Origin of the sequence: Bacillus sp. BB51/4 (genome assembly GCF_008368845.1) — a bacterium.
In the GTDB taxonomy this organism is placed as follows: domain Bacteria; phylum Bacillota; class Bacilli; order Bacillales; family Bacillaceae_G; genus Bacillus_A; species Bacillus_A wiedmannii.
Window position 1 is genome coordinate 403,701 of the sequence record NZ_QOSC01000008.1, and the last position, 50,770, is coordinate 454,470.

General features: G+C 35.5%; 55 protein-coding genes (1 of these 55 running past the window's edge). 33 read left to right on the plus strand and 22 right to left on the minus strand.

The annotated features are described in order from the left end of the window. Nucleotides 1–724: the 3' portion of a diaminopimelate epimerase gene (dapF, locus tag DN392_RS10755; protein ID WP_000077406.1), read on the plus strand. The gene continues 143 nt to the left of window position 1, outside the view; 724 of the gene's 867 nt are visible here — the last part of the coding sequence; the start codon falls outside the window, past its left edge; the stop codon is at nt 722–724. A 41-nt stretch (nt 725–765) separates the two neighbouring features. Next, complete coding sequence (locus DN392_RS10760) at nt 766–1,119, plus strand: HesB/IscA family protein (RefSeq protein WP_000573829.1); 354 nt, start codon at nt 766–768, stop codon at nt 1,117–1,119. Nucleotides 1,120–1,267: 148 nt separating this feature from the next. Here the strand turns inward: DN392_RS10760 and DN392_RS10765 are convergent, their stop codons facing one another. Then, nucleotides 1,268–1,831 carry a GNAT family N-acetyltransferase gene (locus DN392_RS10765; RefSeq protein ID WP_001068193.1) on the minus strand — a complete coding sequence of 188 codons (564 nt, stop codon included), beginning with the start codon at nt 1,829–1,831 and terminating at the stop codon, nt 1,268–1,270. A gap of 223 nt (nt 1,832–2,054) precedes the next feature. Between DN392_RS10765 and DN392_RS10770 the strand changes: the two genes are divergently transcribed. From DN392_RS10770 to DN392_RS10780, 3 genes are all read left to right on the plus strand, one after another. Beyond that, the gene (locus DN392_RS10770) at nt 2,055–2,396 is read left to right on the plus strand and encodes a hypothetical protein (protein WP_001224265.1); all 342 of its coding nucleotides are present in this window, start codon (nt 2,055–2,057) and stop codon (nt 2,394–2,396) included. Next, on the plus strand, nt 2,383–3,021 hold the full coding sequence (locus DN392_RS10775; RefSeq protein ID WP_000809687.1) for an O-methyltransferase: 639 nt from the start codon (nt 2,383–2,385) through the stop codon (nt 3,019–3,021). The genes DN392_RS10770 and DN392_RS10775 overlap by 14 nt, the downstream gene beginning before the upstream one ends. Before the next feature lie 106 nt (nt 3,022–3,127). Then, the gene (locus DN392_RS10780; RefSeq protein ID WP_000833130.1) at nt 3,128–3,481 is read left to right on the plus strand and encodes a YxeA family protein; all 354 of its coding nucleotides are present in this window, start codon (nt 3,128–3,130) and stop codon (nt 3,479–3,481) included. Nucleotides 3,482–3,508: 27 nt separating this feature from the next. Here DN392_RS10780 and DN392_RS10785 read toward each other — a convergent pair whose 3' ends face one another. After that, complete coding sequence (locus DN392_RS10785; protein WP_048566611.1) at nt 3,509–3,970, minus strand: 2-thiouracil desulfurase family protein; 462 nt, start codon at nt 3,968–3,970, stop codon at nt 3,509–3,511. A 77-nt stretch (nt 3,971–4,047) separates the two neighbouring features. Here DN392_RS10785 and DN392_RS10790 point away from each other — a divergent pair, with 77 nt between their 5' ends. Next, nucleotides 4,048–4,929, plus strand: coding sequence for a helix-turn-helix domain-containing protein (locus DN392_RS10790; RefSeq protein ID WP_000535283.1), 882 nt, complete (start codon nt 4,048–4,050; stop codon nt 4,927–4,929). Nucleotides 4,930–4,946: 17 nt separating this feature from the next. Here the strand turns inward: DN392_RS10790 and DN392_RS10795 are convergent, their stop codons facing one another. The 3 genes from DN392_RS10795 to DN392_RS10805 form a co-directional block, all read right to left on the minus strand. Continuing rightward, entirely contained in the window at nt 4,947–6,194 is a 1,248-nt protein-coding gene (locus tag DN392_RS10795) for an MFS transporter (RefSeq protein ID WP_046959971.1), read from the minus strand. A 175-nt stretch (nt 6,195–6,369) separates the two neighbouring features. After that, nucleotides 6,370–6,846, minus strand: a complete 477-nt coding sequence (locus DN392_RS10800; protein WP_064057627.1) for a GyrI-like domain-containing protein — start codon at nt 6,844–6,846, stop codon at nt 6,370–6,372. A gap of 126 nt (nt 6,847–6,972) precedes the next feature. Then, entirely contained in the window at nt 6,973–7,962 is a 990-nt protein-coding gene (locus DN392_RS10805; protein WP_000829777.1) for an NAD(P)/FAD-dependent oxidoreductase, read from the minus strand. 462 nt (nt 7,963–8,424) lie between these two features. Here DN392_RS10805 and DN392_RS10810 point away from each other — a divergent pair, with 462 nt between their 5' ends. From DN392_RS10810 to pepA, 5 genes are all read left to right on the plus strand, one after another. Beyond that, nucleotides 8,425–9,633: an NAD(P)/FAD-dependent oxidoreductase gene (locus DN392_RS10810; protein WP_000856605.1), complete on the plus strand. Its 1,209-nt coding sequence runs from the start codon at nt 8,425–8,427 to the stop codon at nt 9,631–9,633. Nucleotides 9,634–9,755: 122 nt separating this feature from the next. Then, complete coding sequence (locus DN392_RS10815; RefSeq protein WP_000415296.1) at nt 9,756–10,262, plus strand: NUDIX hydrolase; 507 nt, start codon at nt 9,756–9,758, stop codon at nt 10,260–10,262. Continuing rightward, the gene (locus DN392_RS10820; RefSeq protein ID WP_000027007.1) at nt 10,259–10,576 is read left to right on the plus strand and encodes a YuiB family protein; all 318 of its coding nucleotides are present in this window, start codon (nt 10,259–10,261) and stop codon (nt 10,574–10,576) included. Before DN392_RS10815 ends, DN392_RS10820 begins: the two co-directional genes overlap by 4 nt. Nucleotides 10,577–10,662: 86 nt before the next feature. Further along, nucleotides 10,663–11,289 carry a 3D domain-containing protein gene (locus DN392_RS10825; protein ID WP_000920109.1) on the plus strand — a complete coding sequence of 209 codons (627 nt, stop codon included), beginning with the start codon at nt 10,663–10,665 and terminating at the stop codon, nt 11,287–11,289. A gap of 146 nt (nt 11,290–11,435) precedes the next feature. Then, nucleotides 11,436–12,923: a cytosol aminopeptidase gene (pepA, locus tag DN392_RS10830; RefSeq protein WP_048566609.1), complete on the plus strand. Its 1,488-nt coding sequence runs from the start codon at nt 11,436–11,438 to the stop codon at nt 12,921–12,923. 239 nt (nt 12,924–13,162) lie between these two features. On the opposite strand, the gene DN392_RS10835 is transcribed toward pepA, so the two are convergent. Next, nucleotides 13,163–13,522, minus strand: a complete 360-nt coding sequence (locus DN392_RS10835) for a hypothetical protein (RefSeq protein WP_003295594.1) — start codon at nt 13,520–13,522, stop codon at nt 13,163–13,165. Nucleotides 13,523–13,612: 90 nt separating this feature from the next. Then, nucleotides 13,613–14,221: a sporulation-specific diadenylate cyclase CdaS gene (gene cdaS, locus DN392_RS10840; protein WP_001158730.1), complete on the minus strand. Its 609-nt coding sequence runs from the start codon at nt 14,219–14,221 to the stop codon at nt 13,613–13,615. 190 nt (nt 14,222–14,411) lie between these two features. Between cdaS and DN392_RS10845 the strand changes: the two genes are divergently transcribed. The 11 genes from DN392_RS10845 to DN392_RS10895 all read left to right on the plus strand — a co-directional run bounded on the left by DN392_RS10845 (nt 14,412) and on the right by DN392_RS10895 (nt 27,334). Further along, nucleotides 14,412–16,139, plus strand: a complete 1,728-nt coding sequence (locus tag DN392_RS10845; protein ID WP_000454881.1) for a phospho-sugar mutase — start codon at nt 14,412–14,414, stop codon at nt 16,137–16,139. A gap of 260 nt (nt 16,140–16,399) precedes the next feature. After that, the gene (locus DN392_RS10850; protein ID WP_000648045.1) at nt 16,400–16,741 is read left to right on the plus strand and encodes a hypothetical protein; all 342 of its coding nucleotides are present in this window, start codon (nt 16,400–16,402) and stop codon (nt 16,739–16,741) included. Then, nucleotides 16,734–17,072 (plus strand): EamA family transporter, encoded by a 339-nt coding sequence (locus DN392_RS10855; RefSeq protein ID WP_001032267.1) that lies wholly within the window; start codon nt 16,734–16,736, stop codon nt 17,070–17,072. Before DN392_RS10850 ends, DN392_RS10855 begins: the two co-directional genes overlap by 8 nt. Before the next feature lie 67 nt (nt 17,073–17,139). Continuing rightward, on the plus strand, nt 17,140–19,101 hold the full coding sequence (locus DN392_RS10860) for a DUF2142 domain-containing protein (protein ID WP_000580292.1): 1,962 nt from the start codon (nt 17,140–17,142) through the stop codon (nt 19,099–19,101). Between the two features lie 24 nt (nt 19,102–19,125). Continuing rightward, nucleotides 19,126–19,842, plus strand: coding sequence for a glycosyltransferase family 2 protein (locus DN392_RS10865; protein WP_000914144.1), 717 nt, complete (start codon nt 19,126–19,128; stop codon nt 19,840–19,842). Beyond that, on the plus strand, nt 19,839–20,234 hold the full coding sequence (locus tag DN392_RS10870; RefSeq protein WP_000155507.1) for a DUF2304 domain-containing protein: 396 nt from the start codon (nt 19,839–19,841) through the stop codon (nt 20,232–20,234). The genes DN392_RS10865 and DN392_RS10870 overlap by 4 nt, the downstream gene beginning before the upstream one ends. Before the next feature lie 100 nt (nt 20,235–20,334). Then, on the plus strand, nt 20,335–21,579 hold the full coding sequence (locus tag DN392_RS10875) for a glycosyltransferase family 87 protein (protein WP_000247193.1): 1,245 nt from the start codon (nt 20,335–20,337) through the stop codon (nt 21,577–21,579). A 502-nt stretch (nt 21,580–22,081) separates the two neighbouring features. Then, nucleotides 22,082–22,972: a UTP--glucose-1-phosphate uridylyltransferase GalU gene (gene galU / locus DN392_RS10880; RefSeq protein WP_000757825.1), complete on the plus strand. Its 891-nt coding sequence runs from the start codon at nt 22,082–22,084 to the stop codon at nt 22,970–22,972. 140 nt (nt 22,973–23,112) lie between these two features. Then, nucleotides 23,113–24,120: a glycosyltransferase family 2 protein gene (locus DN392_RS10885; RefSeq protein WP_000849659.1), complete on the plus strand. Its 1,008-nt coding sequence runs from the start codon at nt 23,113–23,115 to the stop codon at nt 24,118–24,120. A gap of 12 nt (nt 24,121–24,132) precedes the next feature. Then, nucleotides 24,133–24,555: a GtrA family protein gene (locus tag DN392_RS10890; protein WP_001060121.1), complete on the plus strand. Its 423-nt coding sequence runs from the start codon at nt 24,133–24,135 to the stop codon at nt 24,553–24,555. Nucleotides 24,556–24,646: 91 nt separating this feature from the next. After that, entirely contained in the window at nt 24,647–27,334 is a 2,688-nt protein-coding gene (locus DN392_RS10895) for a YfhO family protein (protein WP_061673389.1), read from the plus strand. Between the two features lie 17 nt (nt 27,335–27,351). On the opposite strand, the gene DN392_RS10900 is transcribed toward DN392_RS10895, so the two are convergent. The 5 genes from DN392_RS10900 to DN392_RS10920 form a co-directional block, all read right to left on the minus strand. Continuing rightward, complete coding sequence (locus DN392_RS10900) at nt 27,352–28,722, minus strand: O-antigen ligase family protein (RefSeq protein ID WP_149238018.1); 1,371 nt, start codon at nt 28,720–28,722, stop codon at nt 27,352–27,354. 16 nt (nt 28,723–28,738) lie between these two features. After that, nucleotides 28,739–29,806 carry a glycosyltransferase gene (locus tag DN392_RS10905; protein ID WP_001033743.1) on the minus strand — a complete coding sequence of 356 codons (1,068 nt, stop codon included), beginning with the start codon at nt 29,804–29,806 and terminating at the stop codon, nt 28,739–28,741. Beyond that, the gene (gene murJ, locus DN392_RS10910) at nt 29,799–31,355 is read right to left on the minus strand and encodes a murein biosynthesis integral membrane protein MurJ (RefSeq protein WP_000532294.1); all 1,557 of its coding nucleotides are present in this window, start codon (nt 31,353–31,355) and stop codon (nt 29,799–29,801) included. Before murJ ends, DN392_RS10905 begins: the two co-directional genes overlap by 8 nt. A gap of 221 nt (nt 31,356–31,576) precedes the next feature. Next, nucleotides 31,577–32,167: a biotin transporter BioY gene (locus tag DN392_RS10915; protein ID WP_001252152.1), complete on the minus strand. Its 591-nt coding sequence runs from the start codon at nt 32,165–32,167 to the stop codon at nt 31,577–31,579. 50 nt (nt 32,168–32,217) lie between these two features. Continuing rightward, the gene (locus DN392_RS10920; protein WP_000810340.1) at nt 32,218–32,961 is read right to left on the minus strand and encodes a DUF3298 and DUF4163 domain-containing protein; all 744 of its coding nucleotides are present in this window, start codon (nt 32,959–32,961) and stop codon (nt 32,218–32,220) included. 95 nt (nt 32,962–33,056) lie between these two features. On the opposite strand from DN392_RS10920, the gene DN392_RS10925 reads away from it, so the two are divergent. Next, nucleotides 33,057–33,440 (plus strand): hotdog fold thioesterase, encoded by a 384-nt coding sequence (locus DN392_RS10925; protein WP_000520763.1) that lies wholly within the window; start codon nt 33,057–33,059, stop codon nt 33,438–33,440. Between the two features lie 36 nt (nt 33,441–33,476). Here the strand turns inward: DN392_RS10925 and DN392_RS10930 are convergent, their stop codons facing one another. Both DN392_RS10930 and DN392_RS10940 read right to left on the minus strand, forming a co-directional pair. Continuing rightward, nucleotides 33,477–34,853, minus strand: coding sequence for a glycine--tRNA ligase (locus tag DN392_RS10930; RefSeq protein WP_000287155.1), 1,377 nt, complete (start codon nt 34,851–34,853; stop codon nt 33,477–33,479). Between the two features lie 346 nt (nt 34,854–35,199). Further along, entirely contained in the window at nt 35,200–35,913 is a 714-nt protein-coding gene (locus tag DN392_RS10940; RefSeq protein WP_048566606.1) for a DNA alkylation repair protein, read from the minus strand. A 117-nt stretch (nt 35,914–36,030) separates the two neighbouring features. Between DN392_RS10940 and DN392_RS10945 the strand changes: the two genes are divergently transcribed. Beyond that, nucleotides 36,031–36,498, plus strand: coding sequence for a hypothetical protein (locus tag DN392_RS10945; RefSeq protein WP_000390058.1), 468 nt, complete (start codon nt 36,031–36,033; stop codon nt 36,496–36,498). Between the two features lie 110 nt (nt 36,499–36,608). Here DN392_RS10945 and DN392_RS10950 read toward each other — a convergent pair whose 3' ends face one another. Then, nucleotides 36,609–37,934, minus strand: coding sequence for an ArsB/NhaD family transporter (locus DN392_RS10950; protein ID WP_000545213.1), 1,326 nt, complete (start codon nt 37,932–37,934; stop codon nt 36,609–36,611). A gap of 289 nt (nt 37,935–38,223) precedes the next feature. On the opposite strand from DN392_RS10950, the gene kapD reads away from it, so the two are divergent. Next, the gene (gene kapD / locus DN392_RS10955; protein ID WP_000344317.1) at nt 38,224–38,847 is read left to right on the plus strand and encodes a 3'-5' exonuclease KapD; all 624 of its coding nucleotides are present in this window, start codon (nt 38,224–38,226) and stop codon (nt 38,845–38,847) included. 41 nt (nt 38,848–38,888) lie between these two features. On the opposite strand, the gene kapB is transcribed toward kapD, so the two are convergent. Next, nucleotides 38,889–39,272, minus strand: a complete 384-nt coding sequence (gene kapB / locus DN392_RS10960) for a kinase-associated lipoprotein KapB (protein WP_001209346.1) — start codon at nt 39,270–39,272, stop codon at nt 38,889–38,891. Between the two features lie 169 nt (nt 39,273–39,441). On the opposite strand from kapB, the gene DN392_RS30315 reads away from it, so the two are divergent. Then, nucleotides 39,442–39,618, plus strand: coding sequence for a hypothetical protein (locus DN392_RS30315; RefSeq protein ID WP_000982763.1), 177 nt, complete (start codon nt 39,442–39,444; stop codon nt 39,616–39,618). Between the two features lie 68 nt (nt 39,619–39,686). Further along, nucleotides 39,687–40,226: a superoxide dismutase [Cu-Zn] gene (gene sodC / locus DN392_RS10965; RefSeq protein WP_000746514.1), complete on the plus strand. Its 540-nt coding sequence runs from the start codon at nt 39,687–39,689 to the stop codon at nt 40,224–40,226. Between the two features lie 137 nt (nt 40,227–40,363). Here the strand turns inward: sodC and DN392_RS10970 are convergent, their stop codons facing one another. Then, nucleotides 40,364–41,515 (minus strand): MalY/PatB family protein, encoded by a 1,152-nt coding sequence (locus tag DN392_RS10970; protein WP_001175870.1) that lies wholly within the window; start codon nt 41,513–41,515, stop codon nt 40,364–40,366. Between the two features lie 116 nt (nt 41,516–41,631). Here DN392_RS10970 and DN392_RS10975 point away from each other — a divergent pair, with 116 nt between their 5' ends. After that, nucleotides 41,632–41,883 carry a YugE family protein gene (locus DN392_RS10975; RefSeq protein ID WP_000537643.1) on the plus strand — a complete coding sequence of 84 codons (252 nt, stop codon included), beginning with the start codon at nt 41,632–41,634 and terminating at the stop codon, nt 41,881–41,883. 29 nt (nt 41,884–41,912) lie between these two features. Here DN392_RS10975 and DN392_RS10980 read toward each other — a convergent pair whose 3' ends face one another. Beyond that, entirely contained in the window at nt 41,913–42,752 is an 840-nt protein-coding gene (locus DN392_RS10980) for an alpha/beta fold hydrolase (protein WP_001015207.1), read from the minus strand. A gap of 109 nt (nt 42,753–42,861) precedes the next feature. Then, nucleotides 42,862–43,854, minus strand: coding sequence for a 2-hydroxyacid dehydrogenase (locus tag DN392_RS10985; RefSeq protein ID WP_064057630.1), 993 nt, complete (start codon nt 43,852–43,854; stop codon nt 42,862–42,864). Nucleotides 43,855–43,972: 118 nt separating this feature from the next. Between DN392_RS10985 and DN392_RS10990 the strand changes: the two genes are divergently transcribed. The 3 genes from DN392_RS10990 (at nt 43,973) to yugI (ending at nt 46,254) form a co-directional block, all read left to right on the plus strand. After that, complete coding sequence (locus tag DN392_RS10990; RefSeq protein ID WP_000255704.1) at nt 43,973–44,470, plus strand: Lrp/AsnC family transcriptional regulator; 498 nt, start codon at nt 43,973–43,975, stop codon at nt 44,468–44,470. Then, nucleotides 44,467–45,657 (plus strand): aminotransferase, encoded by a 1,191-nt coding sequence (locus tag DN392_RS10995; RefSeq protein WP_048566604.1) that lies wholly within the window; start codon nt 44,467–44,469, stop codon nt 45,655–45,657. The genes DN392_RS10990 and DN392_RS10995 overlap by 4 nt, the downstream gene beginning before the upstream one ends. Before the next feature lie 252 nt (nt 45,658–45,909). Beyond that, a complete protein-coding gene (gene yugI, locus DN392_RS11000) occupies nt 45,910–46,254 on the plus strand; it encodes a S1 domain-containing post-transcriptional regulator GSP13 (RefSeq protein ID WP_000003769.1) in 345 nt (114 codons plus the stop codon). 112 nt (nt 46,255–46,366) lie between these two features. Here yugI and DN392_RS11005 read toward each other — a convergent pair whose 3' ends face one another. Further along, on the minus strand, nt 46,367–46,600 hold the full coding sequence (locus DN392_RS11005) for a DUF378 domain-containing protein (RefSeq protein WP_000105789.1): 234 nt from the start codon (nt 46,598–46,600) through the stop codon (nt 46,367–46,369). A 274-nt stretch (nt 46,601–46,874) separates the two neighbouring features. On the opposite strand from DN392_RS11005, the gene DN392_RS11015 reads away from it, so the two are divergent. Both DN392_RS11015 and DN392_RS11020 read left to right on the plus strand, forming a co-directional pair. Further along, complete coding sequence (locus tag DN392_RS11015) at nt 46,875–48,230, plus strand: glucose-6-phosphate isomerase (protein ID WP_149238019.1); 1,356 nt, start codon at nt 46,875–46,877, stop codon at nt 48,228–48,230. Nucleotides 48,231–48,254: 24 nt separating this feature from the next. After that, entirely contained in the window at nt 48,255–48,668 is a 414-nt protein-coding gene (locus DN392_RS11020) for a YugN-like family protein (protein ID WP_000612330.1), read from the plus strand. Here the strand turns inward: DN392_RS11020 and DN392_RS11025 are convergent. Both DN392_RS11025 and DN392_RS11030 read right to left on the minus strand, forming a co-directional pair. Then, nucleotides 48,655–49,650 (minus strand): potassium channel family protein, encoded by a 996-nt coding sequence (locus tag DN392_RS11025; protein WP_000842338.1) that lies wholly within the window; start codon nt 49,648–49,650, stop codon nt 48,655–48,657. The two genes, DN392_RS11020 and DN392_RS11025, sit on opposite strands and share 14 nt — an antisense overlap. A 94-nt stretch (nt 49,651–49,744) precedes the next feature. Then, complete coding sequence (locus DN392_RS11030) at nt 49,745–50,425, minus strand: MgtC/SapB family protein (RefSeq protein ID WP_000384160.1); 681 nt, start codon at nt 50,423–50,425, stop codon at nt 49,745–49,747. Nucleotides 50,426–50,770 lie beyond the last annotated feature (345 nt).

Consider the following 50,770-nt stretch of genomic DNA (forward strand, 5'->3'; position numbering starts at 1 on the left):
TGGAATGATTTTAATTTGTCCATCTGACGTAGCTCCGGTGAAAATGCGCATGTTTAATAATGATGGTTCAGAAGGAAAGAGCTGTGGTAACGGTTTACGCTGCGTAGCGAAATATGCGTATGAGCATAAACTAGTAGAAGAAACAGTTTTCAAAATTGAAACGTTAGCTGGTATTGTAACAGCGGAAGTAACGGTAGAAGAAGGGAAAGTTACATTAGCGAAAATCGATATGGGAGCACCGCGTTTAACACGTGCAGAAATACCGATGCTTGGTGAAGGTGAAACACCATTTATTCGTGAAAACTTCTTATACAATAATCATCGTTATGCATTTACAGCTGTTTCAATGGGGAATCCGCATGCGGTTATTTTTGTTGATGATGTAGAGCAAGCACCTCTTACAACACTTGGTCCAGTCCTGGAGACACATGAAATGTTCCCAGAGCGAGTAAATGTTGAATTCGTCGAAATTTTGAATGATGCAGAGATGAACTTCCGTGTTTGGGAACGTGGATCTGGTGTAACACAAGCTTGCGGAACAGGGGCGTGTGCTGCAGTTGTAGCCTCTATTTTAAATGGGAAAATGGAACATGGTAAGGAAATTACAGTTCATTTAGCTGGCGGCGATTTAATGATTGCATGGACAGAAGAAGGCAATGTGTTAATGAAAGGACCAGCAGAAGTAATTTGCCGCGGAGTGTATGAGTACAAGATAGAAGCGTAAAGATGTATAATAGAATGAGAACAGAAAGGATGGTGTATTTCATGATTGAAGTAACAGAACAAGCAGCTTTTCAAATTAAAGATATGTTAAAAGATGCTGAAGATGGAGAGAAGTACGTGCGCCTTGCTGTACATGGCGGCGGATGTACTGGCCTTTCTTACGGGTTAGGATTTGAAGTAGAACCAAAAGAAGACGACACAGTTCTTGAGTTTTTCGGTGTTGAATTTGTTATCGATACAGAAAGTGCTCCGATTGTTAAAGGAGTAAAAATTGATTATAAACAATCTATGCTTGGCGGTGGATTCACAATCGACAATCCAAACGCAATCGCATCATGCGGATGTGGATCATCTTTCCGTACAGCATCGAATGCTGGTAAGCCAGAAGAGTGCTAAATTTTTAGCCGAAATAGAAAAAGACCTTTTTAGCGATGGAATAATCGTTAAGGAGGTCTTTTCTTTTGCCGTGAAAAATCAAAAAGCTACCTTCTAAATTTAGAAACCAGCCTTAAGATATTTGTACAACGAGTTTTAAAATCTTAAACTAATTTATCTTTGCATATATGCAGGTATTAGTTAGTTGTTTGCCGTCAGCTGAAAAATCTTCATTACGTAATATCCCTTCAAGCTCAAAGCCTAATTTTTCAGGGATCGCACGACTTTTCGTATTGTTAGATTCACATCGTATTTCAATCCTTCTAAATTTGAATAACTGAAATCCAAAGTTTGTTAACGCACTTACTACTTCTGTCATATATCCATTTCCACTAAATTGCGTGTTAATCCAGTATCCAATTTCACATTTAGAAACCTTCCAATCAATTTCGTGAAGGCTAGCAGTTCCAATAAAATCATTCGTCTCCTTATGGTAGATAAGATAGCGAAAGCTTTCTCTTTTCAAAAAATCTATATGCGCATTTCTCAGGAGAATTTCCGTTTCTTCAACAGTAGGAATTGACTGGAATAAAAGCAACCACTGCTTTAATTCACTAATTGAATCTTTAATAGCTTCGTGTACTATATTCCCTTCACCAGCTTGAAGTGGTGCCCGAAGAATGAGTCTGTCTGTTTCTATTTGTAACGGAACATCTAATAAAATAGGATTCATATTATTTCACCTCTCGAAAACTAGAAAACAATAAATATATATTCAATTCATCATTTAGAAATCCCTTTTCACATATTGAAAACGAAACCGCTACTTAGAAAGGAGTTAAATGATTCCTTTTTAAGTAGCGGTTTTTCTTTTGTTTTGACATTTTGTATACAAACGTATACACTTTTGATTAACGAAATAAATGTATACATTTGTATACAAAGGGGGATTTGAAATGAGAAAAGATAAGTTCATGAAAGAAGGACACCACCGTGGTGAGCGTCATAAAGGGAGAGACGGATCGCATCATCGCGGACCGAAAACATTTCGCCGCGGGAGAGCGATTGCCTTTTTAGAAATGATGAATTTGAAACGAGCGACAATTAAACAACAGTTAAGTGAGCCGGAATTCCAGTCTATTCAGCAAATTTTAATCGGGGAATTAAAGGCAATTGATATGGTTATTAATGAATTTACACAACTATTTGAAATACATGAGAGTGAAACAGAAGAAGCGCCTATGTTAGATGAGAAGGAAAATCTAGAGCAAGGGACTGCATCTGATGAAACAAATTAATCGTTATATCGATTCAGTGTTTTGTGGCCAAGATGTCCTTTTGGATGAAGTGATTGTTTCCATAAAAGAAAACGAAATGCCGCCGATATCGGTATCGCCTTCTTCGGGTAAACTTTTAACGATGTTAGTTTCCATTTCTGGAGCGAAAGATATTTTAGAAATAGGTGCATTAGGTGGGTATAGCGGAATTTGTCTTGCGAAAGGTTTTGGAGAAGAAGGCATGTTAACTTCTCTTGAATTAGAAGAGAAATATGCAGAGATAGCACATCATAATCTACATAAAGCGGGATTTGGAAAACAAGTGTCGTATATGACTGGTGCTGCCTTACAAAGTCTTGAAAAATTAGCTGCAGGTAATAAGCGATTTGATTTCTTCTTTATCGATGCCGATAAGGAGAATTATGAAAATTATTTAACGTATTGTATTGAGCTTGCTAAACCAGGTGCTGTAATTGTTACAGATAATGTTTTAGCTGGCGGTAGTGTAGTGGGTGAAAGTGTGAAATCAAAACGTTATACAGAAGTTATGAAGAAGTTTAATGAAGTAGTAGCCAATCATCCGAGGTTAGAATCTGTACTTATTCCAATTGGTGACGGGATGACGGTTTCTAGAGTGAAGAAATAATTATTATCTTACAAAAGTGTAATGTTCATGTCATGTTTTTGAATTTCTTCTTTAAGCTCTGGGCTTTAAGATAAGAATATAAGAAAAAACATATGAGGTGAAGGAAATGAAAAGATACATTGCACTGTTTAGTATTTTAGTTGTATTCGCAAGTCTGTTAGTTGGTTGTGATATTAACCGTATGGGTAAAGATGAGTACTACGTTCAAATTACAGTAGATGGAAAAGAAGTTCATAGTAAAGCTGATAATGGTCAAAAATTTAAAGATTATGAATATAAGCTAACTGGCTTTGATAAAGACGGTAAAGAGAAAGAATTAGAATTTACTGCACAAAAAAACTTACGTAAAGATGCATTCCTACGTGTATATCATTCAGATAAAAAAGGTGTATCAGCTTGGGAAGAAGTAAAGAAAGATGAGCTTCCTGCGAAAGTGAAAGAAAAATTAAGTGTGAAATAAGACAGAAGAAGGAATTGACGAACAGGGTCAATTCCTTTTTATATTCTCAAAATCCTCTTCTGAAATGACTTTAAATCCATGTCTTTTGAATAAAGCAGTTGTTACCCCGTAACCAGTTTGCTTATTCCCGTTAAATTCTCCAGTGTAAATCGTAGAACTACCACAAGATGGACTACGTTCTTTCAAAATAATATATTCAGGATGTAAACCTTTCATTTGTTCTAGAGCTTTATAAGCGCCATTTACAAATGCTTCTGTGACATCTTCACCGTCTTTTGTCACCACTTTTGCTTTTCCATCCAAAACGTCATCGCCATTCCCGCCAATAATTTCAGCTGAAGGACGAGGCGTTGGTAATCCTCCTAATACTTCAGGACAAATGAGGACTGTATCTTCTTGTTGCAGTAGCTCCTCTATTTTTGAAACGAGATTGTCATTTCCATCATACCGACAAGCGATGCCACCTAAACAAGCGCTAATTACGATCATATTGTCACCTCCAAAAAAATTTAAAATACCCCGCCAATTTTGCTTCCTGACTCTTACCTATAAATGAGGTGATAAAAATGGGAAGCTTATATAATTTAATGAAACCATATAGTGAATTTCGAAGTAAAGAAGAGTTTAATACATATCAAAGACAAATTTTGAAGTGCTATCGATTTCAATTAAATAAAACGGATACAACTATCATTTATTTTTTAGGGAAGTATGCGGTGAATGAGAAACAGAAAACAGTGGGAGTTGCTTGTCCGTTAATGGAGACGATTGCTACAAATGTTGGAAAAAGTATTCGTACAGTACGCCGTTCAATTGCAAAATTAGAGGAACTAGGAATTATAAAGCGTGTTGCGACAAAAGAAAGACATAAGCGCGGCGGATATAGTGCGAACTTATATGTATTTCTTACATCTGCAATTGACCGCATGGATGACCGTATGAAACTGTCCGCATGTGAAAGTGAGGATCGTGCAGATGGCTGTAGTAAAAATGAGCAAAAAAGTGAAGGGGAAACAATTCTTTTTAAAAACATTCCACAAATAAAAGAGAATAGAAAAGAAACGTACGAGCTTGATGAGACGTATTGCCGTCACGATATACCGAAGCCTTTTATATACGCACTTGTGCCGATGACGCGTAATCCGAAGAAGATTAATATATTTTGGAGTAAGGTGGAACTTGCATATAAAAAGAGCGGGTTACTAGAGCAAGGTGTTTTACTGGAGCAAATATTAGCGGATGAAGAAGTGTATGGAAACTTCATTTGGCGAGTAAAGAGTGTTGTGAGAGCGTATAAATACGGGGAAATCCGTAAAAATGTGAAGGCGCTTCTATATAGTACAGTGCGGGATCTATTTTTAGAGGTTGGATTAGAATGGGGAGCAGCTGTGAGAAGGAGTAAGGGGATAACGTTATTTAATCCGTTTAAAAAAGAGCCATGCGTATAATACATGACTCCAAGTAGTTAATCAAACTTCCTTACAACTGGAACACGAATCGCTACAAATAGTACGAAGACGATAACGGCGATTGCACCGCTTTTCATAACGGTTACGATTGGAATTCCTATTGCAAGTGCGATTGATGTGAATGCATAAGAAAGCGGGATAAAGCCCATTGATGAGAGCATAAGTAGACTCATTACGCGTCCCATCATTTCTTCTTTTACTGTCGATTGAATCATCGCCATAAGCGGAACGATAGCCATTGCAATTGTAATACCGTAAAACATGCCAGCTAATAATGCTTGCCAAAGTACGGTGCTAAAGTTGATGGATAAGAAGAATACACCAGACAGTAGCATCATGATAATGCAAAATAGACCGCGTCTACGATTAATATTTTTTAAACCGACAATGACAGCGCCTATTGCCATTCCGCCCCCTACAGATGCTTCTAAGTAACTAAACTGAAGCGAGTCACCGTGCAGAACATTTTTAACGAAAAGCGGGAAACCGACTTGCATCGGGCCGATTAAAAATAAGTTTAAAAAGGCACTACAAATAAGGAAGGTTGAAAGGAATGGTGATTCCTTTACATATAAGATTCCTTCTTTAATAGAAGTGAACATGCCTTTGTCTGTATTTTGCTGTTCTGGCATCGTAAATTGTATTTTTTGAACGAGTATGGCTGCGACGATTAGTAATAAAATCGTGATCGAAAAGATCGTTTCATAGTTCGTAAATTTAATAAGAATTCCGCCAAGTACAGGGCCTAGGATGACCGATGCTTGATTTGACATTTGTGTAAGTGAGTTTGCTTGTGTTAAACGGCTTTTTTCTACAAGTTCAGGCAAGATAGATCCATCAGCTGACCAGAAAAAAGCATCAGCAAGCCCGAAGAATAAAGCGAATAAAGCAAATGTATATAGTGTTACATCACCTACGATGAACCATGTAAGGATGGTTGCGACGAGAATAGCACGAATAATATTAGAATAAAACATAATGTTTTTTTTCGGGAATTTATCAGCTACAGCACCGCCGATAATCATAAAAATAAGCCTTGGAACACTAAGAGCTACGAAAACAACACCGAGTGAAGCCTCAAGGTTTAATGTTTTTGCTATGTACCACGTTTGTGAAAAAGTAAAAAAGGCTAAAGCAAAACTTGAAAAAAGAGTAGCTGCCCAAAGAAAAAGGAAATTCGTATTTTTTAATAACGGTTTCGCATTTTCTTTTAAAGCAGATTTATTTTGTTGTAGTTCCTCCATATTGCTTCCTTTCTATGTGACAAATTTAAACTAAAAAACCTATTAACAATCGTTTTATACAGTTTCTAATATTTCTATACTGCACTTTCTCATTGTAGACAATAATGTTGGGTTTGCACAGTGGCTATTTAACGACAAAAAAGAAGATACCATTTGGTATCTTCTCTTTTGTCGTTCAGGCTAATGCAATATAAATATCCAATTGTACGTTAGTTGGATCTGTTGCTTTTTCATCATAAAGCTCAAAGTCTGTTGTAAAAGCACGTTTGTTTTCTTTTGACCATTTCCAAATATATTCCCAAGCCTCGCAAACCACTTCAGCAACTGGTCCCTTTCTCGTTGTAAATACCGCATACGTAGCGGCAGGTATTGTTAAAATTGTCATATTTTCAGGAACGTCTTCTAATGAAGAAACGGGCATACCGATTGTAAATTGATATGTACCAGTTTCATCTGATTCGTAATTTGAGTAGAAAGCGAATGTTTCTTTCGTTTGTTGATTTGGGATGTGATGCATCATTTGTTCTTGGAAGTAGCGGTTCCAAAGTTGTGGGATTTTTCCTTCAGTAGATGCCTCTATTTCATTTGTCGTCGTAATCGAAACGCCGATTGCTTGGAAAGCTTCTTTTTTTACTATAATAGGTTCTTTCATTTTAAAATATCCCCCTTATCAAATAGAACGTTTGTTCTTATTTATTGTAACATATTTTGGAAGGATACGGTAGCACAATAACAAAAGAACTCCTTTTACGTAAAAGGAGTTCTTTTCATTTCTATATTAAAACATACTAGAGCTGTGCATCGGTTGAAGTTTTGCGTTTGGATCGAAGTAAGCTTTTGCATTGTTTACTGCTGTTGGTGCTTCACCGAAGCCGCAAGCAATGAGTTTTACTTTTCCTTCATATGTACAAATGTCACCAGCAGCATATATGCCAGGAATATTTGTTTCCATTTTCGAGTTCACGAGAATGCTGTTTTTTTGTATATCTAAGCCCCAGTTTTTGATTGGGCCAAGAGAGGAAACGAAGCCGTAGTTTACGATGACATCATCCACATCGATGATAATTTTTTCTTCTGTTTTTACATGCTGAAGAACGACTTGTTCAATGTTGTCATCACCAATGAGTTCTACTGGTATGTACGGTGTGCTTACTTCTGCACGAGAATTCATTAAGCTTTCTACGCTATGTTCATGTGCACGGAACTTATCACGGCGATGAACGATTGTAACTTTTTCAGCGATCGGCTCTAACATCATTGTCCAATCGACAGCTGAGTCGCCGCCGCCAAATACTACGACGCGCTTACCAGCAAATTTATTCATATCATCAACGAAATAATGTAAGTTTTTCTTTTCATACTTTGCTGTATCTTCTAATTCTAAGCGGCGTGGTTGGAAAGCACCATTGCCAGCAGTAATAATAACTGATTTAGAATAGTGAGTTTGCTTATTCGTAACAAGTTTAAATATACCGTCAGCTTGTTTCTCAAGCGTATCAACAGCTTCTTCTAAGCAAACGGTTGGATCAAATTTTTTCATTTGCTCTTTTAAGTTATCAACTAGTTCTTGTGCGCGCACTTTTGGAAATCCAGCTACATCATAAATGTATTTTTCAGGGTAGAGTGCGGATAATTGTCCTCCAAGTTGAGGTAAGCTTTCAATGATTTTTACACTTGCTTGTCTCATACCGCCATAAAATGCTGTGAACAGCCCTGTTGGACCACCACCAATAATTGTTATGTCGTAAACTTTTTGATTTTCTGCCACTTTCATTCCCCCTATAGATGGAATTTTGATATTGATTTCATATATTGTTCATATGTACACAAAAATCCTGCAAATGATGACACTTTCAAATAAATGATAGCATATTTGAGTTCATAATACTTCTGAAAACGACTGAATTGTGTGTAAGTTTTCGCATAGATGCTTTTTTAATTGTATAAAATATGGTGAAAGGAAAATACATGAAAAAAAGGCTGAAAAACCCTTGAAAACGCTATGTTATTTTAAAATATTGATAATTCTCCAGACGCTTGAATTCTGGAATAAAACCGACTAATATAGGGAAGTATTATGTTAAATTTCTATGACAAAATTCGTACGATTTTTTGACTGCGTTTTGTTATGATATAGAATGTGATAAATTCCACATTCTTGACAAATATAGTTTTTAGTACTTGGTATTATTTTTCATTACTATTATATAAAGAAAAGGGTTGTGATTTGGTGAAGACTCCAAAAATCGTAGTTTTAGGTGCAGGTTATGGCGGGATGATTACGACTGTTCGTCTGCAAAAAGCATTATCTGTAAATGAAGCTGAAATTACGTTAGTAAACAACAACAGCTATCACTACCAAGCGACTTGGTTACATGAGAGCGCAGCTGGTACATTACAAGATGAAAAAATCTGTCTAGATATTCAAGACGTTATTGATACAAATAAAGTGAACTTTGTACAAGACACAGTAGTAGAAATTAAAGCTGCTGAAAAACGCATCATCTTAAAAGACGGCGAGCTAGAGTATGACTACTTAGTAATCGGTCTTGGTTTCGAATCAGAAACATTCGGAATTACAGGATTAAAAGAGCATGCATTCTCAATTGCTAACATTAATGCAACTCGTGAAATTCGTGAGCATATGGAAGCTAGTTTCGCTAAATATGCAACTGAAAAGCGCGATGAGTTAGTAACAATCGTTGTTGGTGGTGCTGGATTTACTGGTATCGAGTACGTAGGTGAGCTTGCAAACCGTGTTCCTGAACTTTGCAAAGAGTATAATGTACCACGTGAAAAAGCACGTATCATCTGTGTAGAAGCTGCTCCAACAGCACTTCCAGGTTTCGATCCGGCATTAGTAGAATACGCTGTAAAACAACTTGAGAAAAAAGGTGTAGAATTCCGCATCGGTACAGCAATTAAAGAAGCAACTGAAGAAGGTATTATCGTTGCAAACGGCGATGATACTGAATTAATTAAGTCTGAAACAGTAGTTTGGGCTGCGGGTGTTCGTGGTAACGGTATTGTAGAAGAGTCTGGCTTTGAAGCAATGCGCGGACGTGTAAAAGTTGATGAGTACATGCACGCTCCAGGATACGAAGATGTATTTATGGTTGGTGACGCAGCGTTAATCATTAACGAAGAAATTAATCGTCCATACCCACCAACGGCACAAATCGCAATTCAAGAAGGTTACAACATTGCACACAACTTAACTGTGTTAGTTCGTGGTAAAGGCGAAATGAAAAAATTCGCATTCGACAATAAAGGATCTGTATGTTCTTTAGGTCATGACGATGCAATGGGCGTTGTTATGGGCAAAAAGTTAACAGGTTGGAAAGCTTCCTTCATGAAGAAAGTTATCGATAACCGTTACCTATTCTTATTAGGTGGACCTTTATTAGTTCTTAAAAAAGGTAAATTAAAGTTCTTTTAATATATAATAGAAAAAGCAGAAACGGCTAAGAGCTGTTTCTGCTTTTTTCATTTTAAAAATATAGTATAATATATAAAAAGAAAGAATATTCTGTCCGTTCTAGTAGAGGAGGGTATTACATCATGGAGAAGCGAGGGAAAGTATGGCTAGCTGTTGGTGGCTTAGTAGCTACAAAAGATGGCAGGTGGCTGTTCGTTAAGAAAAAATATAGTGGATTAAAGGGGAAATGGTCTTTGCCGGCTGGTTTTGTAAATGAAGGTGAGACGGTTGATGAAGCTGTGAAACGTGAAGTGTTAGAAGAGACAGGTATCGTCGCTCATGTGAAGGGGATCATTGGTGTTCGATCGGGCGTGATTCGCAATGAGATTAGTGATAATATGATTATTTTCCTTTTGGAGCCTGAAGGAGAAAACATTATTGTACAGGAGAAGGAATTGTCTGAAGTAGCATTTTTACATCCAGATACGATTGCGGACGATCCAAATACGTCTCTACTTATCAAATATTTGTTTGAAGGAAGATCAGAACTACATCTTGAGATGAACAAAACATTAGATCCAGGAGAGCAATTTGGTTATACAGCCTATCATGTATTTACGGCGCATGCGAAGGAGAGGGAGAAAGAGTGAGTATACCAGTACTACTTATTTCAATGATGTTATTTTTTATTTTGTTTTTTGGAATTGGATTTTTACTCAACATGATATTGCGAGCGACATGGGTAATGGTTATTGTGTATCCGATTGTTTGTATACTTATTATTAATAAGGCGAGTGTGTGGGATTATTTTTCAAAGCCGAAAGAAACATTCTCTTCATTTGGGACAAGTGTATCACATTTAGGGCAGGCAGATGTGTTTATTCTATCTACTGGATTAGTAGGTGCTGCTTTAGCCGGAATTGTCATTAAGAAACTTCGGAAAAGCGGATATCAAATGTTTTAATCTCCAATTCATTTGGGGATTATTTTTTTGCATATTCCTTCATCGTATAGGGAATGATTAACGATGAAGGAGTGTGGAATATAAAAATGTTAAAACGATATTGTATTCGCATTATGATGACTTGTTTACTTGTATCCGCATTATGCGTAACATGGAATGCTTTCACAGGAGTTTCTTTATTAGAGATTGTAAAGAAATATGAGGGAACGAGTGCAAAAGAAGTACATGCAGCAGAAGTTAAGAGAAATGTTGCTCCGAGTAAAGAAGTGATAAATGCTTTAGAGCAGGCAAACGACTGGTCTAAATATCGTTCAATTGAAATGACTGCAACAGGTTATACGTCGGGAATTGAGTCAACTGGTAAGAGACCGGGACATCCGGAGTATGGTATTACATATTCAGGAGTTAAGGTGAAAAGGGATTTATATTCCACAATCGCTGCGGACTTACGCGTATTCCCAATTGGAACGATTCTATTCGTACCAGGTTATGGGTACGGTGTAGTAGCTGATAAGGGCGGTGCAATAAAAGGAAACCGTCTTGATCTGTATTATGATACGGTGAAAGATGTTTATAGCCAATGGGGTAAGAAAAAAGTGAATGTGTATGTAGTGAAAGTTGGAAATGGTAAGTTTTCAGAAGAAGAGTTAACGATGTTAAATCAAGACGAAACGATGCAAGTGTTTCGTGGTCAATATTTAAAACAAAGATAGTCTAGTGGTAATTACGCTAGACTTTTTTATTTTATAAATAGAAGAAATATGGATTATAGAGGATGTAACAGAAGTTAGAATTATCGCATTTTATCGAAAATAAAGTTATAATAAAGGCAGAGTAGAGAAATTTAGGGGGTCTGAACATGTTTCAAGTACAAAAAGAATTAGCAAGCCATGAAGCAGTAATCGTTGCCTTATTTGAAGAAGAGAAAACGAGTAGTTTTGTACAAGAACTGGACAAAGCGTTTGAAGGACAACTACAAGTTTTATTAGAAGAGAAAGAACTTTCTACGAAGAAGAAAGCTATTTCAAAAGTACATAGTTTAGGAAAAACAAATGTGAAACGTTATTATTTCGTTGGTTTAGGTAAGAAAGAGTCTTACACGACAGAAACGTTGCGTGCTGCTCTTGGTAAGGCGTTTAAAACGTTACAAGCAGCAAAAGTACAAGATGCAGCAATCTTGCTTGATTCTTTCGTAACGGAGAAATTAGATGCGATTGATGTAGCTCATATTGCAGCAGAAGTACAAGGTCTTGGTACATATGAGTTACAAACGTATAAATCAGATAAAAAGGATCGTGTAGAGTTAGAGAAGTTCACGGCTATTACAGCGGAAGATGCACAAGAAATTGAAGCTGCATTAACAGTTGGCTACGTACATGGACGTGCAACAAATTCAGCTCGTACACTAGTAAATATGCCGCCAAACGTACTAACAGCGACGAAGCTTGCTGAGTATGCTGTTGAGTTAGCGGAAAAGTATGATATGGATTATAAAGTTCTTGAGAAAGAAGAGATGGAAGAGCTTGGTATGGGTGCGTTACTTGCAGTAAATCAAGGATCTAGTGAGCCACCAAAAATGATCGCTCTTATTTATAAAGGAAAAGAAGAGTGGACAGATGTCATTGGATTCGTTGGAAAAGGGATTACATACGATACAGGTGGTTATTCTTTAAAACCACGTGAAGGTATGGTCGGTATGAAAGGTGATATGGGCGGTGCAGCTGCTGTTTTAGGTGCGATGGAAATCATCGGCGAACTTCGCCCAGAGCAAAATGTGATCGCTGTTATTCCATCAACGGATAACGTTGTAAGTGGTACAGCATTTAAGCCAGACGATGTAATCACATCTATGAGCGGAAAAACAATTGAAGTATTAAATACAGATGCAGAAGGTCGCCTAGCGTTAGCTGACGGTATTACGTATGCGAGAAAACTAGGTGCAAACTATCTTATTGATGTTGCGACATTAACAGGTGGTGTAATTGTTGCACTTGGAAATCATACGACAGGCGCAATGACAAACAATGAAGAGTTGTTTGAGCAAGTGCTAGAGGCGTCTATGGAAACAGATGAATCAATTTGGCAATTACCGATTTTTGATCGTGATAAAGAACGCGTTCGAAACAGTAAGTTTGCCGATTTAAATAACTCACCAGGCCGCGAAGGACATGCGGTTATGGCAGGTACATTCTTAGGTGAATTTGCTGAAGATACACCTTGGGTACACTTAGACATCGCTGGAACATCTGAAACGTCAGGAGCGCATGATTTAGGGCCAGCTGGAGCAACAGGTGCAATGGTACGTACACTTGCAACGTTTGTTGAAAGGTTTAGTGATGGAGAATAAGCAAAAAGATAAAGGTGAATGGTTGTTACAACTTATAAGCAATCATAAATGAAATAATAGCAAAGAAGATAATTGCATTGTTATTACTATGAGAAGTAAGTTTTTGATAACTGAATATTTTTATGAAGATTTTCCATATAAATTATTATTTTGTTTTAAACATTTATCCTGTAGTTTGATCCAAAGAAAATGACCTCCAAATGAATCGTAGATTCGTTCGAAGGTCATTTTTTAATAGTTTATTGATTATATCCGACAATTTTATTTGTATCGATATCGACGTACACTTCAACGTTTTTGGGATAGGACGTATCAGATGGGAAATGCACGAGGTAGACACTTCTCCCTTCATATTCTTCATTGAATTGACGGCTATTATGTTTATGCAATATTGTTTTGATCATTGTTGCATTTTCCCAATCACCGATAATATATTGCTTTTCTTGATTGGATAGTTGATTCCAAACTGCCTTTTTTATGCCTTTTTCTGTTTCTTGATTTTGATAGGAAATGTCTTTCGAATTATTCGTATCGATGCAACCTGTAAAAGTGAAGCATACGAAGAGTATTGTAATAAATTGCTGTAATATGTTCTTCATGGCTAGCATATCGCCTCCCTGTTCCCATACACTTCAATTAGCAGAAAGAAAATTCCTGCTATGCGAGGAAATATAAGTGTATTATATGTTTCATAATGAAAATGTATATAAGGTTCCATCTAAGGCAAATGACGTTATACCAGTTTCCTCAGATACAACAAAAATAAGTGCATCACTGACTTCAGAGAGTCCAATTGCTGCGCGGTGACGTGTTCCCAACTTTCGATTGGATGTCAAAGCTTGTTGCGATAAGGGTAGTATATTTGCTGCTGATATAATATGGTTATTATTTACAAGAACAGCACCGTCATGAAGTGAGTTTCCAGGGTAAAAAATAGATTCTAGTAACTGAACTGTTAAATGAGCCTGAATTTCTATACCAGATTGGATATATGCTTCTAATGATTTTTCTCTTTCTATAATAATAAGAGCTCCATGGCGTTTTTGAGATAATTGCCTGATTGCAGTTAATAGTTGGATATAGCAATCTGTATATGGTGATAAATATGTTTTGAGATAGTAAGAAGCGGTTGTTGATTGAATTTGTAATAGTAATTTATGTATATCTTCGACTTTACATAAAAGGCATTTATCATTGTTCTCTAATGTGTTTTGCATATCTTGAAGTGCAAGGGAAATATCTTTGATAATCTCTTGGATATGTTGTTGTATTTCTGGTTTAAGCGCCCATTCTTGCATTGTACCTCACCTTATTCGAGAATATATTTATTTATGTATAGCTTTTCAATTTATACAAAAAGTATTCATAAGAGGTGCTGTTTTATACATTTAATGTAAAAGTTTTTGTGAGTATTAAATATAGTATTGAGGAAAATATCATTTTCACCATATAATTAAATTGTGTTTGATTGAGAGGAGAGAATTTAAAATGGAATGGAAAAAAGAATATGAACGCTGGAATACATTTGCTAGTTTGGATATAGAGTTAAAACAAGAGTTAGAGGAAATGAAACAAGATGTAAAGAAAATTGAAGACAGTTTCTACAAAAATTTAGAATTTGGTACAGGCGGTATGCGTGGTGAACTTGGTGCTGGAACAAACCGTTTGAACGTATATACAGTACGTAAGGCGACAGAAGGTTTAGCTCAATTTATTGAGAAACAAGGAGAGGAAGCAAAAGCACGTGGTGTTGTTGTTGCGTATGATTCTCGTCATAAATCACCTGAATTTGCAATGGAAGTAGCTGCAACACTTGGTGCCCACGGTATCACAACATATGTGTTTGAAAGCTTACGCCCAACGCCAGTGCTTTCTTTCGCAGTTCGTCATTTACATACAGTAAGTGGAATCGTTCTTACGGCAAGCCATAATCCGCCTGAATATAACGGGTATAAAGTATACGGTGAAGATGGTGGACAATTGCCTCCAAAAGAAGCTGATGAGTTAATTAGCTATGTAAATGCAGTAGAAGATGAGTTAACAGTTGAAGTAGCTGACGTGGAGCAATTAAAAGCTAATGGTTTATTACATATTATTGGACAAGAAGTAGATGATGCATATGCAGCAGAATTGAACAATGTCATTATTAATAAAGAAATGGTGCAAAAGGTTGGTAAGGACTTAAAGATCGTCTTTACACCATTACACGGAACATCAAATATTTCTGTACGCCGTGGTTTAGAAGAAGTTGGATTTACAGATGTAACGGTTGTAAAAGAACAAGAGTTACCAGATCCAAACTTCTCTACAGTGAAATCACCGAATCCAGAAGAGCACGCAGCGTTTGAGTATGCAATTCGTGACGGTGAAAAAATTGGCGCAGATGTGTTAATCGCAACTGATCCTGATGCAGACCGTCTAGGAGTAGCAGTTCGCAATCATGATGGTGAGTTCCAAGTGTTAACTGGTAACCAAACAGGTGCATTAATGCTTGATTACTTACTATCTCAAAAGAAAGAAAACGGAACGCTTCCAGAGAACGGTGTTGTATTAAAAACAATCGTAACGTCTGAAATTGGTCGCACAATTGCGAAAGCGTACGGTTTAGATACAGTTGATACGTTAACTGGATTTAAATTTATTGGCGAGAAAATTAAGCAGTATGAAGAAAGCGGACAATATGAATTCCAATTCGGTTACGAGGAAAGCTATGGTTATTTAATTAAGCCATTCTGTCGGGATAAAGATGCTGTTCAATCTGTTTTATTCGCATGTGAGGTTGCAGCATATTATAAGGCGCAAGGAAAGACATTGTATGATGGATTGCTTGAAGTGTTTGAAAAACATGGTTATTTCCGTGAGGGACTTGTGTCATTGACCTTAAAAGGAAAAGATGGCGCAGAACAAATTCAAAACTTGATGACAACATTCCGTGGAAATTGTCCTGTAGAAGTAGCTGGTTTAAAAGTTACAATTGCTGAAGATTATAAAGCAAGCTTGAGAACAAAAATTATAGGGGATGGAACAGAGGAAATACATTTACCAAAATCAAATGTGTTAAAGTATTACCTTGAAGATGGTTCTTGGTTCTGTTTACGTCCGTCTGGGACAGAGCCTAAAATCAAATTTTATTTTGGGGTGCAGGGAAGTACGCTACAACATAGTGAAGAAAAACTTGAAAGTATAAAGAATGATATTATGAACCGAGTTCAATAATATATTAAAAAAGCATGAGCGTTAGGTGCTCATGCTTTTTTTTTTGAAACTTGGAGTAAATTTTCTTGTTCGAATTTTTATCAGTAGTTGGTTTTATTGTCACAAATTGGACGCAATCAGTAGATGCATTTAATTAAGTTCAGAATGAAATTTTGGATCAATTATGTTAAAATTTGTTTCGTGTGTATATAAACTAAAAATGACAATTTGTAAAAAAGTGATGATATAACTATCAATTTTAAAAAAAGAGAGTTGAGTGTATGAAAGCATCAATGAAGCATTATATATTTTTACATGTTGCCTTTTTTTTATACTCTATCATAATGGTGTATATGAAATGGGCGGCAAACTTTTCAGTTGGATCAATTTCTTTTTTTATTGCCTACATGATTCTTGTAATTCTTTTATTTGGATACGCAATTATTTGGCAGCAAGTTATTAAACCATTTGAAATATCTAAAGCGTATTCACATCGGGGAGTCATTATTTTATGGGGACTATTATGGTCAGTGGTGTTCTTCGGTGATACAATAAAATGGAATAATTTGGTTGGTGCGGTCATTATTATTATAGGGATTGTCGTGGTGGTAAAAGATGAATAAATTTGTGTTGCTTTACATTTTTGGAGTTGTTTTAGCAAACTATTCGCAAATTTTATTAAAGAAGGCAACATTATCGAATTATGATACAAAGTGGAAGGAATATGTAAATCGCTACGTAATTGTAGGATATTCTTTATTTGTAATTAACGCTGGATTAAATGTAATTGCCTTGAAAGGTGTTCCATTAAAACAAGCGCCTGTTATTGAATCGCTTAGTTATATTTTTATTTTAATATTCAGTTGGTATTTTCTTGGTGAAAAAATAACGAGAAGGAAGATATTCGGAAATCTGATTATTATTATAGGCATTATTGTGTTTTGCATTCAGTAAAAGTCATTTTTCGTGCATCTACTGTATGCCGATATTTAGAAAATAATATAATCGAGGTGTTTGTAGCATGATAGGAAGAAAAAAGATATTTTTATCTTTTTTTATAGTTTTTTGTGCAGTTTTATATGTGTTTTTGACGGGACCTATACACACTGTAAATAAGAGTCTTGTTTATAGCAAATATAAGATGATTGATTTAGCGCAAGGTGAAGAAGTGCGTCAAGAGATTCATTTTGCAGGTGAAAACCCAAAGCATTTGCTGTTACCTCTTACAAGTGAAAGTTATCATAAAAACGCTGTGTTAGAGTATGAGCTCTCGGCTAAAGGGAAAATCGTGAGTAAAGAAAGAGTCGATTTAAAAACATGGGGCGGAGAAAATTATATTAAGGATCCTCATTTTAAGAGCAGTATTATAATTCCTATTGAAAAAGACATAAATAAAGATGCTGTCTTGAAAGTAAAAATAGTAGAAGCTGAAAATGGCGAAAAAGTTACTATTCGTACAGGGGCATCATTGTCTCCAGATGAAAAGCTGACTGTTAATGGTAAAGAAGAAAGTGGACAAGCGATAGCTGCAAAGGTAGCATATGATCAACTTGATTGGTTTAAGGTTGGAAAAGCAGTTGTTACCGCATTAGCTACTTTATTAGCTTTATTCCTTATTGGTAATAACACAGTTAAAAATTTTGTCGTTGTTACCGGAATAATGGGGGTTATGTTCAGTTTCAATAATCCACTTTTTGAGGCAACTGATGAAAACTTCCATTTTGCAAAAGCGTATGATATTAGCTTAGGGAATCTTCTCTCTACAAAACAGGGAGATAAAGTGGGCGTTAACTTACCAGAGAATATTGATGATATGCCACGCCCGAATCAATTTGAAACAACTTATGGGTTATTGGCAAATGGCGAAAGATACGATAGGGCTAAGAGTGATATTTGGGATACCTATACATTTGCAGATAAAACGAATTTTGTAGAGCAACCCACAACAGCTGTTTATACACCAATTCCTTATATTCCACAAGCTCTTGGCTTAATTATTGCTAATCTATTGGGGCTAAAAGCTTTTAGTGCGCTAATGTTAGGAAGGATTTTTAATTTAGCTGTGTATATTGCTTTGAGTGCTCTTGCGATAAAAATTATTCCAAGGTTGAAAAATACGTTAGCATTTTTAGCGGCATTTCCATTGTTTGTATCATTGGGTGCGTCGTTTTCAGCAGATGCAATGCTGATGGGGTTAAATTACCTGTTTATTGCTGTAATGTTGCAGAAGCTTATGCGTTCTGAAAAGAATACGTTAGGAATTAAAGATTTTATTATTCCAATTGTTTTATTAATCTTAATAGTATTATGTAAATTTACGTATTGGCCGTTATCATTCTTGATTTTTGCGTTTATTGGAAGGGATTTATTCCGTACAAAAATGCAAGGTGTTATGTCATTTTTATTACTGGCAGGAATACCAGGTTTGATAATGAGTTCTTGGAACCTATTCGTAATGAAATTTGTGGGAACTATTAATCCAAATGAAAAAATTAATCCTGTTAGTCAATTGAAGTTTATACTAGAGCATCCAGTTGAAGTAATGAAAGCTTTCTTTGGAACATTTGAAAGTGGAATGAGCATGTGGATGAACATGCTAAATCAAGTTGGATGGGTAACTCATTTAATGAGTGGTATTGTGCTTATTAGTATGATAGGACTTGTAATGACAGCCATTTTTGATTATAGCGAAGATGGATTTAAATTACGTAACTTCGATTATGCAGTCTTTATAATCACAATTACAAGTGTAGTTGGGCTAGTTATGTTAAGCTTATATTTAACATGGTCTGAAGTTGGTGCAGATTTCATTAGCGGTTTACAAGGAAGATATTTCTTACCTGTCATTCCAATTGTATTGTTCATCTTTAATGAAAGAATGAATGTGAAACAACACTCAGAGTTAACAGCGCAACGCTCAGCCAGATTAGCATGTTGTATGCTATTGTATGCAAATGTGTTTATGCTAGGATATTTTTATTAAAATTAGTGGAGTGAGGGATTCCAATTGTTAAAAAAGAAGTTGATTATTATTCCTGCTTACAATGAATCAACGAACTTAATACACGTTGTAGAGGATATAGAGAAGAATGCTCCAGATTTTGATTATGTTATTATCAATGATTGCTCAAAAGATGATACAGAGCAAATATGTAAAGATAATAATTTTAATTATGTAAGTTTACCGATCAATTTAGGAATTGGTGGAGGCATGCAGACTGGTTATAAGTATGCTCAGCGCCATGGATATGATGTTGCGGTACAATTTGATGGTGATGGACAACATGATGCGGCCTATTTAGGAGCCCTTCTTAAAGAAATGGAAGATACGGGAGCAGATATGGTTATTGGCTCACGTTTTATTAATAAAGAAGGATTCCAGTCTTCATTTACTAGAAGAGTTGGGATTCGTTTCTTTGAAAAATTAATCAAAATTGTATCTGGAAAGAGAATAACGGATGCGACTTCTGGATTTAGAATGGTAAATCGTAAAATTACTAATGAATTTTGTGAGTACTATCCAAAAGACTATCCAGAGCCGGAAAGTATTGTTGCTGTAATTAGAAAAAATTATGAAGTAAAAGAAGTTCCAGTACTTATGCGAGAAAGAATGGGCGGGACATCTTCAATAGTAAATTACAAAGCCATTTACTATATGATTAAAGTAACACTTGCGATTACAATTGATCGATTAAAACCTAAAAGAAAGGAGAATGCTTCGTGACAATTCGCCTTCAAATATTAATTATTTTAGGAGTTATAGTAGGATTAATTATTTTTACAAACCTAGTCCGTAAAGAAAAATTGGAATTGAAATATGTATTAACATGGTATGGAGTGTTAATCGGTATTTTAATGATTGGGATTTTCCCAAAATCAATTGATGTGGTTTCATATTTATTGGGAGTTGCTACACCGATAAATGCGCTATTCTTTTTGGGATTCCTTTTTGTAACATGTGTTTTATTTTTCTTAACTGTTGTAGTTTCGAGATCTTCCATTCGAATTAAAGAATTGACGCAAGTTATAGCTATTTATCAGCATGAAAATGAAAAAATGAAGCGAAAATTATTAACTCATAAAGAAAAAGAAGAAAAACAGAAAGTAACTGTATAATTAAATAGGTGACATAAGCGAAGCAGAAATATACTGGATTTCTGCTTTTCTTATGTCACCTTCTTTATGGGTCTCATAATAATGCTTTGGAGGAGAATAAATGGTAAATATAAAAATAAGTGAGAAAATGTTTAAGGTTATCTCCTTAATATGTTTGTTAGGGGCAATTGGGTACTCGCTAGGATATCAAGTCCTATGGCTACTTTATAAAGAGCCTGCAATGTTAGGGTGGATGTTTGATGATTTTCATTTCTTTTACTATGCATTTCATACAATTTGGAATGATAATGCTATAAGCATGATGTATGATTTGGACCATCAAATGGAGACATTTCGTCAACTATATGGTGAAACAAAAGGTGCACTAGGATACTATATGTATCCACCACAGTTCGCTGTATTTCTTTCGTGGTTCGCAGCATTTCCTTATGAAAAAGCACGCCTTTTATGGACCATGTTCAATAGCATATTATTCATATTAGGTGTATGTTTCGTAATACAAGCTGCGTATAAAGGAAGGGCAAAAGGGGTAAAGTATCTCTTGTTTTCTGCGGCTATTATTATTTATCCAGTATTTGCTGATTTTTATTGGGGACAATCCAATCGTTTAATCTTCTTTTTAGTATGTTTAACATATTATTTTTATCAATCTAAACATAAGTGGTTGGCAGGGATTCCGATTGTTTTTGCTACTAGTTTTAAATTACTACCGGGTATTTTTCTTGTATACTTCCTATATAAGAAAGAGTGGAAGGTGTTTTTAAGCGCTGTGATTACAACGATTATTACATCAGGGATTACTATTGCTATAGTTGGATGGAATGTAGCTTGGGAATATGTAACAAATGATTTGTTTGTTGTAAATGGAATTAATGAAATGCATGGTGGAGCACCTTGGGATAGCTCATTTAAAGGAGTATTAAAGACATATTTCCCACACGATTCAATGAGTATAACTCACCTTGTGTATGTCGTAATACTATTAGCAATTACATTTCTAGTTATTAGAAAATGTAAAAAAGACAGCTCGTTGGAGTTTGTCCTCGTTACAGCGCTTATGCTGTTATTCTCACCTGTTGTTGAAGTACATTATCTTGTATTAATGATCATTGTAATCGTATGTGTACTTTCACATATATTTAACAATTCATTAATAGAAGAATTCGTAGATGGTAATATAATGTATAACATTAGTCTAGATGCAAAAAGTGTATGGCATTTAGTTGTTACGGCGGTCTCAATCAATATTTTGATGGATTCACCAGAAGGAATGAGTTACTTCATAGCCATGTTATTCCTATTCTATGTATTATTAGGTCGTTACTATATTCAAAATAAAAAATAGAGTTTAGTAAAAGTTTACGTATAATTTGAAATTGTTATGGTAAAAAAAATTAAATTATATAATTTTAAAGATATATATTTACGTGGCCGTTCACATGTTTATTAACATGCACTTATTTAGCTTTTTTGCAAAAGGAAATAAGTCCATATTTGTCAGATTCGCTACGCTTTTTAGGACCAATTGTACGAAGGATACAGTAAAAAAAGGGGCTCATGAGTAGAGAATAAGGAGAAGCACATGAGAGATTAATAAGTAACCTTGACGAATAAAGAGACAATCATGTAGAATTTGTACGAAGTGTCTTTTGCAGTTAGTGAAGAAGTTAACATGTAAAAAACTTTAGTTTAATAAGAAAATTGATAGATATATAGTATAAAAGTTATACTCATTTGGATAAGAATGTATCCCATAAATATGGTTTGATAAGGGAAAAATAATAAAAATAACTACTGCTTGGACAAATATGAATATATACCAAAGATGAGAGAAAGAGGTTATAAGCATGAAAAAAGTAAGAAAAGCTATTATTCCTGCAGCTGGTCTTGGGACACGTTTTTTACCAGCTACAAAGGCACAGCCTAAAGAAATGTTACCAATTGTTGATAAACCAACAATCCAATATATCGTAGAAGAAGCTGTAGCGGCTGGTATTGAAGATATCATTATCGTTACAGGAAAAGGAAAACGTGCGATTGAAGATCATTTCGACAATGCATTTGAATTAGAGCAAAACTTATTAGAGAAGAAAAAATATGATTTACTTGAAAAAGTACAAGCATCTTCGAAAATGGTAGATATTCACTATATTCGTCAAAAAGAACCACAAGGTTTAGGACATGCAGTATGGTGTGCTCGTAAGTTCATCGGCGATGAGCCATTTGCTGTTCTTCTTGGTGATGATATTGTACAAGCTGAAAAACCTTGTTTAAAACAGCTTATCGATGAGTATGAGCATACACTTTCATCTGTGATCGGTGTGCAAACTGTTCCAGAAAATGAAACGCATCGCTATGGTATTATTGACCCATTAGAAAAAGAGGGTCGCCGTTATCAAGTGAAGCAATTTGTTGAAAAACCGGCTCTAGGTGAGGCACCTTCAAACTTAGCAATTATGGGGCGCTATGTGTTAACACCAGAAATATTCCGTTTCTTAGAAGAGCAGCATATTGGTGCTGGCGGTGAAATTCAATTAACAGATGCAATCCAAAAGCTAAACGAAATCCAACGTGTGTTTGCATACGATTTTGAAGGAAAGCGTTATGATGTTGGAGAGAAGTTAGGCTTTATTCAAACAACAATCGAAATGGCGTTACAACATGAAGAGTTAAAAGATGATTTATTAGCAATCATGGAAGAAATTGTGAACGGACAAAAAAATACTGTGAAAAATTAACTTATTTATAAATATGTGAGGTTAGACATAGTGAATTGGAGAAAGAGGTATTCTAAGATAAACATCCAGTTTACTATGTCTAATCTGTGCTTATAAGATGTTCTTTATGAGCAGGCTTGAAAAAGAAAGGAGCACCTTTTTTGAAGACTATTACTATATTGGTACCGGCATATAATGAAGAAGAGGTATTAGATCAATTATATAGTCGTTTAACAGGGGTATTTCAAGGCATTCCAAATTATAACTTTGAAATTTTGTTTGTTAACGATGGAAGTAAAGATCGTACGTTAGATATTATTAAGGAATTTAGAGTGAATGATAAGCGTATTTCGTACGTAGACTTATCACGAAATTTTGGGAAAGAAACAGCAATGATTGCGGGTCTGGATCATGCAATTGGAGATGCAGTAATTATCATTGATGCTGATTTACAAGATCCACCAGAATTAATCCCTGAAATGATTAAGTACTGGGAACAAGGGTATGATGATATTTATGCAAAACGACGCTCTCGTTCAGGTGAATCATGGGCGAAGAAATGGACAGCTGGTAAATTTTACAGCTTGCTAAAGAAAACAACAAGAATTCCGATCCAAGAAAATACAGGGGATTTTCGTTTATTAGACCGTCGTTGTGTTGAGGCATTAAAGAAAATTCGTGAAACGCAGCGTTATACAAAAGGGATGTTTAGCTGGATTGGTTATAATAAGAAAGAAATTTTATTCGATCGTGACCCTCGTGCTGCAGGTGAAACAAAGTGGAACTATTTCAAATTAATGGATCTTGCTATTGAAGGAATTACATCCTTTACAACAGCGCCATTGCGCCTTGCATCGTTCATGGGATTTACTGTTTCATTCTTAGCTTTTATCTATATGATTTGGATTATTATTAAGACGCTAATGTATGGTGAGTCAGTAAGTGGATATCCATCTATGATGACAGCTATTCTATTTATCGGTGGTGTACAGTTAATTTCCATCGGTATTATTGGGGAATATTTAGGACGTATCTTCAATGAAACAAAACAACGTCCGCTATATTTTGTAGATGAATATAATGATGATAAAGTAACGAATATCGATGGCGATCAAAACATGGCGAAATTATACAGCGTAGAAGATCGTAAAGTAAAATCAAATCACTAGGGGATTAGAAGTGTGAATAATAAAGCGAAAGAAATCTTTAACTATTTACTTTTCGGTGGTTTAACGACGTTAATCAACATTGTGACGTATTTTATTTGTGCAACGTTAATTGGAATGGATTACAAAATAGCAACAACAATTGCTTGGATTGTATCGGTACTGTTTGCGTATATTACAAATAAGAAGTATGTATTTAACAGTCAACAAACAAGTTTTGCTCACGTAGTAAAAGAGTTTGTCTACTTTATGGGATTCCGTATTGTATCGTATTTCATTGATATCGCATCCATGATTGTTTTAATTGAATGGCTAGGTATGAATGATTTAGTAGCAAAAATTATTGCAAACGTTATTGTTGTGGTTGTTAATTATTTTGCGAGTAAATATATTATTTTTAAAAAGAAGACCGATATAGAAAACGGTCAAAATATATAAAAAACAATGGCTTGGCTCTATGCCGGCTATTGTTTTTTATACATAGAATTTGGTAATAAATGATTAATGAAGAATGATATGGAGGAGTATAATGCAAGCTCTGTTAGATTTGTTTAAGAAAAGGAAGTTTTTATATACTTTTGCTTTTTTACTTCCTTTTTCTATTTATGGTGTAGTTTTTATTTTACTGGGTGTTGCACCGTTTGGAGAAAAATCAATCCTTGTAACGGACTTACACACACAATATGTGCAGTTTTACACGTATTTATATGATGTGTTTAAAAATGGAAAAAGTATATTTTATAGTTGGGAAGGTGGAATGGGGTTAAACTTCATTGGAGTATTTGCTTATTATTTAGCTAGTCCTTTTTCACTACTCATTGTCCTGTTTGATCGTTCGCATATTCCAGAAGCGATTATGTTAATGACGTTATTAAAAACAGGATTAGCTGGTTTTACAATGACATATTATTTAAGTCATATGATGAAGCGTCGTGAAATTGCTATTACGCTATTCTCAACTTTTTATGCCTTAATGTCATTTGTAACAGTATATTCTTTCTGTGTAATGTGGTTAGATGCCATTTATTTACTACCCCTTATTATGTTAGGTATTGAAAAGCTAGTTACAGAAAAAAAATGGGTGTTATTCACATTTAGTTTAGCACTTACATTTATTACGAATTTTTATATTTCCTTTATGGTAGGGATTTTTACATTTATCTACTTTGTAGCACGTTATTGTGTGCTTTACGATATTCGAAATATAAAATTATTAATGCAAAGGTTCCTATGGTTCTGTCTTGGAACAGGATTGGCAGGTGGAATGTCTGCATTTATTACGCTACCAACATACATGGATTTAAAGAGCAACTTTGTTGAACGTACTAAGATTCCATTCTCTACAGCATTTAATTTTGATCCGTTTGATTTTTATGCACGATTCTTTAATGGCGTAATTGATACGACAGTAAATGGAATGCCAAACGTTTATGCAGGTGTTTTAACTGTATTACTCATTCCATTATTCTTTATTACAAAAAGAATTTCATTGAAAGAAAAGATTGTATATGGAAGCGTACTGTTATTCCTAATCCTTTCTTTTGAAATTCCGTTTTTAAATATCGCTTGGCATGGTTTTGAGCCACCAACGAATTTCCCGTATCGTTATTCATTTACATTCTCCTTTGTACTCATTTATGTAGCAGTTCGAACGTTTATGGTATTCGAAGAAGAATTAATACCAGCTTTAAAAAAGGTTGTATTGTTTAATATATTTATGCTGCTATTATTAGGAAAAGTTGCACCAAGTTATATGCAGTCAAATAAGATTGTAATTAATGCCTTTTTAATCATTATGTATGCATTATTGTTATTTGGAAAAGTTCGCTTGCGAAAAAATAAAGCGATTATCTCTTTGGCTTTATTCGCTATAGTGGGGCTAGATGTAGCAGCTAATACAGTATACATGGTTAAGTTAATGGGTTATGAATACGGATATATTAATCGTCAAGAATATGCTTCGCCGTATCCAAAATATGAAGAGACCATTCAGAAAGTAGCCGAACAGGACAAGGGGCTTTATCGCATGGAAACGACAAGAGGTGTTACATGGAATGATGCGCTACGTTTTGGATATAAGGGCGTAACACACTTCAATTCTGTGGCAAATGGTCACTTGAATTTATACATGCAAGATTTAGGTTATGGGTATCTAGAGGCATTAATTTTACAAAATGGTAAAGGGATTCTCTCTACTGATGCCTTGTTTGGTGTAAAATATATGATTTCTGATCAACCTTTAAGTAAATACGGATGGTCTGAAATCGATCATGTTGGAAGCAATTATGTATATGAGAATAAAAATGCGCTTTCGTTCGGATACATGGTAAATAAAGATGAATTTGATGTTAAAGGAAAAGATAAGTTGAAAGTACAAAGAATCAACTATACAAATTCCTTTGAGAAGCAAAACGAATTGATTGGTAAATTAGATGGGCAACAAGTTAGTTATTACCAACCGTTAAATCCACTTTCTGTAGAATATAATAATTTAGCAGTTGTAGAAACGAGAGAGAAAACGAAAAAAGATCTACAGGCTGAAACTGAAAAAATAGCTCAAACAAATCAAAAGCCAATCGAATTGGTTAAACAGCAGGATGGACAAAAAGCAAGTATTAAATATACATTTGATGTAAAAGGTAAGCAACAATTGTATACAAAATTACGTGTGGAACCAACTGATATTACAAAAGTATATGTAAATGGAAAATCACTTGGTAAAAAATTCACTGAATATCCTCGTTACTATTGGAACAATGGTATTTTAGATTTAGGATATTTTGATAATGAAAAAGTCGAGGTTGAAGTTGAAGTCAAAGGAAGTAGTCATTACGTTGAGTTGGAACAACAACTATTTTATGGACTTGATGTAGAAGCATTTGATAAGCGAGTAAATGTACTGAAACAACAGTCATTTGATGTAAAGAATTACACAAGTCGTACGGTATCAGGAAAAATTGATGTGAAGGAAGATAACTATTTATTCCTATCTATTCCATATGATAAAGGATGGAAGGCAACAGTTGATGGTAAAGAAGCTAAGTTACTTAAATTAAATGATGCATTCCTTGGATTAGATTTAGAAAAAGGAACGCATACAATCGAATTAAAGTATACTTCCCCAGGATTTGTAATGGGAGCAGTTGTTTCGTTTATTACTTTTGTTATCACATTACTAGGCGCTTTTATTGTATCAAGGAAACAGAAAAAAATATAATAAAAAAGGACTACTGATTATTCGTAGTTTTTATTATATATACATCCCGTAATGAGGAAGAAATACATCATGAAGACGGCATTTTCTAATATGTTATAAAAGGCACTTCCTATAATAGCACCAGCAACTAAACATAAGATAATGGGACTAAATATTGAATTTCTTCTTAGTTTCCAGAAAGTACTTAAAATTCCATATGCAAATATCGAACATAAAATGACTCCAATAAGTCCTGTTTCTGCTAGAATTTGGATGTATTGGTTGTCAGAATAAAAATTCCATGTAATATTGTACGATTTATAAATTGGTGACGAGTATGTTTGAGTAGCTGCGTCACCAAATGTACCGAAACCATAGCCGGTAATTGGTTTGTCACGGAAGATTTCTAATGCTTTCTGTACATAATATATTCGACCATCTTGCTTACTTAATTCTAATGTGTCCTCTGAGAGTGCTTCTGAAAAGCGTTTTGCACCTAGAGAATCTCCTTCTAAATAGTTTGTCATGAGAGAGATTCCAGTAGCGCATATAAATGAGATGGTTAGTATAGGGATTAATGCTTTCCAATACGGTATATTAAGATGGATAATGATATAAAGCACTCCAAAGGTTATTAACGTTAAAAATGCTCCGCGTGAATAGGTTAACCATAAAGTTGTCGCGATAATTGTTAGTCCTACATAGAGTGTGTACTTCATTCGTATGGAAGCATTTTTTAATAAATATAAAGAAGTAAGAAATGCAATCGTTAAATAAAGTGCAAGTTCATTTGGGCCACCAGCCATACCATATATACGAATTTTATTAGTAGGAGCTAGATCAAGATTTTTCCATACCTCTGGTAGTAACATACTACGAAGAGAAATTTTTTCAATTAAACCTTGAATAGAAATGATAATTGCAGCCACAAAAGTTACTTTTGCAAACAATATGAAATCATCTCGGGTGAACGACAATCGAGAGACGATATAGAATACAAAATAGTATAGTAGAAGGGTATGTAACTGCATGATTATTGCTACTAAAGATACATTGTTAATTAATCCTACAATCGCTCCGAATAAGCAAAATAGGAAATATGCGATTTCAAAGTAATGAAATGTAAAAAGTTTTGAAACTGTATTTCGATATTGAAAAATGATTTTGCATAATAGAGCGAGAATAATGAAAATCCCAATAAATTTAAACCCTGCATTGTAAGCAGATAAAAAGGGGCGCATTGGAATAAATAATAGTAAATAAGCAATACCGAGCTTTTCATCTCGAAATGCAGTTATTGCTAACAGTGCGGAAATGAATAGCCCGGTATAAGTTGCTGAAAATATTAATCCTACTATAATAAGGAAAATACTTAAAGTAATATAGTGAAATCGATTTAGCTGAATCATAATATATTAAGCCCCTTTAACATGATGATGGTATGCGGTAAATATGTTTCACCTCTTCTATCATTTTAGAGAAGGTGAAATGTTGTAAATAATATTCGCGTCCGCATTCTGCTAAAGAATAGTAGAGTTTGTCATCTTGTAATAATGTTGCCAGTGCAGTTGCCAATTGTTCGACATCTCCATATGGTATAGAAATACCAGATTGATTTGGAACAATAACTTCTGGTAATCCGCCAATATTTGTCGCAATCACAGGCTTTTTCATAGCAATCGCTTCAATTGCTACGTAGGATAGCCCCTCATTTTTAGAAGGAATTACGATGATATCGTGTGCACTATATTCTTTAATAATGTCATCTCGAAAACCTAATAAAGAAACGGAATCATTTAATTGTAAAGAAGTCACTAAGTCTTCTAATGGAGTTTTTAATGGACCATCTCCAATAATGTTACAGTGCCATTGTAAAGAAGGGTATTTTGTTTTTAGTTTTTGTAAGCCGTGTATTAAAAATGGTTGTCCTTTTTCTTCACTTAACCTCCCAATTACAGCGATTTTCATCGGTTTATGAACAGATGGTAAATTGTTTAAATAAGGATCCTCTAAGCCATTATAAATTATTTTTAATTTATCTTTCTGAACTCCTTTTTGAAGGAGTTGCTGTTTCATAAACTGTGAAATACAAATGATGGTGTCATTATAACGAGTGAATATATTATTGCACCATTTTAAAGGAAGTGACATGGGGACATCCACATGGTATGTCCAAATGACACGGATGGATGCCCCTAATAACTTTGCTAAAATTGCAATATAATTTTCACGTAAAAATTGTGCGTGAACAATATCTACTTGCTCTTTTGCAATTATTTCTTTTAGTTTCCATGCAGTTTTTATATCAAAAGGGTGTTTCATTTCTATTTGATATATGGGTATATTTAATGCTTCAAACCTATGTAAGAAAGGACCAGGAGTAGAATATACAAGAATACAACATTCTGGATCCATAGATTGAATTAAATCTAGGACGTATTTTTCTGATCCACCATCCCCAACATAATTCAAAAGGTACATAATTTTATTCATTTATATCATTCCTTTTACCTAAAAATAGCGATAGCAATTGTTGTAGTTCTTTAATCTTTAACATGTAAGTGACTAATAAGTAAACGATGGCGCCAATCGCTATTGCTAATAAAATAAGCAACTTTGTATCATGTGTAAAATGAAGCATCAGCTTGGAAGTAAACAAGCTGATAAAGGATGCCACAATGCATTTGAATAAAAAGCCACCGTAGTACAAGTTTACTGCTTCTTTCTCTTTCATGAATTTTTGGAACATCCACAATAGTATGATTACTGTACTAGCCGATGCTATTGACGTAGATAGAGCTGCACCAGCTAAGCCCATTTTGTTAACGAGTATAATACATAATATAACATTTATAATCATGGAAAAAATTGATGCGTACATAATATATCGATTCAATTTTAAAGAAAATAGTAAACGATCAAGTAAATCTTTTAAAGGTTGCATGAGAGCGGCTAGCGCATAAAATTGCAATGCAGTTGCTGTCATCATAATAGAATCTTTCCCGAATTCACCATAGTTATAAACAACTTTGACAATTTGTTCTGTAAAAAAGGTAAAATAAATAAAAACGGGAATAAATAAATATAATAATACTTTTATATTCGTTTCCATTAAATTTACGAAATCTTTCCATTTTGAGTCAGTTACATAACCGACAAATTTAGGATACATAACTGTTAAGACTGGAGCAGCGATTAATCCAAGAGGAATGAAGTATAATTTTTGGGAATAATTAAGGGCTGCAATAGATCCTTCTTCTAATCCAGATACTAGTGTACGATCCACAAGTAGATTAATTTGAATAGACATACTTGTAATGAAAGCAGGAATACTCAACTTAATCATCGTTTTTAAAGAAGGGTCTTTCCAATCGATTACAAATCGATAGCGATACCCCTCGCGCTTAGAAGCAAAATAAACAAGTGTATTTTGTACAATGTTTCCGATAATAACGCCTAATGCGAGTGCGTAAATTCCAATCCAATTAACAAGGGAAACAAATATAATAAGGGTAATACCATTTAATACAACCCATTGCATGCTTGTAATGCGAAATTTATGTAAACTGTTCAAATAAGCATTAAAAATATCAATCATGAATGTACAGAATACAGTTGGGAAAATGATTTGTAATAGGTAAGCTGATAATAAAGCTGTTTGCTCTGGGAGCCCATTTGCAAATATTGAAATAAATAAGTTCGGCTGTAGTTCAATGAGCAAAAGCGGAATGAAAAAAATAAGTAGAACAATGTTTAAAAAGTTATTCATAAATCGATATGCTTTAAGGGAATCTTTTCCCTTTAACTCCATAAAGATAGGAATGAAAGAAAAGGCGAAGGCCCCTGTGATACCAGTAAAAACAATAGTTGGTATATTTAAAGCTACAACGTATGCATCAACGGCATGGTTTGTACCGAAATAAGCTCCAAGTGTGATTTCTTTTGCAAAGCCAAGTAGCTTTCCTAAAGCTGTCCCAAGCGTAAAAAATAGTGTTACTATGAGAAATCTTTTTGTATGTTCTTGAGAGGATTCTCTCCCCATCTATAATCAAATCCTTACTTTAGTTTAATTCTTTTTCAAGCATAATTTATTTGTATCTAAAAATCAAATATATATGAAGAATAGAAAGTGCTAACCATATGAAAAAAGAGGCTATCTTCCAATAGAAGGATAGCCTCTTTAGTACGTAATAAAAACCCGATTAGGGAAGGGGAATAATAATCAAGGGAAACGGTATCTCATGCAAATATCAAAAAAACAACTTATGAAACGAAGTGACTGTTTCGATAAGCAGAACGGCGTACAGCATAGTATATGCGAGGTGCGATAATAGCACCGATAATTGTAAATGCAATATCTTTTACTGCAAACCACATCATAATCATCCAAGCAGCTTTATAACTCATATTACCACCCATAAAGAAATTGACTGCCCCGTACATATAAGTAGTACCGATAATATAAGTTAAAATGATTCCTGTGAAAGAGGCAATTGCAAATGTACTGAATGTTGGTCGTTCTTTTTGTTCTACTAGTTTTCCGGATACGTAAGCAACGATAATAAATGCAATAATAAAACCACCAGTAGGATCTAAAAGTGCTCCAAATCCAGCTTTGAAGTTAGCGAAGATTGGTGCACCAGCTAAGCCAACGAGCATATACACAGTCATTGATAATGCGCCAAGTCTACTTCCAAGAAGAAGCCCTGCTAAAATTGCGAAAAATGGTTGCATAGATAATGGGATGCCCGCCACTTGCAGGAATGGTGCCCAAGATACAATATTTGCACCAATGGCCATAAGAGCGACGAACATGGCAGCTAATGCTAAATCTAAAACATGAAATCTCCTCATAATGTTAACCTCCTGTTGTTTTTAGGTTAACATTATCGTAGCGAAAATATTTACTTGTTGTCAATCAAAATATTTTGATAAGAAGGCTTCAAATAATCTCTTAGCAACGTATATGGAATACGAAATTGAGGAATTCCGCTTGAATAAGGAGCAATCTCATATAAAGGGAAATAAATGACGAGATTGTCCGGTTCTAAAAAGAAGTGGAACTTTTTCGTGCTCATGACCTTTTCAGTTGCATCGGGAAAATAAATGCCTTCATTTTGTTTAATTTGTCTTACGATTTCAGCGCGGATTACTTCTTTATATTTATCTTCTTGTTGAAATAAATCATCTAAGCGTAGTAACTTTTTTTCTTTTAAATCAAATGTGTTTGCCTTCCACGTATAAAGACCGTGTGCTCCGCCTGTATATTGATAGTAATTCAAATATAGGCTGAGTAAGGGTGGTTTATTTAAGGAAACTTTATAATCAACATTCGCCACGTACGGATGAAAAGGTGTGCTAGATCCTTCCGTTTCTTTATAATATTTTTTTGCGTCTTTTTCTAATTTGGTTTTAAATTTGTCAGTAGATTTTTTGTAATAGAAATTGAGCTTATTTTGAAATTTAGAATCGGAAAAATTGTGAAAAGAAGGTCTGTTAATTTGATATTCTATATAAGGTTTCTTACCTTTTTGTGTTACAGTCTGAACATCGATTGTCAGGTTGGATGCTTTGGCTGCTAGTGCACAATTTGGTACAATAGTCAGCAAGGAGAACATAAGCAGTAATATACAAAATTTCTGTTTCATTTAGGTGAAACCTCCTTATATAAGTGTTATAAGTAGTTTGAAAATAAATAGGTAAAATTATACATTCAATTAAAGTAAGAGAAGGAGGAAACGATATGGGAAAAACTTTAATGGATTCACTTGGAATTGAGTTGTTAGAGATGACAGAAGATAAGGTGGTTGCTACGATGCCTGTTGATGAGCGTACGCATCAGCCGTTTGGTTTTTTACACGGCGGTGCATCTCTTGCATTAGCAGAAACAGTAGCAAGTGTCGGTTCGTACAATTTAATTGATCAAGAGAAATGTATTTGTTTCGGTCTAGAAATTAATGCAAATCACATTCGCTCAAAGAAAGATGGGATTGTAACAGCGATCGGGACACCGATACATAGAGGACATTCAACGATGGTTTGGGATGTACGTATTATTGATGAGAATGATGATTTACTATGTATATCAAGATGTACAGTAGCAATTAAAGAAAAACGTGAAAAGTAAAAAGAGGCGGCTCAATAGAGCGCCTCTTTTTTATAATTAGAACTGGATTTTCTTCTCTAAGAAGCCTTTTAGCTCGCTAATTGGCATACGAACTTGTTCCATTGTGTCACGGTCACGTACTGTAACAGCTTTGTCTTCAACTGAGTCGAAGTCGTAAGTGATACAGAATGGTGTACCGATTTCGTCTTGACGACGGTAACGTTTACCGATAGAACCAGTTTCGTCAAAGTCTACCATGAAGTCTTTAGCTAGTTCTGCGAATACTTCAGTAGCACCTTCAGATAGCTTTTTAGATAATGGTAAGATAGCTGCTTTGTATGGTGCTAAAGCAGGGTGGAAACGAAGAACTGTACGAGAATCATTTTCTAATTGCTCTTCTTCATATGCATCACATAAGAATGCTAATGTTACGCGGTCAGCACCTAAAGATGGCTCGATGCAGTACGGTACGTAACGCTCATTCGTTTGTGGATCGATATAGTTAAAGTCTTCATTAGAGTGTTCCATGTGACGTTTTAAATCGAAGTCTGTACGAGATGCTACGCCCCATAGTTCGCCCCAACCGAATGGGAATCTAAATTCAATATCAGTTGTTGCGTTACTGTAATGAGATAATTCCTCTTCACCGTGGTCACGAAGACGCATGCTTTCTTCAGTCATACCAAGTGAAAGTAACCAGTTCTTACAAGTTTCACGCCAGAATGCGAACCATTCTAAATCTTCACCAGGCTTACAGAAGAATTCAAGTTCCATTTGTTCGAATTCACGTGTACGGAATGTGAAGTTACCAGGCGTGATTTCGTTACGGAAGCTCTTACCGATTTGGCCAATACCAAATGGAAGTTTTTTACGCATAGAGCGTTGTACGTTTTTAAAGTTTACGAAAATACCTTGTGCTGTTTCAGGACGAAGGAAGATTTCGTTCGTGCTAGACTCTGTAACACCTTGGAATGTTTTGAACATTAAGTTGAACTGACGGATTTCAGTGAACTCTTCACTACCACAATCAGGACATTTTACTTCATGTTCTTTCATTAGGTCAGCCATTTGGTCGAAAGTAAGACCATCAACAACCATTTCGATGCCTTTTGCATCTAATGCATCTTCAATTAATTTGTCAGCACGGTGACGCGCTTTACATTTTTTACAGTCGATCATTGGATCGTTGAAGTTACCAACGTGACCAGAAGCGATCCAAGTTTTTGGGTTCATTAAAATAGCTGCGTCTAAACCAACGTTGTATGGAGATTCTTGAATGAATTTTTTCCACCAAGCTTTTTTAACGTTATTTTTTAATTCGATTCCAAGTGGACCGTAATCCCAAGTGTTTGCAAGACCACCGTAAATTTCAGAACCAGGGAAAACAAAACCGCGATGTTTCGCTAAGTTTACAACTTGTTCCATTGAATACATAATAAAATCCTCCTTTTGAAAGTTAACGTATTGGCGATGACGTGCTCTGGTACTTGTGAAACGAGCGGTATATGCTTTGAAAAACATAAAAAAACGCTCATCCCAAGGCTTAATTGCCTAGGGACGAGCGTTTGCCCGCGGTTCCACCCTAGTTGATACACAACAGGTGCATCCACTTTATCACGTATTGCTCGAGACTGCCGTTTCCTTGCGGCTTCAGGCTTTCACTATCCCTGAATCGCTTTTTGTGCAAGTACTTATAAGTCCGTCATCGCTACTTATATTAATAATAATGAACATATTCTAACACGTTCTTTTTTAAATCTCAATAGAGGAACGCGTCTATCTATGATAGAGTCTCGCCTATTTTTTCGTGATTTATTCCGTAATTTTGTTTAATGTGCTTGATTGCTTCACGTTTACTAAGCGAGGCAAGCTCGTTATTTTGTACGTATTCCCAAACGACATCGGGCTTTGTTTTTGCATATTCGCGAAGGACCCAGCCAATCGCTTTTTGAATGAAAAATTCTTTTGAAGAATGTAGTTGTCCAATAATCCAGAAAAGAAGTTCTTCATCCATCTTTTGTTTATATTTTAGCTGGAATAAAATAGCGGCGCGTTGTAACCATATATTATCTGATGCAATCCATTTTGGAATATAGGCGGAAATTAATTCTGGATGTTTTAAAAAGATATTCCCTAAAAATGTAGGGACGATGCTATCAACAGAATCCCACCAAGACTTTGTGACAATGAGTTCTTCTAAGAAGGGGATATGCGTTTCGTTTATATGCTTTTTATATTTTTGCATAATATCAAGTGCGGCCGCTTGAAATTCACGTTCTGGTAAGTCCCAAAGTTCACGCACGATGATTTGGAAGTCTTTTTGATCTGGGAGAGTATGTATTTGGATGACGTCTTTTAATAACTGTCTTCTCTCGGGAGTTTGAATGCCGAGAAACGGGAAGTGATTTTTCATATAACGTGCCATCGGTTCTGCTTTTTCCGGATTTTTGTGAGCTATGAAATGTTCTTGTAGTGCTTTTACAAATGGATGCATCAGTTGTTCTCCTCTCTAATTATCTTACTCTTATTATTATACAGAGAGTTTGGTTGAATTTTAAAACATAACTTGCAATGGAATGAAATATGTTGAGAGTAGAGAGGAGAGGATAAGATGGAAGATCAGGGTTTACTAGCAGGTTTCTTTGCTCTTAGTTTTGCGTTTATTCTTGTTGTATTGATTTGGGCAATTATTGCGTATTTATTAACGGCTTTTGCACTGTATACGATGGCGAAAAATGATGGTGCAACGGATGGTGCTCTTGCGTTTATTCCTTTTTTAAATAGTAAGATATGGGGGGATTTAGCGAAAGATAAATTACCGGATTTCTTAAAAGAAGAAGCAGGATGGAAAGTATTCGGCATATATGTCGCGTGTTTCATTTTTAACTTCGTACCAATTCTATATTTATTAGCAACAGCTGTATCGATTGTACTATCTATTTATCTTATCTACGCTATTTTAGACAGGTACGGAACGAATTCTATATTATTTACAATTATTCATACAATCACATTTTCGGTTTTCTTACCGATACACTTATTTATTATTCGGAATGAGCCGGTAAGATATAACGAGTAGATATATGCGGGGAGCTGTTTCGAAGATATTTTGGAACAGCTTTTTATCGGTAAATCGATATTTCGTTGACTAAGAAAAGAGGGCTGCCACATAGGACAGCCCTTTTTCTACTACATAAGGTAGCGTAAATAAATATAAATATGAGAAATGATTAATGAAACGATCATAATTGGGAAGCCGACTTTAAGGAATTCCATGTAGCTAAATTTATGGCCCTCACGACTTGCGATACCTGCAACGATTACGTTAGCAGAAGCTCCGATTAATGTTCCGTTCCCACCTAGACAAGCACCTAATGCTAATGCCCACCATAATACGTCGATTTGTGCGTCAGAAGGTGATAAACCTAGCCCAACTGCCATATCGTTAATAAGCGGAATCATTGTTGCAACGAATGGAATGTTATCAATTGTTGCCGAGGCGATACCAGATACCCATAAAATAAGGATAGATGCTTGAGAAATATCTCCGCCCGTTATTCCAATTACTTTTTGAGCTAAGGTTTTGATAAGCCCGATATCGATAAGTCCTCCAACGAGTACGAATAGTCCTGCGAAGAAGAAGATTGTTACCCACTCTACACTTGCGAATACTTCTTCAATTTCATGTTCTTTCACACCGATTAGCATAAGTACAGTAGCACCAGTTAAGGCAATGATAGCTGCATCAACATGGAAGATAGAATGAGTCATGAAACCTACGATTGTAAGTCCAAGTACTGTTAAAGATTTTTTCATTAATACTGGATCTTTAATGTATTGCTTTTCATCTAGACTCATTAATTTTTTAACTTGTACAGGATCAGCAATTAATTGTTTACGGTACATGAAGTAAAGTATTGTCGCTGTAACAGCAATAATAATGATTACGATAGGTGCTAAGTTGAATAAGAAAGCATTGAAATCTAAATGCTTATTTGCAGAACCAATCATAATATTTGGCGGATCACCAATTAATGTTGCTGTTCCTCCAATGTTTGAAAAAATAATTTCAGAAAGTAAATAAGGAACAGGATTTACTTGCAGTATGCGCGTAATAGATAAAGTAACTGGAACAACAAGAAGTACAGTTGTAACGTTATCTAAAAATGCGGAACCAAGCGCAGTAAGTAAGGAAAGTGAAATTAAAATTTTAATTGGATTTCCTTGCGCTCCTTTTGCTGCTTTAATGGCAACGTATTGGAAGACACCCGATTTACTCGTAATGTTCACCAAAATCATCATACCGATGAGTAGTGTAATCGTCCCCCATTCAATATGTTTCGTAAAGGCGTTGTGTAAATCAACGACCCCCATAATTACCATGAGTGCTGCACCAAGAAGTGCGATGACAGCGCGATTAATTTTTTCAGAAATAATAATGGCATATGTAATTAAAAAGACTGCGATAGCAAAATAATACTGCCAGTTTGCGAGCTCTTGCGTTGTTTCGTGCAAAACTCTCATCTCCTTTCATTCACTTTTCTTAGTGTGTCAAAAATTAACTAGATGAAACACACATAACGTCATTATAAAGTAGAAAAAAGGGGGATGTAAATGAAAGGGCTTATTTTGTCATATTTTCTGCATCGTTCATTTTTTCTTATTTTTAAAAATATTTGTGGGCATTTGACATATATATAAGATACATCCAATCTGAATATTTAAAATGGAATTAGCATTCGAGCTTGTTCGTGTAGGAGTGTCAAATAGAAAGGAATGACAAAGATGATAAGGAAGGGATCGTATGGATGAACAACAATTTTTATTTTTGGATTTTGAGTTTACGATGCCCCAGCACAGAAAAAAACCAAAAGGATTTTTCCCGGAAATCATTGAGGTAGGACTCGTTTCGGTTGTTGGCTGTAAGGTAGAAGACACGTATTCAGCTCATGTTAGGCCGAAAACTTTTCCTTCTTTAACGGATCGATGTAAGAAATTTTTAGGAATTAAACAAGAAGTCGTAGATAAAGGAATTTCGTTTCCAGAACTTGTTGAAAAACTTGCAGAATATGAAAGGAGATGTAAACCAACCATTGTTACGTGGGGAAATATGGATATGAAAGTGTTGAAGCATAATTGTGAAATGGCAAGAGTAGACTTTCCGTTCTTAGGACAGTGTCGTGATTTATCACTTGAGTATAAGAAGTTTTTTGGGGAGAGAAATCAAACAGGATTGTGGAAAGCAATTGAGGCATATGGAAAAGCAGGGACGGGTAAGCATCATTGTGCGCTAGATGATGCGATGACGACGTATAATATTTTTAAATTAGTAGAAAAAGATAAAGAGTATTTAGTGAAACCAGCACCTCCAACATTGGGAGAACTCGTTGATTTTTCAAAAGTGTTAAAGAAAGTGAGTACACAGTAACGACCAAATTGCACAGTATGTAATTTGGTCGTTTTGTTTTTTTAAAGTTTGTAGTCTTTTTTTAACTGCTCTAATGTTTCTAGACTACGAACCGAAAAAGGTGAATCATCTTCAGAAAATGAATTCATTTGAGTTTCTAATGCTAATTTGAGTGACTCTGTATACTCTGGAATTTCTCCTTCATATTTCTTCACCATTTGCTCTGGAATGTTCGTCTGTTCACGGAAAGCTAAAGCACGTCTTTCATGGAAAAATGGTACGTCAGCTTGTTTTACGTTATGTAAGTCACCTTGCACCGGATGTTTTAAAACAGCTAACACTTTTACGACGTAACTGCCAGGACGGCTATTTGTAACTTCGCCGATGTATTTGCCAGTTTTATAAATACCAGTAACGATTTCACCAATTTCAAATGTTTCTCTCATATTTTTCACCTCAAGTTTATAGTAAGGAAAGTGTGCGAAGGAGTCAAAGAAATCATTCGCTTTCGGAATGCCCCCTTGAGAATATGGACAGGTTCCACTATAATTTTATATTATATAACAGAAAATTCTGATGTTTTATAAATCCTCTAATAAGGAGTGTTCTATTTATATGATGCCTTTATATTTTCCGGAAGATAAAACAGAATATATTATTCCAGGGATTGTTTGCGTTCTATTTATCATTGGTGCCGTTGCTACGTGGCGTATGTTCATTCGTGTATCTAAACGAGAAGCGGAGCGGTTACAGAAAGTTGAAGAAAAACTTTTAGCGGAAAAGAAACAGTAACTCATTTTTGTATGTTTCCCTCCATGCTCGGACAATCTAAAGGCAGAATATATTTTGGAGGGAATAGAATGAAAAAACGGCTTTTTTTCAGTTGTTGTTTATTATTTCTGATGGCAGGTTGTGACCAAGGAAAGCCGAAAGAAATTGACGTGAAATTACATAATGCTTCAGGCGATGAAGTGGGGACTGCGAAAGTAGTGCAGCAAACAAGCGGAGTGAAAATCACGATTAAAGGGGAAGGGTTCGCACCTGGCCCGCACGGCATGCATGTACACGAAATTGGTGAGTGTAAAGCACCACGTTTTGAATCATCTGGTAATCATTTTAATCCTGATGATAAAAAGCATGGACTTCTTAATCCGAAGGGTGCAGAAAACGGTGATTTACCGAACGTAATTGCAGACGGTTCTGGAAAGATTAAAGCGGAAATCAATGCACCACATATAACGCTGGAAGAAGGAAAAACGACGATTCATAGAAAAGATGGAGCGTCTATTATTATTACAGAAAATGCTGATGATGGTATGACACAACCGACAGGTAAATCCGGCGATCGAATTGCTTGTGGTGTCATTGTAAAAAAAGCGTCGGATATGAAGAAAAAGTAAAAGCTACCGTGCATGGTAGCTTTTTTTGTGAAACGTAATTGAAAATATATCAGCGGTTATTGGGATATATCAATTTGCCAACAAGAATTGAGAAAGGAGGCTGCCCACGATTGATTAGGGGGCAGCCTCCTTTCTTATTATGAAAACGTATGGCGCAGTCTGTTTAAAATTTCTTCTAAAACAGATCTTGGACAGCCGATGTTAATTCGAATATGTTCTTCGCCGCCTAATCCGTATTTCTCACCAGGTTCAACGATGATTTTCCCTTTTTCCTCAAGCAATGTGGTGCGTTCGTTTTGAGAAAGCTGTAGGCGAGAGCAATCAATCCATAATAAAAAGCTACCTTCTGGTTTCGTTACAGAAAGAGTAGGTATGTGATCTTTAATATATTTACAAGCGAATTGAGCGTTATCTTCTATATATAATCGAATTTCATTTAGCCAATCGTTACATTCTGTATAGGCACTTTGCATCGCTGTATAGGCAAATGTATTTAATCCGTGGAAACCTTGTCTATATTGGATAGATATAAAGGTTTGACGGAGTTTTTCGTTTGGAATGATAATAATCGATGCCTGTAATCCAGCGATATTAAATGTTTTACTCGGAGCCATACAAGTAATCGTGCGCGCTGCTAATTCTTCAGATAAAGAAGCAAATGGTGTATGAGTACGATCTCCGTAAATAATATCGGCATGAATTTCATCCGCGACAACGATTACATTATATTTTGTACATAACGTGCCAAGTTGTGTGAGTTCCTCTTTTGACCAAACACGCCCGATTGGATTGTGAGGACTACAAAGAAGCATGAGTTTGACGCCTTGTTGAAATTGCTTTTCTAAATGATCGAAGTCTATCACATATGTATCATTTTGTTTCTGTAAAGGACTCACGCATAATTGTCTGTTGTTTGTTGTGACCATTTCGAAAAATGGGGGATAAATAGGTGGTTGTACGAGAACGGATTCGTTTTCCTTTGTGAAGGCCTGTATGCTCGTACTAAGAGCTGGAACGATTCCCGCGCTAAAGACAATCCAATCTTTTTGAATATCCCAGTTGTACTGTTTTTTTGTCCAGTTACAAATAATATCTCCAATATTTTCGGGAGGAAGTGTATAGCCGAAAATAGGATGCTCGATACGTTTCTTTAAAGCAGTCTGAATTGGTTGTGGTACTTCAAAATCCATATCAGCAATCCAAGCATGGAGAAGTTCTTCGTTTTTATACGTATCCCACTTCGTACTATGAGTTCCACGTCGATTGACTGTTTTATGAAATAGTTGCATAAGTTTGCCCCCTTCTTCTGTAAACCGTTAAGTTATGAAAGTTCTCTCTCTTCTTATAGAATAGCTGATGTGATAGGATAAAGAAAAGTATTAAAAAGTGAAAAGGCGGGAAGCGAATGGGTACATATGAAAAGATGATAGAGGTTGTGAAGAATTGGGATCCGTTTCAAATGGGACCGGAGTTTTATGAAACAGAAGCGAGCGATGTTGTGAACGTCGTAAGTGTGTTCGACGATCCAAAATACATCGCAAAAAAGATTCAACATATATACTTTATGTCTTTTGAGGAAGTACCTGCGCTTGGAAAATGTGAGAAGTTAGCTGTGGAATTACTTGTAATAAAAGAAGGCGGAAGTTGTTCATTGTAGGCTGTCGGAATTTCCGACAGCCTTTTGTATTATTGTGCAGAAAAAGCGATAATTTCTTCATAAACAAGTTCAGGCTTTTCTTCAGGTAGTAAATGTCCTGTGTTTTCGTAAGAAATAAATTTCGAGTTTGGTAAATCTTTGTGTAGCCGATGACCTACATGTACAGGGACGACACGATCTTTTTCACCCCAAATGAGTAGTGTAGGTGTTTCAATTTTTTGTAATTCAGTTGAAGATAAATCACCTTCACGGTCTCTTATCATACGAGTTAAAGCAGGGAATATACGGTTGTCATAAAAAGGAGCGGAGTAACCCTCCTTCATTTCATCGTCAATTAATGAGTGATCATGAACGACATTCATTAAGTTATGAACAATGCCGCGCCGTATAATCCAGTTCTTTACGTATAAATGAAAGAACGGTAAATAAGAAGAGTATAGTAAAGGTAAGGTTGCGCGTGCTAAATAGCTAGAGCTGCATAGTAAAATTGTCTTTGAAATTAATTCAGGGCGTATACGGTTTACATAGAGAGAAATTTGTCCACCCATAGAATGCCCAACTAACACAATATTTGAGAGAGATAAATGTTCAATTAAATCGATAATAACCGTTGCTAAATTATGATAAGAATATTTAAAGAGATGAGACTTATCACTTTTTCCGAACGGTGGCAAATCAAGAGCTAGTACTGTTCCTGCTTTCGATAATAAAGGAATGAGGCGGCGGTAACTGAATGAGGAAGATAAAAAGCCGTGAACGAGTACGAAAGTAGGACGTTCCGTTTTGTTGTCATGTTCATACAATTCGTAATGAATAGTAGTGCCGCGAGTGGAAAAAGTGAAATAAGGACAAGTATATTCGTGATTCATTTTTTGTCACTCCATTGATTTTTGTTCATATCATCTCCAAGGCAGAAAAAAATATGTTAACAAAAAAAGGCAAGATGACGATGTCATCTTGCCTTTCGTTTATTCATCATTACCCGCGAACAATATTAGGCGGTGTTTTTCCTTGTAACCCTGCAACTAAATTTTCAGCGGCTGTCATAGCCATTTGCTGCCTAGTTTTTAACGTTGCAGATCCAATATGCGGTAAAGTCACGACATTTTGTAATGATAAGAGCGGATTATCTTTTTGAATCGGCTCTTGTGTAAACGTATCAATGCCTGCTGCAAAGATTTTCTTTTCTGTTAACGCTTGGATTAACGCTTCTTCATCTACTGTTTTTCCGCGAGAGGCATTAATGAAGATTGCTGTTTCTTTCATTAATGAAAATTCCTTTTCTCCGATAAGATGATACGTTTCATCTGTTAATGGAGTAAGAAGAACAATAAAATCAGATTGTTTGAGTAACGTCTGTAAATCACAATATGTAGCATCGAATTTTTGTTCAGCTTCTTCTTTACGGCGACGGTTATAATACAGAACATTCATATCAAATCCGAATTTCGCTCGTTTTGCAACGGCTTCTCCAATTCGTCCCATTCCGATAATACCGATTGTACTATGGTGTACATCCAGCCCGAAGTGCTCTTTTCCGATTTCGGCGTTCCATTCACCATTTTTCACGTAGGAGTCGAGTTCGCAGACGCGGCGACCAGCAGATAACATAAGAGCGAAAACAAGGTCTGCTACTGTATCATCTAATACATATGGTGTATTCGTTCCAATGACATTGCGCTTTTCCATTGCTTGTAAATCAAAATTATCGTAACCGACAGAAATGTTGCTTACTACTTTTAAGTTAGGAGCTACATTTAATAATTCTTCATTAATAGCAGATCCGAAATTTAATAATCCATCTTTATCTTGTATTTTCTCTAGTAGAACATCACGAGGTACCTTCTCATTTTGCTCCCATTTTTCATAATCACAGTGTTCTAATAAATAGTTTTCTACAAATGTTGGAACTGGTTCAGCAATATAAACTTTTGGTTTCACGGTTCCATCCCCTTTCGCTTTATCACGCATTTTTCCGCTGATTAAAGTTTCACTTTATTTTGACATAATTCACTAAAAAAATCTTCTTTTCAAACTGGAAAGGGTATTTGTATAATTTAGACACAAACGAAAAGGAAGGATGATTTATATGGTGACAGAAAAAGAATTAGAATTATTAGCTTGTCTTGAAAAAAGTAGTCGATTATCTGTAGATACATTAGCAAAGCTGTTAAATATAGAAGTAAAAGAAGTAAAGAAGATGGTTGAAAAATTAGAAGCGGAAAAGATTATTGTGGATTATGTAACACATATCGATTGGACGAAGGTAAAAGAACATACAGGTTTAACGGCGATGATCGATGTGAAAGTTACGCCAAAGCGCGGCGTTGGGTTCGATGCGGTTGCTGAACAAATTTATCGTTATTCAGAAGTGAAATCTGTGTATTTAATGTCAGGGACATACGATCTTTCTATTACATTAGAAGGAAAGACAATGGGAGAAGTAGCGATGTTTGTTTCTGAGAAATTAGCAACAATTGAATCTGTCGTTTCTACAACAACGCATTTCATTTTGAAAAAGTATAAACATGAGGGAATTATTTACGAAAAAAACGATGATGATAAGCGCATTGTGGTGACACCATGAAGCAATTTGAACTATCTAGAACGGCAGAAGCTTTACAACCATCTGGTATTCGAAAGTTTTTCGATTTAGCAGCAAATATGAAAGGTGTTATTTCTCTTGGAGTAGGAGAGCCTGACTTTGTTACACCTTGGAATGTAAGGCAAGCATGCATCCGTTCTTTAGAACAAGGATATACGTCATATACAGCAAATGCAGGATTATTGGAACTTCGTCAAGAAATAGCAAAGTATCTAAAAAAACAATTTGCAGTATCTTATGATCCGAACGATGAAATCATTGTTACAGTTGGAGCGAGTCAGGCGTTAGATGTAGCGATGCGCGCCATTATAAATCCTGATGATGAAGTACTCATTATTGAACCAAGTTTCGTTTCTTATGCACCGCTTGTGACATTAGCTGGAGGAGTTCCGGTTCCTGTGGCAACGACTTTAGAAAACGAGTTTAAAGTACAACCAGAACAAATTGAAGCAGCTATTACAGCGAAAACAAAGGCAATTTTGCTTTGTTCACCAAATAACCCAACAGGTGCAATGTTAAATAAATCCGAGCTTGAAGAAATAGCAGTGATTGTTGAAAAGTACAATTTAATCGTATTATCTGATGAAATTTATGCAGAGCTTGTATACGACGAAGTATATACAAGTTTCGCGAGTATTAAAAATATGCGCGAGCATACAATTTTAATTTCGGGATTTTCAAAAGGGTTTGCGATGACAGGATGGCGTCTCGGTATGATTGCAGCTCCTGTTCAATTTTCGGAATTAATGCTCAAAATTCATCAATATTCCATGATGTGTGCACCGACAATGTCTCAGTTCGCAGCACTTGAAGCGTTACGCGCGGGGAATGATGAAGTAATTCGGATGAGAGATAGTTATAAGAAACGCCGTAATTTTATGACGACATCGTTTAATGAAATGGGTTTAACGTGTCATGTGCCGGGCGGAGCATTTTATGTCTTTCCTTCTATTTCTTCAACTGGACTATCTTCGGCAGAATTTGCAGAACGGTTATTATTAGAAGAAAAGGTGGCTGTTGTACCTGGAAGTGTATTTGGCGAAAGTGGTGAAGGATTTATTCGTTGCTCGTATGCAACATCGCTTGAACAACTTATGGAAGCAATGAAGAGAATGGAACGGTTTATAGAAAATAAAAAAAGGACAAAACATAATACGTTTTGTCCATAAAAGGGGGGGAATACTAGAAAGCCATGTGTTAGTATTCTATCCCAATATTAGAAAATTATACGTACTCTAGGAAATTTTTCGTTAATTTTGAATGAGTTCTGTCATAGTGGTATAATTTACTAATATAAGGTATGCGTATCCTGAGTAGCTTTACTTAGGGTACGTACTAACTAATCGGATATTTAACAATAAATCATCTGCTTTGCTATCTACAATTGTAGAGAAAATGGTAAACGTATGGGAGTGTTTCATATGTCAGAACAATATACAACTGGAGTGGTTGTAACAGGGAAAGTGACTGGGATTCAAGATTACGGAGCATTTGTAGCGTTAGATGCAGAAACACAAGGGCTTGTGCATATATCTGAAATTACAAATGGATATGTAAAGGATATTCATGACTTTTTAAAAGTCGGCGATACAGTAGAAGTAAAAGTACTTTCAATTGATGAAGAACACAGAAAAATGAGTTTATCGTTAAAAGCGGCGAGAAGAAAACAAGGGCGGATTCTTATACCGAATCCATCTGAGAACGGATTTAATACGCTGCGTGAAAAGTTAACAGAATGGATTGAAGAGTCCGAGTTAACAAAATAAAAGAGGAGCGCATATGAGCGTTCCTCTTTTACTTTATCTTATGATATATATTTGCAAATATGATTGCATGCAATCATATTCGTATGTCGGAGGTGAAGTAAGGACATACTGACTAGCGAATTTCGTTCGTTTCTGGGTGAGTGCCAAGATTTTCTGATGGTTTAAAGAGTAAACCAAGATTGATAAGCCCAGAAATACCAACGATGCCGTAAATAATACGGGAAAGAGCGGAATTTTGTCCACCGAAAATGGCTGCCACTAAGTCAAACTGGAAGAACCCGATTAGTCCCCAGTTCACAGCGCCAATTACAGTAAAGACTAATGCGATACGTTGCAGAGTACTCATGAAAAAGCCCCCCTTAATTGTGAAGCATGAGCAAGCGATGAGTTAATTAACTCCTTTATAGAATGGCGTAGTTATGTTGTTTTTATACATAAAAAATATAAGAAAAAGGATGTATATACATCTATACAGAAAAATAAGAATTTTTATGCAAAAAATGAACTTTTTCTAAAAAATATATTTTGGTTACGTTTACAATGGTTGAATCGCTTGATTTACAACTTCAGTTTCGCTAAAGTGAATACAGAAATACATATCCATAATTGGAGGGAAAAAGATGAGTACACATGTAACGTTCGACTATTCTAAAGCGTTATCCTTCATCGGTGAACATGAAATCACTTATTTGCGTGATGCAGTGAAAGTAACACATCATGCAATCCACGAAAAAACTGGAGCTGGGAACGATTTCCTTGGGTGGGTAGACCTTCCGCTTCAATATGACAAAGAAGAATTTGCTCGCATTCAAAAATGTGCAGAAAAAATTAAAAATGACTCTGATATTTTACTTGTTGTAGGTATTGGTGGTTCTTACCTAGGAGCACGTGCAGCAATCGAAATGTTAAACCATTCTTTCTACAACACACTTTCTAAAGAACAACGTAAAACTCCACAAGTGCTATTTGTTGGACAAAACATTAGCTCCACTTACATGAAAGATTTAATGGATGTATTAGAAGGTAAAGACTTCTCTATTAACGTTATTTCCAAATCAGGTACAACAACAGAGCCGGCACTAGCATTCCGTATTTTCCGTAAGTTATTAGAAGAAAAGTATGGAAAAGAAGAAGCTCGCAAACGTATTTATGCAACGACAGATAAAGCACGTGGTGCATTAAAAACATTAGCTGATAATGAAGGTTACGAAACATTCGTTATTCCAGATGATGTTGGAGGCCGTTTCTCTGTATTAACGCCAGTTGGTTTATTACCAATCGCAGTTAGTGGCTTAAATATTGAAGAGATGATGAAAGGTGCAGCTGCTGGTCATGGTGACTTCGGTACATCAGAACTAGAAGAAAACCCAGCTTATCAATACGCAGTAGTTCGTAACGCTTTATACAATAAAGGAAAAACAATTGAAATGCTTGTTAACTATGAGCCAGCACTTCAATACTTCTCTGAATGGTGGAAACAGTTATTTGGCGAAAGTGAAGGAAAAGATCAAAAAGGTATTTTCCCATCTTCAGCAAACTTCTCAACTGACTTACACTCATTAGGTCAATACGTTCAAGAAGGTCGTCGTGACTTATTCGAAACAGTTCTGAAAGTAGGTAAATCTACACATGAACTAACAATCGAATCAGAAGAAAACGATTTAGATGGATTAAACTACCTTGCTGGTGAAACTGTAGACTTCGTAAACACGAAAGCATACGAAGGTACATTACTTGCACATAGCGATGGTGGCGTACCAAACTTAATCGTAAATATCCCTGAATTAAATGAGTACACATTCGGTTACCTTGTATACTTCTTCGAAAAGGCATGTGCGATGAGCGGCTACTTATTAGGCGTAAATCCATTTGACCAACCAGGAGTAGAAGCATATAAGAAAAACATGTTTGCTTTACTTGGTAAACCAGGATTTGAAAAGTCCATCGGTATATTCAAACTAGAGTGGGTATGCTAAAGAAAAAGTCTAGGAGGGATGGGCTTGATTCCGATTCAATCAAATTTAGAAGGACGTACATATGCGTTATATAAGTTAGAAGAGATAATGAAGCCACTTGGGTATAACATTGGTGGCAATTGGGATTACGATAAAGGATGCTTTGATTACAAAATCGATGAAGAAGATGGATATCAATTTTTACGAGTGCCATTTACAGCAGTGAATGGCGAATTAGATGTACCTGGTGTAATAGTCCGTCTTGGAACGCCTTATATTCTTTCGCACGTATATCAAGACGAACTAGATGATCACGTAAATACTTTAACGGCTGGAACGAGTGGAATGGATCAATTTGCTGAGCCGAAAGATCCAGATGGAGATGTGAAAAGAAAATATATCAATATTGGGAAAGTGCTCATGCAGGAACTAGAAAAACATTTTCTTAATGGTGAATAACAATGAGTATGTCGCTTTCAATGAGAACAAAGGAATGGACTGGATTAATCATATATTGTTCGTCGCGTTTTATACCTAGTAAGAGAATATTTTGCTTTAAAAGAGTATAGCTACAATTTGCAAAAGTTTGTCCAGTGCAGGAAGGATAAAGCTCCATCAGTTGTAATTTGTTATCAGAGATTTCATCGTAAAGTGAGAATAGTACGCCTGAAATGGAAGGGAATAAAAGAGAAGCGGTAAATACGTAGCTCGTTAATTTATTTCCTTCTATAATTTCTGATACACCAGCTCTAGTTGCATTTTGTATTTGTTCAGAAGTAAGAAGTTCAGCGATGCAGTGAATGTTTGGATTAAGACCTTTTGCAGTTAAAATATTTAAAATGGACTGTGTATCTGCTAAGCTTTCATTTTTTTCTTTATCAGCTGTTATTAATATAGTGTGAGCAGTTGTAATATTAGCTTTTAATAAAGTTTGATCGTGATGCGGGCAACCCTTTATAAATTCTAAATGATGAAATGGTTTTGGAAGTAAAGAAAGTGTTTCATCAATTAAAACGATATCAAGGTTCGGTTGTAAGATGTGCATTTGTTTTACAACATGTTTTGCCCGTTCATTCCAACCCACGATAATCATATGACCGTTAGAGGTAGCGGCTTCTTCTCCTTTAATTTTCATATATTGTTTATTAATCATATCAGTGGCGAACAGAACCATATAATAAGAACAAAAACCGGTTCCAAATAAAATAATACCCATACCGATAAGTTTGCCTATTAGTGTATGCGGGGCAAAGTCACCATAGCCAACGGTGAAAATGGTAACGATTGACCACCAAACTCCATCAAACCATGTGGTGAAGTGTGATGGCTCTAATCTATGTATAAGGAAGCCAGAAAAAGCAGTAAGTACAACAATAAAGCAAACTAAACGGAAAATAATGGAATCACGAAATGTATCTACTAAATTTGGACGGGATTTCAAACTCTTATTCCTCCTTACTTTGCAGGGCTACATTCATTGTTACCATTATAGAAAAAAGAAAAACTCTCTAATTTAAAAGAGAGTTTGTTTTACATTACATACTTTCTAATTCAGTTTGTTGGACACTTTCAAGATGCTGGAGGGCGTAGTAAACATCAGCAGTATGCCTTTTTTGATCGATGGATAATTTCAAATGTAAATAGTGAGAGCCATTCTCCAATGTTTTGAGCTTCATATTCTTAACTTTTATATCCATTTCTTTTATTTCTTCAATTACAATTGGGATATTGTCCATATTTCGCACAACAAGTTTTACTGCGATATCACGTTGACGAAATGATCTCGGTCCTACAAATTTCATTGCTAATGGTATAAGTTCAACGCTAATCATAAGGAAACACATTCCGAAAATCGCTTCGATATAGAATCCAGCCCCAACAGCAATACCAATACCAGAAGCACCCCAAATCATAGCAGCAGTCGTTAGTCCTGCAATGCTATCGTTTCCTCTTCGTAAAATAACACCGGCACCTAAAAAACCGATTCCTGATACAATTTGAGCGGCGAGTCGAAGTGGATCCATATTCATATGATCGGTATGTGGTAAATTGTAAGCCGCTTTAATAGAAACAATCGTCAGGAGGCAACTAATGATAGAAATAACTAAACAAGTTTTTAAACCAAGTGGTTTTCGTTTTAATTCGCGCTCTAAACCGATAGCGAACCCTAAAATAGCCGAGAGACCTAGTTTGATTAATAAATCGGCATAGTCCATATATATTCCTCCTTGTATGATATGGTATATAAATAAAACATTTATTATAGAAAGAAATGCTTTTGATAGAGTTACTTTATATAGAATATATGTAGGAATTATTTATACATGAAAGAGATATTTCGTTTAAGTATATGATATTAACAAAGAAATTAGGGTGATCTAAAAAAAGTTTATAAAAGGTGTTGCATTTCGAATTTCACCATGATATATTAATAACCGTCGCTGATGCGGAAACGCAGAAAACGACAAAAAAGAAATTGAAAAACTTAGTTGACATCGAAAAACGAAGATGTTAACATAAGGAAGTCGCAAATGAGCGACCAAGTAGTTCTTTGAAAACTG

What these genes read in the sequence shown, in the direction of transcription:
- DN392_RS10995 (WP_048566604.1), top strand. Translation starts at nt 44,467, where the DNA reads ATGAAGCAATTTGAACTATCTAGAACGGCAGAAGCTTTACAACCATCT.
- DN392_RS10860 (WP_000580292.1), top strand. Translation starts at nt 17,140, where the DNA reads ATGATAGGAAGAAAAAAGATATTTTTATCTTTTTTTATAGTTTTTTGT.
- yugI (WP_000003769.1), top strand. Translation starts at nt 45,910, where the DNA reads ATGTCAGAACAATATACAACTGGAGTGGTTGTAACAGGGAAAGTGACT.
- DN392_RS11030 (WP_000384160.1), bottom strand. Translation starts at nt 50,425, where the DNA reads ATGGACTATGCCGATTTATTAATCAAACTAGGTCTCTCGGCTATTTTA.
- DN392_RS10900 (WP_149238018.1), bottom strand. Translation starts at nt 28,722, where the DNA reads ATGATTCAGCTAAATCGATTTCACTATATTACTTTAAGTATTTTCCTT.
- DN392_RS10875 (WP_000247193.1), top strand. Translation starts at nt 20,335, where the DNA reads ATGGTAAATATAAAAATAAGTGAGAAAATGTTTAAGGTTATCTCCTTA.
- DN392_RS10845 (WP_000454881.1), top strand. Translation starts at nt 14,412, where the DNA reads ATGGAATGGAAAAAAGAATATGAACGCTGGAATACATTTGCTAGTTTG.
- DN392_RS10835 (WP_003295594.1), bottom strand. Translation starts at nt 13,522, where the DNA reads ATGAAGAACATATTACAGCAATTTATTACAATACTCTTCGTATGCTTC.
- DN392_RS10815 (WP_000415296.1), top strand. Translation starts at nt 9,756, where the DNA reads ATGGAGAAGCGAGGGAAAGTATGGCTAGCTGTTGGTGGCTTAGTAGCT.
- sodC (WP_000746514.1), top strand. Translation starts at nt 39,687, where the DNA reads ATGAAAAAACGGCTTTTTTTCAGTTGTTGTTTATTATTTCTGATGGCA.
- DN392_RS10800 (WP_064057627.1), bottom strand. Translation starts at nt 6,846, where the DNA reads ATGAAAGAACCTATTATAGTAAAAAAAGAAGCTTTCCAAGCAATCGGC.
- DN392_RS10980 (WP_001015207.1), bottom strand. Translation starts at nt 42,752, where the DNA reads ATGAATCACGAATATACTTGTCCTTATTTCACTTTTTCCACTCGCGGC.
- DN392_RS10770 (WP_001224265.1), top strand. Translation starts at nt 2,055, where the DNA reads ATGAGAAAAGATAAGTTCATGAAAGAAGGACACCACCGTGGTGAGCGT.
- DN392_RS10985 (WP_064057630.1), bottom strand. Translation starts at nt 43,854, where the DNA reads ATGCGTGATAAAGCGAAAGGGGATGGAACCGTGAAACCAAAAGTTTAT.
- murJ (WP_000532294.1), bottom strand. Translation starts at nt 31,355, where the DNA reads ATGGGGAGAGAATCCTCTCAAGAACATACAAAAAGATTTCTCATAGTA.
- DN392_RS10940 (WP_048566606.1), bottom strand. Translation starts at nt 35,913, where the DNA reads ATGCATCCATTTGTAAAAGCACTACAAGAACATTTCATAGCTCACAAA.
- DN392_RS10925 (WP_000520763.1), top strand. Translation starts at nt 33,057, where the DNA reads ATGGGAAAAACTTTAATGGATTCACTTGGAATTGAGTTGTTAGAGATG.
- DN392_RS10930 (WP_000287155.1), bottom strand. Translation starts at nt 34,853, where the DNA reads ATGTATTCAATGGAACAAGTTGTAAACTTAGCGAAACATCGCGGTTTT.
- DN392_RS10975 (WP_000537643.1), top strand. Translation starts at nt 41,632, where the DNA reads ATGGGTACATATGAAAAGATGATAGAGGTTGTGAAGAATTGGGATCCG.
- galU (WP_000757825.1), top strand. Translation starts at nt 22,082, where the DNA reads ATGAAAAAAGTAAGAAAAGCTATTATTCCTGCAGCTGGTCTTGGGACA.
- DN392_RS10785 (WP_048566611.1), bottom strand. Translation starts at nt 3,970, where the DNA reads ATGATCGTAATTAGCGCTTGTTTAGGTGGCATCGCTTGTCGGTATGAT.
- DN392_RS10760 (WP_000573829.1), top strand. Translation starts at nt 766, where the DNA reads ATGATTGAAGTAACAGAACAAGCAGCTTTTCAAATTAAAGATATGTTA.
- DN392_RS10915 (WP_001252152.1), bottom strand. Translation starts at nt 32,167, where the DNA reads ATGAGGAGATTTCATGTTTTAGATTTAGCATTAGCTGCCATGTTCGTC.
- DN392_RS10775 (WP_000809687.1), top strand. Translation starts at nt 2,383, where the DNA reads ATGAAACAAATTAATCGTTATATCGATTCAGTGTTTTGTGGCCAAGAT.
- kapD (WP_000344317.1), top strand. Translation starts at nt 38,224, where the DNA reads ATGGATGAACAACAATTTTTATTTTTGGATTTTGAGTTTACGATGCCC.
- DN392_RS10990 (WP_000255704.1), top strand. Translation starts at nt 43,973, where the DNA reads ATGGTGACAGAAAAAGAATTAGAATTATTAGCTTGTCTTGAAAAAAGT.
- kapB (WP_001209346.1), bottom strand. Translation starts at nt 39,272, where the DNA reads ATGAGAGAAACATTTGAAATTGGTGAAATCGTTACTGGTATTTATAAA.
- DN392_RS11015 (WP_149238019.1), top strand. Translation starts at nt 46,875, where the DNA reads ATGAGTACACATGTAACGTTCGACTATTCTAAAGCGTTATCCTTCATC.
- DN392_RS10780 (WP_000833130.1), top strand. Translation starts at nt 3,128, where the DNA reads ATGAAAAGATACATTGCACTGTTTAGTATTTTAGTTGTATTCGCAAGT.
- DN392_RS10855 (WP_001032267.1), top strand. Translation starts at nt 16,734, where the DNA reads ATGAATAAATTTGTGTTGCTTTACATTTTTGGAGTTGTTTTAGCAAAC.
- DN392_RS30315 (WP_000982763.1), top strand. Translation starts at nt 39,442, where the DNA reads ATGATGCCTTTATATTTTCCGGAAGATAAAACAGAATATATTATTCCA.
- DN392_RS10945 (WP_000390058.1), top strand. Translation starts at nt 36,031, where the DNA reads ATGGAAGATCAGGGTTTACTAGCAGGTTTCTTTGCTCTTAGTTTTGCG.
- DN392_RS10795 (WP_046959971.1), bottom strand. Translation starts at nt 6,194, where the DNA reads ATGGAGGAACTACAACAAAATAAATCTGCTTTAAAAGAAAATGCGAAA.
- DN392_RS10765 (WP_001068193.1), bottom strand. Translation starts at nt 1,831, where the DNA reads ATGAATCCTATTTTATTAGATGTTCCGTTACAAATAGAAACAGACAGA.
- DN392_RS10790 (WP_000535283.1), top strand. Translation starts at nt 4,048, where the DNA reads ATGGGAAGCTTATATAATTTAATGAAACCATATAGTGAATTTCGAAGT.
- DN392_RS10850 (WP_000648045.1), top strand. Translation starts at nt 16,400, where the DNA reads ATGAAAGCATCAATGAAGCATTATATATTTTTACATGTTGCCTTTTTT.
- DN392_RS10895 (WP_061673389.1), top strand. Translation starts at nt 24,647, where the DNA reads ATGCAAGCTCTGTTAGATTTGTTTAAGAAAAGGAAGTTTTTATATACT.
- cdaS (WP_001158730.1), bottom strand. Translation starts at nt 14,221, where the DNA reads ATGCAAGAATGGGCGCTTAAACCAGAAATACAACAACATATCCAAGAG.
- DN392_RS10970 (WP_001175870.1), bottom strand. Translation starts at nt 41,515, where the DNA reads ATGCAACTATTTCATAAAACAGTCAATCGACGTGGAACTCATAGTACG.
- DN392_RS11005 (WP_000105789.1), bottom strand. Translation starts at nt 46,600, where the DNA reads ATGAGTACTCTGCAACGTATCGCATTAGTCTTTACTGTAATTGGCGCT.
- DN392_RS10825 (WP_000920109.1), top strand. Translation starts at nt 10,663, where the DNA reads ATGTTAAAACGATATTGTATTCGCATTATGATGACTTGTTTACTTGTA.
- DN392_RS10920 (WP_000810340.1), bottom strand. Translation starts at nt 32,961, where the DNA reads ATGAAACAGAAATTTTGTATATTACTGCTTATGTTCTCCTTGCTGACT.
- pepA (WP_048566609.1), top strand. Translation starts at nt 11,436, where the DNA reads ATGTTTCAAGTACAAAAAGAATTAGCAAGCCATGAAGCAGTAATCGTT.
- DN392_RS10905 (WP_001033743.1), bottom strand. Translation starts at nt 29,806, where the DNA reads ATGAATAAAATTATGTACCTTTTGAATTATGTTGGGGATGGTGGATCA.